General features: G+C 61.7%; 59 protein-coding genes (2 of these 59 cut by a window edge). 31 read left to right on the forward strand and 28 right to left on the reverse strand.

The annotated features are described in order from the left end of the window. Positions 1-916 carry the 3' portion of a Bug family tripartite tricarboxylate transporter substrate binding protein gene (locus tag AC097N_RS10650; RefSeq protein WP_479580983.1) on the forward strand. It extends 47 nt beyond the left edge of the window, so 916 of the gene's 963 nt are visible here — the last part of the coding sequence; its start codon lies off the left edge, out of view; it ends in the stop codon at positions 914-916. A 20-nt stretch (positions 917-936) separates the two neighbouring features. Then, complete coding sequence (locus AC097N_RS10655; protein ID WP_479580985.1) at positions 937-2,229, forward strand: gallate dioxygenase; 1,293 nt, start codon at positions 937-939, stop codon at positions 2,227-2,229. 5 nt (positions 2,230-2,234) lie between these two features. On the opposite strand, the gene AC097N_RS10660 is transcribed toward AC097N_RS10655, so the two are convergent. The 6 genes from AC097N_RS10660 to AC097N_RS10685 all read right to left on the reverse strand — a co-directional run bounded on the left by AC097N_RS10660 (position 2,235) and on the right by AC097N_RS10685 (position 8,643). Then, on the reverse strand, positions 2,235-2,426 hold the full coding sequence (locus AC097N_RS10660; RefSeq protein ID WP_479580987.1) for a YgaP family membrane protein: 192 nt from the start codon (positions 2,424-2,426) through the stop codon (positions 2,235-2,237). 84 nt (positions 2,427-2,510) lie between these two features. Beyond that, positions 2,511-3,173: a Crp/Fnr family transcriptional regulator gene (locus AC097N_RS10665; protein ID WP_479580989.1), complete on the reverse strand. Its 663-nt coding sequence runs from the start codon at positions 3,171-3,173 to the stop codon at positions 2,511-2,513. A gap of 92 nt (positions 3,174-3,265) precedes the next feature. Further along, positions 3,266-3,913 carry a 4'-phosphopantetheinyl transferase family protein gene (locus AC097N_RS10670; RefSeq protein ID WP_479580990.1) on the reverse strand — a complete coding sequence of 216 codons (648 nt, stop codon included), beginning with the start codon at positions 3,911-3,913 and terminating at the stop codon, positions 3,266-3,268. 1 nt (position 3,914) lies between these two features. After that, the gene (locus tag AC097N_RS10675) at positions 3,915-7,928 is read right to left on the reverse strand and encodes a Pls/PosA family non-ribosomal peptide synthetase (protein ID WP_479580991.1); all 4,014 of its coding nucleotides are present in this window, start codon (positions 7,926-7,928) and stop codon (positions 3,915-3,917) included. A gap of 108 nt (positions 7,929-8,036) precedes the next feature. Then, positions 8,037-8,462, reverse strand: coding sequence for a Cu(I)-responsive transcriptional regulator (cueR, locus tag AC097N_RS10680; RefSeq protein WP_479580992.1), 426 nt, complete (start codon positions 8,460-8,462; stop codon positions 8,037-8,039). Next, on the reverse strand, positions 8,446-8,643 hold the full coding sequence (locus AC097N_RS10685) for a heavy-metal-associated domain-containing protein (protein WP_479580993.1): 198 nt from the start codon (positions 8,641-8,643) through the stop codon (positions 8,446-8,448). Before AC097N_RS10685 ends, cueR begins: the two co-directional genes overlap by 17 nt. 115 nt (positions 8,644-8,758) lie before the next feature. On the opposite strand from AC097N_RS10685, the gene AC097N_RS10690 reads away from it, so the two are divergent. The 6 genes from AC097N_RS10690 to AC097N_RS10715 all read left to right on the forward strand — a co-directional run bounded on the left by AC097N_RS10690 (position 8,759) and on the right by AC097N_RS10715 (position 16,468). Next, a complete protein-coding gene (locus tag AC097N_RS10690; protein WP_479580994.1) occupies positions 8,759-10,996 on the forward strand; it encodes a heavy metal translocating P-type ATPase in 2,238 nt (745 codons plus the stop codon). A gap of 552 nt (positions 10,997-11,548) precedes the next feature. Continuing rightward, complete coding sequence (locus AC097N_RS10695) at positions 11,549-12,715, forward strand: metallophosphoesterase (RefSeq protein WP_479580995.1); 1,167 nt, start codon at positions 11,549-11,551, stop codon at positions 12,713-12,715. Between the two features lie 141 nt (positions 12,716-12,856). Beyond that, positions 12,857-14,368 carry a DUF6600 domain-containing protein gene (locus AC097N_RS10700; RefSeq protein ID WP_479580996.1) on the forward strand — a complete coding sequence of 504 codons (1,512 nt, stop codon included), beginning with the start codon at positions 12,857-12,859 and terminating at the stop codon, positions 14,366-14,368. A 96-nt stretch (positions 14,369-14,464) separates the two neighbouring features. Continuing rightward, complete coding sequence (locus tag AC097N_RS10705) at positions 14,465-14,893, forward strand: ankyrin repeat domain-containing protein (RefSeq protein WP_479580997.1); 429 nt, start codon at positions 14,465-14,467, stop codon at positions 14,891-14,893. Between the two features lie 704 nt (positions 14,894-15,597). Beyond that, complete coding sequence (locus AC097N_RS10710) at positions 15,598-16,089, forward strand: N-acetyltransferase family protein (RefSeq protein WP_479580998.1); 492 nt, start codon at positions 15,598-15,600, stop codon at positions 16,087-16,089. 97 nt (positions 16,090-16,186) lie between these two features. Beyond that, positions 16,187-16,468 (forward strand): hypothetical protein, encoded by a 282-nt coding sequence (locus tag AC097N_RS10715; RefSeq protein WP_479580999.1) that lies wholly within the window; start codon positions 16,187-16,189, stop codon positions 16,466-16,468. 95 nt (positions 16,469-16,563) lie between these two features. On the opposite strand, the gene minE is transcribed toward AC097N_RS10715, so the two are convergent. The 3 genes from minE to minC are packed head-to-tail and all read right to left on the reverse strand — an operon-like array spanning position 16,564 to position 18,458. After that, on the reverse strand, positions 16,564-16,824 hold the full coding sequence (gene minE, locus AC097N_RS10720) for a cell division topological specificity factor MinE (RefSeq protein WP_479581000.1): 261 nt from the start codon (positions 16,822-16,824) through the stop codon (positions 16,564-16,566). A 4-nt stretch (positions 16,825-16,828) separates the two neighbouring features. Then, positions 16,829-17,644 carry a septum site-determining protein MinD gene (gene minD, locus AC097N_RS10725; protein ID WP_479581001.1) on the reverse strand — a complete coding sequence of 272 codons (816 nt, stop codon included), beginning with the start codon at positions 17,642-17,644 and terminating at the stop codon, positions 16,829-16,831. A 28-nt stretch (positions 17,645-17,672) separates the two neighbouring features. Beyond that, positions 17,673-18,458, reverse strand: a complete 786-nt coding sequence (gene minC, locus AC097N_RS10730) for a septum site-determining protein MinC (protein WP_479581002.1) — start codon at positions 18,456-18,458, stop codon at positions 17,673-17,675. Between minC and AC097N_RS10735 the strand changes: the two genes are divergently transcribed. The 3 genes from AC097N_RS10735 (at position 18,457) to AC097N_RS10745 (ending at position 20,892) form a co-directional block, all read left to right on the forward strand. Then, the gene (locus AC097N_RS10735; protein WP_479581003.1) at positions 18,457-18,711 is read left to right on the forward strand and encodes a hypothetical protein; all 255 of its coding nucleotides are present in this window, start codon (positions 18,457-18,459) and stop codon (positions 18,709-18,711) included. The genes minC and AC097N_RS10735 overlap by 2 nt on opposite strands. A 324-nt stretch (positions 18,712-19,035) precedes the next feature. After that, on the forward strand, positions 19,036-19,620 hold the full coding sequence (locus AC097N_RS10740; RefSeq protein WP_479581004.1) for a hemerythrin domain-containing protein: 585 nt from the start codon (positions 19,036-19,038) through the stop codon (positions 19,618-19,620). 66 nt (positions 19,621-19,686) lie between these two features. After that, the gene (locus AC097N_RS10745; RefSeq protein WP_479581005.1) at positions 19,687-20,892 is read left to right on the forward strand and encodes a YbfB/YjiJ family MFS transporter; all 1,206 of its coding nucleotides are present in this window, start codon (positions 19,687-19,689) and stop codon (positions 20,890-20,892) included. Positions 20,893-20,901: 9 nt separating this feature from the next. On the opposite strand, the gene gstA is transcribed toward AC097N_RS10745, so the two are convergent. The 4 genes from gstA to AC097N_RS10765 form a co-directional block, all read right to left on the reverse strand. Beyond that, a complete protein-coding gene (gene gstA, locus AC097N_RS10750; protein ID WP_479581006.1) occupies positions 20,902-21,513 on the reverse strand; it encodes a glutathione transferase GstA in 612 nt (203 codons plus the stop codon). Between the two features lie 246 nt (positions 21,514-21,759). Beyond that, on the reverse strand, positions 21,760-21,891 hold the full coding sequence (locus AC097N_RS10755; protein WP_479581007.1) for a hypothetical protein: 132 nt from the start codon (positions 21,889-21,891) through the stop codon (positions 21,760-21,762). Positions 21,892-21,893: 2 nt separating this feature from the next. Continuing rightward, the gene (gene dinD / locus AC097N_RS10760; protein WP_479581008.1) at positions 21,894-22,742 is read right to left on the reverse strand and encodes a DNA damage-inducible protein D; all 849 of its coding nucleotides are present in this window, start codon (positions 22,740-22,742) and stop codon (positions 21,894-21,896) included. Positions 22,743-22,815: 73 nt separating this feature from the next. After that, positions 22,816-23,427 carry a type IV toxin-antitoxin system AbiEi family antitoxin domain-containing protein gene (locus AC097N_RS10765; RefSeq protein WP_479581009.1) on the reverse strand — a complete coding sequence of 204 codons (612 nt, stop codon included), beginning with the start codon at positions 23,425-23,427 and terminating at the stop codon, positions 22,816-22,818. On the opposite strand from AC097N_RS10765, the gene AC097N_RS10770 reads away from it, so the two are divergent. Beyond that, positions 23,426-23,740: a hypothetical protein gene (locus AC097N_RS10770; protein ID WP_479581010.1), complete on the forward strand. Its 315-nt coding sequence runs from the start codon at positions 23,426-23,428 to the stop codon at positions 23,738-23,740. The genes AC097N_RS10765 and AC097N_RS10770 overlap by 2 nt on opposite strands. Before the next feature lie 60 nt (positions 23,741-23,800). Here AC097N_RS10770 and AC097N_RS10775 read toward each other — a convergent pair whose 3' ends face one another. The 3 genes from AC097N_RS10775 to AC097N_RS10785 all read right to left on the reverse strand — a co-directional run bounded on the left by AC097N_RS10775 (position 23,801) and on the right by AC097N_RS10785 (position 26,743). Next, positions 23,801-25,198, reverse strand: a complete 1,398-nt coding sequence (locus AC097N_RS10775) for a coniferyl aldehyde dehydrogenase (protein WP_479581011.1) — start codon at positions 25,196-25,198, stop codon at positions 23,801-23,803. Next, entirely contained in the window at positions 25,195-25,950 is a 756-nt protein-coding gene (locus AC097N_RS10780; protein WP_479581012.1) for a class II aldolase/adducin family protein, read from the reverse strand. The genes AC097N_RS10775 and AC097N_RS10780 overlap by 4 nt, the downstream gene beginning before the upstream one ends. A 214-nt stretch (positions 25,951-26,164) precedes the next feature. After that, a complete protein-coding gene (locus tag AC097N_RS10785) occupies positions 26,165-26,743 on the reverse strand; it encodes an NADPH-dependent FMN reductase (protein ID WP_479581013.1) in 579 nt (192 codons plus the stop codon). Positions 26,744-26,836: 93 nt separating this feature from the next. Here AC097N_RS10785 and mnmG point away from each other — a divergent pair, with 93 nt between their 5' ends. From mnmG to AC097N_RS10855, 14 genes are all read left to right on the forward strand, one after another. Continuing rightward, positions 26,837-28,867 carry a tRNA uridine-5-carboxymethylaminomethyl(34) synthesis enzyme MnmG gene (mnmG, locus tag AC097N_RS10790; protein ID WP_479581014.1) on the forward strand — a complete coding sequence of 677 codons (2,031 nt, stop codon included), beginning with the start codon at positions 26,837-26,839 and terminating at the stop codon, positions 28,865-28,867. Continuing rightward, positions 28,867-29,529, forward strand: a complete 663-nt coding sequence (rsmG, locus tag AC097N_RS10795; RefSeq protein WP_479581015.1) for a 16S rRNA (guanine(527)-N(7))-methyltransferase RsmG — start codon at positions 28,867-28,869, stop codon at positions 29,527-29,529. Before mnmG ends, rsmG begins: the two co-directional genes overlap by 1 nt. Before the next feature lie 475 nt (positions 29,530-30,004). Beyond that, positions 30,005-30,619: a LysE family transporter gene (locus AC097N_RS10800; RefSeq protein WP_479581016.1), complete on the forward strand. Its 615-nt coding sequence runs from the start codon at positions 30,005-30,007 to the stop codon at positions 30,617-30,619. Between the two features lie 80 nt (positions 30,620-30,699). Next, the gene (locus AC097N_RS10805; protein WP_479581017.1) at positions 30,700-31,485 is read left to right on the forward strand and encodes a ParA family protein; all 786 of its coding nucleotides are present in this window, start codon (positions 30,700-30,702) and stop codon (positions 31,483-31,485) included. Positions 31,486-31,543: 58 nt separating this feature from the next. Then, entirely contained in the window at positions 31,544-32,116 is a 573-nt protein-coding gene (locus tag AC097N_RS10810; protein ID WP_479581018.1) for an RBBP9/YdeN family alpha/beta hydrolase, read from the forward strand. Between the two features lie 40 nt (positions 32,117-32,156). Beyond that, positions 32,157-33,098, forward strand: coding sequence for a ParB/RepB/Spo0J family partition protein (locus tag AC097N_RS10815; protein WP_479581019.1), 942 nt, complete (start codon positions 32,157-32,159; stop codon positions 33,096-33,098). A gap of 19 nt (positions 33,099-33,117) precedes the next feature. Further along, on the forward strand, positions 33,118-33,897 hold the full coding sequence (locus AC097N_RS10820) for a class I SAM-dependent methyltransferase (RefSeq protein ID WP_479581020.1): 780 nt from the start codon (positions 33,118-33,120) through the stop codon (positions 33,895-33,897). 26 nt (positions 33,898-33,923) lie between these two features. Further along, entirely contained in the window at positions 33,924-34,670 is a 747-nt protein-coding gene (locus AC097N_RS10825; protein ID WP_479581021.1) for an HD-GYP domain-containing protein, read from the forward strand. 62 nt (positions 34,671-34,732) lie between these two features. Next, positions 34,733-35,026, forward strand: coding sequence for a YciI family protein (locus tag AC097N_RS10830; RefSeq protein ID WP_479581022.1), 294 nt, complete (start codon positions 34,733-34,735; stop codon positions 35,024-35,026). 255 nt (positions 35,027-35,281) lie between these two features. Beyond that, the gene (locus tag AC097N_RS10835; protein ID WP_479581023.1) at positions 35,282-35,518 is read left to right on the forward strand and encodes a hypothetical protein; all 237 of its coding nucleotides are present in this window, start codon (positions 35,282-35,284) and stop codon (positions 35,516-35,518) included. A gap of 269 nt (positions 35,519-35,787) precedes the next feature. Next, positions 35,788-36,234, forward strand: coding sequence for a helix-turn-helix transcriptional regulator (locus AC097N_RS10840; RefSeq protein WP_479581024.1), 447 nt, complete (start codon positions 35,788-35,790; stop codon positions 36,232-36,234). Continuing rightward, entirely contained in the window at positions 36,231-37,490 is a 1,260-nt protein-coding gene (locus tag AC097N_RS10845) for a type II toxin-antitoxin system HipA family toxin (protein ID WP_479581025.1), read from the forward strand. The genes AC097N_RS10840 and AC097N_RS10845 overlap by 4 nt, the downstream gene beginning before the upstream one ends. Positions 37,491-37,682: 192 nt before the next feature. Beyond that, positions 37,683-38,330, forward strand: coding sequence for a dihydrofolate reductase family protein (locus AC097N_RS10850; protein WP_479581026.1), 648 nt, complete (start codon positions 37,683-37,685; stop codon positions 38,328-38,330). 79 nt (positions 38,331-38,409) lie between these two features. Beyond that, complete coding sequence (locus tag AC097N_RS10855) at positions 38,410-38,598, forward strand: antitoxin (RefSeq protein ID WP_479581027.1); 189 nt, start codon at positions 38,410-38,412, stop codon at positions 38,596-38,598. On the opposite strand, the gene AC097N_RS10860 is transcribed toward AC097N_RS10855, so the two are convergent. Genes AC097N_RS10860 through AC097N_RS10905 form a run of 10 tightly spaced genes read right to left on the reverse strand, consistent with a single transcriptional unit; the run spans position 38,588 to position 48,427 of the window. Further along, positions 38,588-40,015 (reverse strand): FAD-binding oxidoreductase, encoded by a 1,428-nt coding sequence (locus AC097N_RS10860; protein WP_479581028.1) that lies wholly within the window; start codon positions 40,013-40,015, stop codon positions 38,588-38,590. The two genes, AC097N_RS10855 and AC097N_RS10860, sit on opposite strands and share 11 nt — an antisense overlap. 46 nt (positions 40,016-40,061) lie before the next feature. Further along, positions 40,062-40,760, reverse strand: a complete 699-nt coding sequence (locus tag AC097N_RS10865; protein WP_479581029.1) for a TIGR02466 family protein — start codon at positions 40,758-40,760, stop codon at positions 40,062-40,064. Beyond that, positions 40,757-41,431, reverse strand: a complete 675-nt coding sequence (locus AC097N_RS10870; RefSeq protein ID WP_479581030.1) for a nucleotidyltransferase family protein — start codon at positions 41,429-41,431, stop codon at positions 40,757-40,759. Before AC097N_RS10870 ends, AC097N_RS10865 begins: the two co-directional genes overlap by 4 nt. A 53-nt stretch (positions 41,432-41,484) precedes the next feature. Next, positions 41,485-42,657, reverse strand: coding sequence for a VWA domain-containing protein (locus AC097N_RS10875; RefSeq protein ID WP_479581031.1), 1,173 nt, complete (start codon positions 42,655-42,657; stop codon positions 41,485-41,487). A 3-nt stretch (positions 42,658-42,660) separates the two neighbouring features. After that, complete coding sequence (locus tag AC097N_RS10880; RefSeq protein ID WP_479581032.1) at positions 42,661-43,599, reverse strand: AAA family ATPase; 939 nt, start codon at positions 43,597-43,599, stop codon at positions 42,661-42,663. Between the two features lie 2 nt (positions 43,600-43,601). Beyond that, positions 43,602-44,225, reverse strand: coding sequence for a CoxG family protein (locus AC097N_RS10885; protein ID WP_479581033.1), 624 nt, complete (start codon positions 44,223-44,225; stop codon positions 43,602-43,604). Positions 44,226-44,239: 14 nt separating this feature from the next. After that, positions 44,240-46,666, reverse strand: coding sequence for an aerobic carbon-monoxide dehydrogenase large subunit (locus AC097N_RS10890; protein WP_479581034.1), 2,427 nt, complete (start codon positions 46,664-46,666; stop codon positions 44,240-44,242). Between the two features lie 21 nt (positions 46,667-46,687). Continuing rightward, the gene (locus tag AC097N_RS10895) at positions 46,688-47,179 is read right to left on the reverse strand and encodes a (2Fe-2S)-binding protein (protein WP_479581035.1); all 492 of its coding nucleotides are present in this window, start codon (positions 47,177-47,179) and stop codon (positions 46,688-46,690) included. Between the two features lie 24 nt (positions 47,180-47,203). Next, complete coding sequence (locus tag AC097N_RS10900; protein ID WP_479581036.1) at positions 47,204-48,067, reverse strand: FAD binding domain-containing protein; 864 nt, start codon at positions 48,065-48,067, stop codon at positions 47,204-47,206. A 54-nt stretch (positions 48,068-48,121) separates the two neighbouring features. Beyond that, a complete protein-coding gene (locus AC097N_RS10905; RefSeq protein ID WP_479581037.1) occupies positions 48,122-48,427 on the reverse strand; it encodes a hypothetical protein in 306 nt (101 codons plus the stop codon). A 100-nt stretch (positions 48,428-48,527) separates the two neighbouring features. Here AC097N_RS10905 and AC097N_RS10910 point away from each other — a divergent pair, with 100 nt between their 5' ends. Both AC097N_RS10910 and AC097N_RS10915 read left to right on the forward strand, forming a co-directional pair. Further along, positions 48,528-48,863, forward strand: a complete 336-nt coding sequence (locus AC097N_RS10910) for a c-type cytochrome (RefSeq protein WP_479581038.1) — start codon at positions 48,528-48,530, stop codon at positions 48,861-48,863. Positions 48,864-49,174: 311 nt separating this feature from the next. After that, positions 49,175-51,298: a PAS domain-containing hybrid sensor histidine kinase/response regulator gene (locus AC097N_RS10915; RefSeq protein WP_479581039.1), complete on the forward strand. Its 2,124-nt coding sequence runs from the start codon at positions 49,175-49,177 to the stop codon at positions 51,296-51,298. Between the two features lie 24 nt (positions 51,299-51,322). Here AC097N_RS10915 and AC097N_RS10920 read toward each other — a convergent pair whose 3' ends face one another. Then, a complete protein-coding gene (locus tag AC097N_RS10920) occupies positions 51,323-52,120 on the reverse strand; it encodes a LytTR family DNA-binding domain-containing protein (RefSeq protein WP_479581040.1) in 798 nt (265 codons plus the stop codon). A 269-nt stretch (positions 52,121-52,389) separates the two neighbouring features. On the opposite strand from AC097N_RS10920, the gene AC097N_RS10925 reads away from it, so the two are divergent. Genes AC097N_RS10925 through AC097N_RS10935 form a run of 3 tightly spaced genes read left to right on the forward strand, consistent with a single transcriptional unit; the run spans position 52,390 to position 54,666 of the window. Further along, complete coding sequence (locus AC097N_RS10925; RefSeq protein WP_479581041.1) at positions 52,390-53,082, forward strand: hypothetical protein; 693 nt, start codon at positions 52,390-52,392, stop codon at positions 53,080-53,082. Continuing rightward, positions 53,082-54,128 (forward strand): XdhC family protein, encoded by a 1,047-nt coding sequence (locus tag AC097N_RS10930; protein ID WP_479581042.1) that lies wholly within the window; start codon positions 53,082-53,084, stop codon positions 54,126-54,128. The genes AC097N_RS10925 and AC097N_RS10930 overlap by 1 nt, the downstream gene beginning before the upstream one ends. After that, the gene (locus tag AC097N_RS10935) at positions 54,088-54,666 is read left to right on the forward strand and encodes a cob(I)yrinic acid a,c-diamide adenosyltransferase (protein WP_479581043.1); all 579 of its coding nucleotides are present in this window, start codon (positions 54,088-54,090) and stop codon (positions 54,664-54,666) included. The genes AC097N_RS10930 and AC097N_RS10935 overlap by 41 nt, the downstream gene beginning before the upstream one ends. A 72-nt stretch (positions 54,667-54,738) precedes the next feature. Here the strand turns inward: AC097N_RS10935 and AC097N_RS10940 are convergent, their stop codons facing one another. Beyond that, positions 54,739-54,765 carry the end of a hotdog fold thioesterase gene (locus AC097N_RS10940; RefSeq protein WP_479581044.1) on the reverse strand. 396 nt of this gene lie beyond the right edge of the window, so only the last 27 of its 423 coding nucleotides appear in the window; the start codon falls outside the window, past its right edge; it ends in the stop codon at positions 54,739-54,741.

Consider the following 54,765-nt stretch of genomic DNA (forward strand, 5'->3'; position numbering starts at 1 on the left):
GGCACATGCCCAAACCTTTCCAACCAAACCCGTTCGTATCATCACCCCCTTTCCTGTTGGAAGTGGTCCTGAGGGGATAGCCCGCCTGGTGGCCGACAAGCTCTCCAAGGCATGGGGTCAGTCGGTGATAGTGGAAAACCGACCGGGCGGGAATGGCTTCATCGCCATCGACGCCTTCAAGCGTGGCGCCACCGATGGACATGACCTGATCCAGCTCGACAACGTCCATCTCACCGCCTATCCGCACCTCTTCAAGAAGCTGCCCTACAACGCCAAAAACGACTTCGACACGCTGCTCCCGCTGTTCAAAACCTATTTCTTTTTCACGACTGCGGTGGATAGCAAATACAAGAATGTCGCGGACCTGATCGCCGATGCCAAATCCAATCCCGGCAAGCTGAACTACGGCTCCTGGTCGGTCGGCAATCCGGTGCATTTGGGCTCGGCTCTGTTTGAGTCCGTGACGGGCATCGAAACACAGCATGTCATTTATAAAGAAACCTCCCAGCTCTACACCGGTGTCGCCACCGGAGAACTCGCCTATGCACTTGGAACGAGTGCGACGGCGGGTCCTCTGTACCGTGCGGGAAAACTCAAATACATCGCGATTGCAGCGCCCCGGCGCCTCCCTGCGTTCAAAGACGTGCCCACCGTGGCCGAAGCCGGAGGCCCTGCAAACTTTGAGGTCAGTGGGTGGACGGCCATCGCGGCGCCCAAAGGAGTGCCCAGCCCCGTGAAGGAAAAAATCCAGCGCGATATTGAAAAGGCGCTGGCCGAACCCGATGTCCGCGAAAAGTTCATCTCTTTTGGCTACGAGCCCTTCACGCCAACGCGCGATCAATTCAACCAGTACATCCAGACGGAATCTGCCAAACAGGCTGCCGTCATCCAACGAGCCCAAGCGGCACTCGACTAATCAACGAAACACAAGACACCATGGCTACCATCATTGGCGCAATCGCTACCTCCCACACGCCCACCATCGGCTTTGCGTTTGACCGCAACAAGCAGGACGATCCGGTCTGGGCGCCCATCTTCGAGGCCTTCGGGCCGGTGCGCGACTGGATCGCCACCCAACAGCCCGACGTGCTGCTGGTGATCTACAACGACCACGTCACCTCCTTTTTCTTTGACCACTATTCGGCCTTTGCGCTGGGCATTGGCGAAAGCTACCCGGTGGCCGACGAGGGCGGGGGGCCGCGTGACCTGCCCCCGATACTGGGCCACACCGGCCTGTCAAGGCACATCGGCCAGTCGCTGGTGGCGGACGAGTTCGACATGTCCTTCTTCCAGGACAAGGCGCTGGACCACGGCTGCTTCTCGCCCCTGTCAATGCTCTGCCCGCACGAGCCCGCCTGGCCCGTGAAAATTGTGCCCCTGCAAGTGGGCGTACTGCAGTTCCCCATTCCCAGCGCCAAGCGCTGCTTCAAGCTCGGTGAGGCCCTGCGCCGGGCGATCGAGAGCTACCCGGAAGACCTGAAGGTGGCTATTGTGGCCACCGGCGGCTTGTCGCACCAGGTGCATGGCGAGCGCGCGGGCTTCAACAACCCCGCATGGGACGCGCAGTTTCTGGACCTGATCGAAAACGACCCGGTGCGCCTGACCCAGATGACGCAAGCCGAGTACGCGGCACTGGGCGGCATGGAGGGCGCCGAGGTCATCATGTGGCTCATCATGCGCGGCGCGCTCTCGGCCAACATCCGCAAGGTGCACCAGACCTACTACCTGCCGTCCATGACCGGCATTGCCACCGCCATCTACGAGAACAAGGCTGGCGCAGTGGTGGCCGGCGAAACGCAGCGCCATTTGCAGCACATGGCGACGCAACTTGAAGGAGCGGGCACGCTGACCGGCACTTACCCTTTTGACCTGGAACGCAGCGTCAAGGCCTACCGCCTGAACAAATTCCTGCACGCCATGGTGGCGCCGCAGCACCGTGAAGCCTTCAAGGCCGACGAAGAGGCCAGCTTCAATAAAGCCGGTCTGACGGTTGAGGAATGCGACATGCTGCGCAGCCGGAACTGGCGCGCCCTCATCCAGTACGGCGTGATCTTCTTCATGCTGGAAAAACTGGGCGCCGTGCTGGGTACCTCCAACCTGCACATCTACGCCGCCATGCGGGGCGAGACACTGGAAGCGTTCCAGCAAACACGCAACGCCCCGGGGGCGCTGTATTCGGTGGCTGGCACGGATGCCCAGTCGCTCGACTGGAACCAAGACGCCAGCTGACAGGCTTACTTTTTCATCGCGCAGGTGTTCCAGCCCAACATGGCATACGGCGGGCACCAGCCGATGGCACCGGTGGCCAGCGGTACCAGTCCCAGCCAGCCCCACACGCCAATCTGGCCGGTGACGGTCAAGCCAATCAGCACCAAGCCGATCACGATGCGCAGAATGCGGTCAATGCCGCCAACGTTGGATGTCATGATTCACTCCTCAAGGGTTGTTGATGGCGTGATTAGGCGCGTGGCCAGGCAGCTGTGTCTGTGATCAAAGTCACGCAGCCTCGTTCACCCCGTCAAGGAGGAGGCCAGTTCCCGCAGCGCCACGCTGTTGAGTATCTGGATCTGCTCACGCCCCAGCACCACCCAGCCTTCGCGCTCAAAGCGGCGCAGCAACCGGGTCACCATCTCGCGCACAGTGCCCAGTTCGTCGGCCAGCGCCTGATGGGTCAGGCTCCGTTGCGGGCCGTGACCCAAGAGCGCGGCGGCCAGGCGCCGGTCCAGCTTGTGAAAAGCCACGGCGTCCACCAGGCTGGTGAGGTCGGCCATGCGCTCGGCAAACAGGCCCAGCACTTCGTTACGAAACGCGGGCGTCTCCAGCCAGCGCCCGAAGATGTCGGCCGGAATCAGCATCAACGTGCTGGCTTTGGTGGTGACGCCATGGGCCGAGAGCGGCTGGGTGCGAAACAGGCAGGCCGACGACACCAGGCACAACTCGCCCGGCACCACGCGGTACAGCTCCAGCGAGCGCCCGTCGCCCGAGCTGCGCGACACCTTGACCTCGCCGTCAAGCACCAGCGGAAAGCCCTGGCAGGGGGTGTTTTCACTGAACAGCACGGTGCCCGCGGGGACCGTCATGGGCGCTACGGCGGACCCTAAATCGGCCAGTGAGGGCTGCGCCTGGGCCAGGGCGGGATAGAGCGAGAAAGGTTGTCCGGCCAAGTCGTTCATGGGGTGCTCCCGGAGAAATTTCGTGAAATCATGATGAAATAGGCCTCTAGCCCAGGTAGAACGTGCACAAGCAGCTATTAATTTAATAGCGTTTATGCCCCGTCATCTTGGTGGATGGCGATGGAACCACAAGCCTTGTCAGGCAGCGCGAGCGCCACGATGCGGCACGACGCCAACTGCTGCGCCAGCGCGGGTGTCCACTCGGTTAAGGGCAGGTTCAGGCACTTGAGGCACGCTTCCACGTGCGTCCAGGCCTGGGTGAAGGCGGCCGGGCGTTGCGCAGCCGGGGTCTGCCACAGCGATTTGGTGACGACCGGGCCGAGGTAGTCTTGCGCCACGCGCTCCCAATCGGGCATTTCCGTGGCGCCCGGGTCCAGCGGCATCACATCCACGCCCACGGCAACACCCCGGCCCAGAGCCGCCACGCTGAGGCCGGGCGCATGGCTCACCGAGAGCTTCAGGGACAAGGGCGACACCCGAGCCATCAAGGACGTGTCCAGCCCAATGCCCTGCCCCGGACGCGACACCAGCCGGATCGACGCCACCGGTTGCGCCAGGAAGTCCGCCAGCGTCTGGCGCAAGGCGGTGCGAATCAGCGCTCGTGCCCGCACGCGGTCCGTCGTGTGCGGTGTCGGCACGCTGATGACGGTGCAGGCCTGCCCCGAGCGCAGGTCGGCCAGCGCCCGATCCACCTGCTGGGGCCACGCATGCACGGCGAGGCGTTCGGGCGTAATCGGCATGTCAGCTGCGCTCAGGCGCTGCCGGGCAGCCCTTCCAGCTGGACGCGGCGGGAATGAATTCGCCTTTCATCACCAGCGTCAGGGCGCCCAGTTTGGCGTTGTCGGCCACCACGGCACTGTAGAGCACGGCACTGCGCGGGCCCATGTAGACGCGCTGGCCGATGGTGACGTGGTCGATCTTCATGACCCGGTCTTCGAACAAATGGGTTTGCGGGCAGGCCAGCGCGTTCAACTCGCTGTAGTCCCCAATCGTGACGCAATCAAACTCGGTGATGTCGGTGGTGTCCAGGTACACCCCCTTGCCAATGCGGCAGCCCAACAAGTTCAAGGCCACCGGCAGCAAGGGCGTGCCGCGCATGTAGCGCAGCAAATTGGGCACCGCAATGCCTTCGTAAAGGTTGGTCACGCCTTCGGACAGCCAGACAAAAGGCGTCCACATGGGCACGCTGCATTGGCGGTAACGCCGCATCGTCGTCCACTTGATGGCGGCAATGAAAAAGAAGGTGCCGATGCCATAAAACAGACCGGCACCGGTGAGGTACAAGGTGACGTCACCCCAGCGCCCCTCACCGGCCATGGGCATGATGTGCAGCACCACGGTGTAGCCCACCGAAATCACAATCGCGTGCGGCGCCACGATGCGAAAGGCCTCGATCAGCCCGCGCGCCAGACGGCGAAATACCGAGGGCCGGTAGGTCAGGTTTTCAGGAAAACCGCTGGTCTGTTCGCGGGCTGGCAGGTTGATGGGCGGCGAGCCCAGCCAGGTGTCGCCGTCCTTCATCTGGTCGTTGGCGGGCGCGCTGGAGTGCACGCCAATCAGCACGTTTTCAGGCAGCGTGGTGCCATCGGGAATGTAGGAGCCGTTGCCCACAAAGCTGCGCCGCGAAATGACGGTGGGCTGCATGCTCATCCAGCCGCCGTCGATGTTCTCGTCGCCCAGCATGACGGCATCGGCAATGAAGGTCTCATCCCCCAGCGTGAGCATGTCGGGCACCAGGCCCAGAGCAGAAGAAATCTCGGCGTCGCGCCCCACCTTGGCGCCCAGCAGGCGGTACCAGAACGGCGCATAGACCGTGGCATAGACACCATGCAAGACCGCCAGGCTCGACTCCTGAATCTGGTTGACCAGCCATTTGGCGCAGTACAAGTTGCTGTGCACCGGCCAGCTGCCGGGCTTGAGGCGCGGCAGCACCGTCCAGCGGATGCCCGCCGACAAAAGCGCGGTACAGACAATCAGCACGCAAGTGGCCGGGAAGGCCAGCACAAAGTACTTGAGCAGCTGAAAAAGCAGGTCCGAGTGGTTCAGGGCCGGGAAGCGCTCTGCGTTGTCAAACCAGTCAATCAGGATAAAGCTGGGGAACACCGGCATGAAAAACAGGGTGGTGATGAGCAAGGCGCCAAACAGGAAATACGTGCCTTCCAGCACGCTGCGCGTAGTCGACAAGGCTGGGCGCGCGGGCCGGTCGGTGGGGTCAAAGGCGCCGATGTCGCGGGCCGGAGAGCCCTGCCAGATGCGCCCGTCAGGCAGGGATTGGCCGTCGCTCAGGGCCGACTGGCCCTCCAGGTGGCCGTAGGCACCAATCGACGTGTTGCCTTCGAGTACGGCATACGAGCCGACGCTGGCTTCCCGCGCCAGCGTGATCGACCCCAGGCGCAACTCGCCGTGTTCGACCCGCGCGTTCTCGAAATTGGCCGCATTGCCAATGCTCACGCCATCACCAATCGTCAGCAGGTCCGGCGCACGCAGGGTGATGGAGCCAATGACCACATCGCGACCCACTTTGGCGCCCAGCGATCGCAGCCACCAGGCGTACAGGGAGGAACCGCTGAGCAGGTAGGCCGGTGCCGCCTCGATCAGGCGGTCCGCCAGCCACCAACGGTAGTAGGTGACGCCCCACAGCGGGTAACGCCCGGCCTTGACGCGGCCCAGCAGCAGCCATTTGCCCGCGATGGCCACCACAAACTCCAGCAACGTGCTCACCAGGTAGGCCACGATGGACATGGCAATGGCCAGCGTGAGCGAGTCATCCACATCACCCGTGAAGAAATGGTAGGTGAAAAATGGCGCCATCCACTGCGCCATGTGCAGGGTCACCAGGCCGGGAATGGCCGCGGCCTGCGCAGCACCGCAGGTCCAGCGCTTCCAGCGTGCGGGTGGCATCCAGCGGGTGTCCACGGCCATGGCCGTGTCATGGGCCTGGCCCAGCACCTCGGCAATCAGCCCGATTTGGCGGTTTTTGTAAATGTCATGCACCGTGATGTGCGCAAAGCGCGGGTCGGTGCGCAAGGCCGACGCCAGCCGCGCCGCAAACAGCGAATGGCCACCCAGGTCCGAGAAAAAGTCGGCGCTGCGCAGAATCGGCTGCCCCGGAAACAGCTTGGCCAGGGCCGCAAACAAGGCCTCTTCAGCCGGTGTTTGTGCCCTGTCGGAACCAGCGGCCTCCCCCGTGGCCACGGCCAGCGAGCGCGCCTTGAGGGTGTTGCGGTCGATCTTGCCGGAGGTCAAGCGCGGCATGTCGGTGAGCGGCTCGAAGTACCCCGGCACCATGTAGGACGGCAAGGTCTCCGCCAATGCGGCACGCAACTCGGCGCTGGCGCGCGTCACGCCCCCTTCGAACACGAGAAAGGCAATCAGCTGGTCCATGCCCTCCTGCTGGCGCAGGACCACGGCCACGGTGCCGACACCGGGTTGCTGGGCCAGCGCGGCCTCGATCTCGCCCAGCTCGACCCGAAAACCGCGGATCTTCACCTGGTCGTCGGTGCGGCCCAGGCATTGCACACAGCCATCGGGGTCGATGCGGGCCAGATCGCCTGTGCGGTACAGGCGGTCGTCATGCGCATGGCGGCGCCAGGGGTTGAGGATGAATTTTTCAGCGGTCAAATCAGGCCGGCCCAGGTAGCCCGCGGCGACACCGGGGCCGGTGATGCACAGCTCGCCCACTTCGCCACGCGGCATCAGGACCAGGCCGTTTTCAATCGCCGGGTTGATCACCAGCAAGCCGTAATTGGGCAGGGGTCGCCCGATGGTCACCGGTTCGCCGGCCTGCAACTCGGCCAGGCTGGCTGACACGGTGGCTTCCGTCGGGCCGTAGGTGTTGAACACCTGGCGGCCGGGCCTGGCCCAGCGCGCGACCAAGGACTGCGGACACATCTCGCCGCCCAGGTTGATGATGCGCAGGCGGGGTACGTCCTGGTTGAACAAGGCCAGCAGCGTGGGCACGGCATGCAGCACGGTGACTTGGTTGTCGATGAGGGCCAGCGGCAGGGCTTCGGGGTCGGAGGCGACCTCTTTGGGCGCCAGCCAGAGCGTGGCCCCGGCCAGGTAACTGATCCAGATTTCCTCAAACGACATGTCAAACGCGACCGAGAAACCCTGGTACACACGGTCCGTCTCGCGCACGCCGAGCAAGGCGTTTTCGCTGCGCAAAAAGTGGCAGATGCTGCCCTGACTGATCTCGATGCCCTTGGGTTTGCCGGTCGAGCCCGAGGTGTAGATCACGTAGGCCGGGTGGCTGGGCCGCAAACCCTCCCGGCGGCGCAAGGTGGGGATGGGCACCAGCAGGGACTCCGCCGTCCAGACCGGGGCCTGGAGATCCGCCAGACGGGGGGCAAACGCCTCACAGCTGACGATGCCCACGGCATTGGCATCCGCCAGACACACCGCCATGCGCTCGACCGGTGTGTCGGCATCAAAGGGCAACCACGCCGCCCCGGCTTTTGCAATGCCGGCCTGCATCACCAGCAGACCCAGGCCGCGCGGCAGCCACAGGCCCACAATTTGCCCGGGACGCACACCGGCTTCGATCAAGCCTGACGCCACCTGGTCGGCCTGCGCGTTCAGTTCCTGGTAGGTCAGGGTGCGGTCCGCAAACATCAGCGCCACCTGGTGCGGCACACGGGCGGCCGTGGCCTCCAGCAGGTCTGCCAACACCTCTTCGCGAATCAATTCAGGCTGAAACGGTCCGTAGAGGACGTCTGCTTGCGCGGGGAGATCGGATGGGAAAGTGGAAGTCATGAAGCTGGGTTTTCCGCGAAGTGAATGCTGCTGCTCAGGCAAGTCTTCGATTATCGGCTGAAAGTGCTTGAACGCCTTACAGAACGTGCGCAAGCAGCTATCAAAACACTAGCAACAACCGCCCGCCAGATCATCCAGAATCGGGCAGTCCGGCCGCTCGTCGCCATGGCAATGGGTCAGCAACGACGCCAAGGTGCGCTGCATGGACTGCATGGCCTCGATGCGCTGCGCCAGGTCATCCACATGCTGCTGGGCAATGCGTTTGACGCTGGCACTGGCGCGTGTGCGGTTGTGCCACAGGCCCACCAGTTCGGCAATCTCGGCCATCGAAAACCCCAGTTCACGCCCGCGCTTGATGAACTGCAGGGTGCGCACATCGGCCTCGCCGTACTGGCGGTAACCACTGTCGGTGCGTGCCACGGGTGAGAGCAAACCCAGGCTTTCGTAATGCCGAACCATCTTGGCGGACACCTTGGAGAGGCGCGCCGCGATCCCAATGGCCACCGGCCACGGCGTGTCAGCCAGCAACGGCATAACCCTCTTCCGCAATGGCCTTGGCCAGCAGCTCGCGGGGTTGGGTGGACACCACGTCCACCTGGTTGCGGCTGCGGTCAATCGTGACCTCGGCTTGGGGATCGACGTCTTTGACGGCGCGGGTCACGGCTTTTTCGCAATGGCCGCAGGTCATGCCGGTGACGGTGAAGGTTTGGTTCATGAATAGCTCCTTGGATGGATGAGAAGCATAGCCTGAAGCCTCCCACCATGGGAAGGTCAAGGGCTAAATGCAGATGCTTGACCTTCCTATCGTGGAAAGGATTAGTCTCGCCACCATGACTACCAGTTCAACACTTCCCCTCAGCCCCACCCTTGCCGAATCCGTGGACATCGGCATCGGCGGCATGACCTGCGCCTCGTGTGTCGCGCGGGTTGAAAAAGCCCTGAAAAAAGTACCCGGCGTGCAAGAGGCCACCGTCAATCTGGCCACCGAGTCGGCCCGCATCGTGGTGGCGCCCGGTGAACAGATGGAAGCCCGCCTGCGCCGCGCCGTGCGCGATGCGGGCTACGAGCCCCGGGCGGCGAGCGCCGCCATCGACGCCGCAGACACCTCGCCCTGGACCGGTTTTGCGCCGGTCGCCATCGGGCTGATCCTGTCCGCGCCTCTGGTCGTGCCCATGCTGGGCGACCTGTTCGGTAAACACTGGATGCTGGCGCCGCTTTGGCAATTTCTGCTGGCCACGCCGGTGCAATTCATCCTGGGGGCGCGCTTTTACAAGGCGGGCTGGCATGCGCTCAAGGCGTTGACCGGCAACATGGACCTGTTGGTGGCCATTGGCACCACCGCGGGCTGGGCCCTGTCGATGTGGCTGTGGTTGACGGCCGACGCCGGCAGCATGGTGCACCTGTACTTTGAAGGCTCGGCCATCGTCATCACACTGGTGTTGCTGGGCAAGTGGCTGGAGGCCCGCGCCAAACGGCAAACCACCTCGGCCATTCGCGCCCTGCACGCGCTGCGCCCCGACAACGCGCACCTGCTGGGGCGCGACGGCGAAGTGGACGTGCCCGTGGCTGAGGTGCTGGTGGGCGACCAGCTGGTGGTCAAGCCCGGCGAGCGTTTTCCGGTGGACGGCACGCTGCTGGAGGGCCACACCCAGGTGGACGAATCCATGCTCACCGGCGAGCCGCTGCCGGTGGCCAAAGACGCGGGCGCCGCGCTGACCGGCGGTTCCATCAACGGCGAAGGCCGCATCGTGATGCAGGTGGGGGCGGTCGGCACGGACACCGTGCTGTCCCACATCATCCGGCTGGTAGAAGACGCGCAGGCCGCCAAGGCGCCCATTCAGCGCCTGGTCGACCAGGTCAGCGCCGTGTTTGTCCCCGTGGTGCTGGTGCTGGCGCTGATCACCCTGCTGGGCTGGTGGCTGACCGGCCATCCGTTTGAGCTGGCCGTGATCCACGCCGTGGCGGTGCTGGTGATTGCCTGCCCCTGCGCCCTGGGCCTGGCCACACCCGCAGCCATCATGGCGGGCACCGGCGTGGCCGCGAAATTTGGCATTTTGATCAAGGACGCCCAGGCGCTGGAACTGGCGCACAAGGTCGATGTGGTCGCGTTTGACAAAACCGGCACCCTCACCGTGGGCCAACCCAAACTGACCGCCCTGTTGCCCCTGCCCGGCATGGCAGAGGACGAGGTGCTGCGGGTCGCCGCCAGCCTGCAAAGCGGCAGCGAACACCCGCTGGCGCGCGCCGTGGTGGTCCGCGCCCAGGAACAAGGCCAGGCCATTGAAGCCCCCGACAACGTGCGCACCGTGCCCGGTCGTGGCACCGAGGGCGAAGTAGGGGTGCGCAGCTTCCTGATCGGCAGCCTGCGCTGGATGGAGGAACTGGGCATCAACCTGAGCGCCATCAGCGCCCAGGCCGCCGAGTTGCAGGCGCAGGGCGCCACCGTGTCCGCCATGGCCGAACGGACCACGCAGGGCCTGACCCTGCGCGCCCTCATGGCCTTTGGCGACGAACCCAAGCCCGGTGCAAAAGAAGCGCTGGCGGCGCTGCGGGTCCGTGGCATCAAGACCGTGATGATCTCGGGTGACAACCAGGGCGCCGCCGAGGCCATGGCCCGCCGTCTGGGCCTGCGCCCCGAGGAAGGCGAAGTCATGGCGGAGGTGCTGCCCGGCGACAAGGCCACCCGGGTGACGGCGCTTAAAGAGGGCGGCCACACGGTGGCCATGGTGGGCGACGGCGTCAACGACGCCCCGGCCCTGGCCGCTGCCGACGTCGGCCTGGCCATGGGCAACGGCACCGATGTCGCCATGCACGCCGCTGGCATCACGCTCATGCGGGGCGACCCCTTGCTAGTGGCTGCGGCTTTTGAGATTTCCAGCCGCACCGTAGCCAAAATCCGCCAGAACCTGTTCTGGGCTTTTGCCTACAACGTGGCCGGCATCCCGCTGGCCGCCTTCGGATTCCTGAACCCGGTGGTGGCGGGCGCCGCCATGGCCATGAGTTCCGTCAGCGTGATGAGCAATGCGCTGCTGCTGAAACGATGGAAACCAGAGAAAGTTCAAGGCTAATCAAGCTGTAGCCCACGTTCTACCTTCGGATATAGCTATTAATTTAGTAGCACCATGCCGTGGCACTTTTGACGAACGATGGGAAGTCCCTGGCCGCCGTGGCCCGGGACGCATGTCGCGGCCTGATGAAGCGAAAAAACGAGGGATTCGGCAATTTGGATGTTGTTCTATTCTTTATTATTGGTTCTATAAATACATAGTAGTAGTAGATAAGGGATGCACGTTTCTGTGGACAAGTGTCTTATCTTGTTCAACATCAAGGACTTAGCGCCTGTTAAACCATGTGGGCGCCCCTGCTTCTGGGGTGTACCCGGAAACTGGATAAATATCCATTTGTGCATTTCTCTGTGGATAACCTTCCACTTGTGCCAGAATTGTCCACAGGCTTGTCCTCAACGCAGATTTAAGTTCTGTCACATGCTGTTGATCCATATTGCCAACTTGATCACACTATTCGATTTAGGCATCAAGCGGGCTTGAACTTAAACCCGACTCCTCCACCTAAAAGGTTTATCACTCTGCCTTCATGCCTTTGGGCGTGGGGTTGTCTTTATGGCTTTGGCTCCCCAGTTTCTGGTTTCACTTCTGTTGCATGCTTTGGTGGGCTGGCGTGTTGCGCCAGGTCTTGCCAGTTTCAGTGTGCCGCTTAGCAATGTCTTTTGGGCGATGCTTTTACTGTCGGCTTTTTTGGTGCCCCTGGGTTTGATGGCCAAACGCGTGGCCAGGCCGCCGGTGTCTGAGGTCCTCACCTGGCTGGGTTTGTTGTGCATGGGCAGTTTTTCGTCCCTGTTTATGCTGACCTTGATCCGTGAACTGGGCTTGCTGGGGGCGCAACTGCTGAACTGGGCGTGGCCATCTCTCTTGAATCTAGAGGCGTTGTGGCTTTACAGCGCCCTCGCCGCACCCGTTTGGGGCTTGCTGGCCACGGTGGGGGGGTTCTGGAATGCGCGGCGCACCGCCGCCGTGGTGCGGGTGGATGTGCCCATCACCAACCTGCCGGAAGCCCTGCAAGGTTTTACCGTCGCACAGATCACCGACATTCATGTGGGGCCCACCATCAAGCGCCACTACCTGCAGCGCATCGTGAACCGGGTCAACAGCCTGGGGGCGGACCTCGTGGCCATCACGGGTGACCTGGTGGACGGCAGCGTCCACGAATTGCATGACCATGTGCGTCCCTTGCAGGAGCTGACCTCACGCCATGGCACCTTTTTTGTCACGGGTAACCATGAGTACTACTCCGGCGCCCACGGCTGGATTGACGCCTTGCGCGGCCTGGGGGTGACCGTGTTGATGAACGAGCACGTGCTCATTCACCACGGGTCGGACAGCCAGGACGGCGAGCAAGCGATGGTGGTGGTGGCTGGCGTCAGTGATTTCTCAGCCCATCATTTTGATGAGAGCCATCGCAGCGACCCGCAGGCAGCAGTGGCTGATGCGCACCCACATGCACTTTTCAAACTCTTGTTGGCCCACCAGCCGCGCAGTGCCCCGGCCGCTGCCCAGGCGGGGTTCGATTTGCAACTTTCTGGCCACACCCACGGCGGCCAGTTTTGGCCCTGGAACCACTTTGTGCGTTTCCAGCAACCTTTCACGGCAGGCCTGCACAAGCTGCAATCGATGTGGGTGTACACCAGCCGCGGCACCGGCTACTGGGGTCCGCCCAAACGTTTTGGTGCGCCGTCTGAGATCACCCATTTGCGGCTGGTCCGCGCCTGAGGTCAATAGGGCCGCACCCGCAGCAGGTGACGGCGGTGTGAAGAGACGTATCAGGATGCAAGGGTTGGCCCTGGCGGTAAACCGGCCCTGACCGGGCCGCGTTGTGGGTGACACAGATGCTCTCATCTGCAAGGAATTTTCATGCTGTTACTGCGCCTCCGGTTTCGGGTTATTGCCATCCTCGCGGGGGTGAGCCTGTTGGCCGCCTGTGCGTCCGCCCAGATCGACCCGCCAACTCGCGTGGCCCGATTGGCCTACACGGCAGGTGCCGTCAGTTTTTCAGCCGCGGGGGATGCCAACTGGGTGCCCGCGACAGTCAACCGGCCAGTAGCCAATGGGGATCGCCTTTCGACCGATGGCCAGGCGCGGGCCGAGATCCAGCTTGGCGGGGCGGTAGTTCGCCTGAACGGCCAGACCTCAGCGTCGGTGGTGGATCTGGATGACCGGATGGCCCAGCTGCAACTGAGCCAGGGTACTTTGAACTTGCGTGTTCGCCAGATGGCGCGTGATCAGGTGTTTGAGGTCGATACGCCCAACCTGGTGTTTCTGGTGCGCCAACCCGGTGAATACCGCGTCACGGTAGATCCGGACGGACAAGTCACGACCCTCATTGTGCGCAGCGGGCAGGGCGAAGCCCGTGGCGTGGGCGGCTCGTTCGTGATCGATGCCCGCCAGACCTACCGTTTTGTGGGGGCGGACTTGCGTCGCTACCAGTTGATCGACACGCCGTGGCTGGATGAGTTTGACCGCTGGGCCATGGACCGCGACCGCATGCTGGACAACTCGGTCTCGGCACGCTATGTGCCTGCGGACGTGGTGGGCTACCAGGACCTGGACGCCCATGGCACGTGGCAAGTGGACGCCAGTTACGGCAACGTTTGGTATCCGAACCGCGTCGCCGTGGGGTGGGCGCCGTACCGCAACGGACATTGGGCCATGGTGAATCCGTGGGGATGGACGTGGGTGGACGACGCGCCCTGGGGGTTTGCCGTGTCGCACTACGGTCGTTGGGCCCAATTGGGCGGCCAGTGGGCGTGGGTGCCCGGGCCCAACCATGTGCGTGCGGTTTACGCACCGGCACTGGTGGCTTTTGTCGGTAGCAACAACTTTCAGCTGACCATTTCCAGTGGCATTGCGTCAGGCGCTGCGTGGTTTCCGCTGGGGCCGCGGGATGTGTATCGACCCGACTACCGGGGGAGTCGCGGCTATCCGGAGCACAACAACCGCAACAACGCGATGGGTCTCCCCCCGGTGATTGAGCGCCCCCATGACAACCGCCATGTGTCGCGCCCCGAGTTTGCCAACGGGCAATTACCGCGTGGCGTCGTCCCGGTGCCACCCCCTGTGGTGGGTCGCCCGCAAGGCATGCCGCCAACGCCGGATCGCCTGCCCCAGACAGGCCCCGGCTCGGGTGAACCCGGTGTATTTGGGCCAGGTCGGAGGTTTGAACGGCCCGTGCCAGCCAGACCCTATCCTCGCGCCCGGGAAGCGAGCCCGGAGCCTGCACAACGGGTCGTGCCCCCATTGCCTCAGGTCCCCATCGCGGTTCCTGTTCCGCAGCCACCGCGTCCTGCAGCGAGTCAGCCTGGCGGCATGCGGGGCGACCGGGACCAGCGCAGACGTGATGATGACAACCGCAGACCGCATGGGTGATCGCCGGGCCTACACCGGTCAGGCCTGGTTGGCAGTGTGAGAGACTGCTGGGTTCGGCGAATCCGCCGCCACCCGAACAATGGCCCCACTGACCCGATGAACGACTGGAAACTTCTGCAAATGATCAAGGCTTGCGGCTGGCCCCTGGCCCCGGAGCTTTTGAGCAGCGACGCCAATTTCAACGCCCGGCTGGATGGCGGGCTGGTGCCGCTGCACTGGGCCTGCGCGCAAGGCAAGGCGGGGTTGGTGAAGTACATGATGCAGCACGGAGCAAATGTGCAGGACGCCGACGACGACGGCCAAACGCCACTCACCATGGCGCTGAATTCGGAAAGCTTTCAGGTGGTAATGCTGGTGATTGACCGGCTCAAAGCGTTATCCGCGCCGCCTCCGGACTTGGCATTGCGCCAGCGCCTGACCGAAACCTTCAGCAAGGGCCATACGGACGCCCGGAATCGCCTGGTGCAAACGCTCAAAGACTGGGACCGCATCGCCAAGAAAGCGGGTGCGGCGCCAACGCCCTGACATTACTTAGCCCAGGTCATGTTGCACAAGCAGCGAGACCAGGGGTATCGTATGAAAAGGGTAATTTTGGTTCTACGTGGATTGTGTCCACTGACATCACTGTGACCACTTGCAAAAATTAAAGTCAGGTTTGCGGTAAAAGCGGACCTTGTCGGCACGGTTTGTTTAGGGTCGATGCCACCGGGGTGGATGGCTCCGCTCATGTCCCCCGGAGCGGGCTGCGCCCGATCCTCCTCCTTGACTTCGCTGCACCATCCACCCCGGTGTCATCGACAGCCAACCATGTTGATGTGCAATGACTCAGCAGCTAATGAACGCCAACAACGCTTGCCGGCTCAGGACGGTGTGGCACTCAGCACAGTGAGGTCAAGGAGGAGCCCGCAGGGCGGGGGACACGAACGGAGCTGAGTGCTACGCTGTCCTGTGTCCCGCCTGCCCTATTGGGAATGACTGCAAATGCTGTGCTGTTGTGCGCCAATTCGGAAATCTGGCTGACTGTTTTGGGTCTTTTTGAGTCATCCGACAGCTTGTCGCTACTTACCAGTTCTGACAAAAATAAACTGACCAAGTGCTCGGCAGAAGAGGAAAAGGTGAAAGGATCAATAGCTGATAGTGGGAACATCATTGTCACTCGCAGTAGCATGTCAGATTTGCCCATGAACAATCTGAATTTAACATCGGACCTCCCTGAAGTAGTTCAGTCAATGCTCACCATTCGACCCTATCAAGCGGGCGACTGGACCACCATCTGGCCGTTGTTGCAGACGACCTTTTCCACTGGCGACACCTACTCCTTTGCGCCGGACAGTTCGGAACACGATATTCACAGCGCGTGGATTAAGTACCCGTTGGCGACCTACGTGGCCTGCACGGCGGATGGCACCATCGTCGGCACCTATTTTCTGAAAGCCAACCAGACCGGTCTGGGCTCGCATGTCTGCAACTGCGGGTACGTGGTGTCACCGGCGGCTCGGGGGTTGGGGGTTGCCACAGCACTTTGTGAACACTCGCAGCAGGCCGCCCGTGCAGCGGGCTTCAGGTCCATGCAGTTCAACCTGGTAGTGGCCACCAACCTGACCGCGGTGCGGCTCTGGCAGAACCTGGGGTTTGCGATCGTCGGGACTCTGCCGGGCGCTTTCCAACATCAACGCCTCGGGTTTGTGGACGCGCATGTCATGTTCAAACAGCTTCAGTAAATCTTCAGGATTGAATTAAGCGCACAACCCTAAACACAGACATAGGGTTTACCCTATACTGCAGTGCAACATAGCTCATTTCACAGGAGAAATTGACATGAACACTGCCACACTGAATACCTCGACCCTCGGCTCCAACCCTTCCCCCAGCGTCAGCTCCGCTTTGGGCGAACTTGCGGGTGCCGCACATCGACTGGTTCTGGCCTTGTGGGCAGCCACGGTTCACCACCCCAAGGCCGCCCTGAAAGCATTGACGGCCATGGAAGAAGCGAACGAACTGCGCAATATGGCCGATGAGCAACTGCGTCGCGACCCACGATTTGCACAGGAACTTTACGGCGCTGCAGACCGTCATGAGCGCGCATCCGGCGTCCAATAAGCGTTATTAGCTACTGAATTAGTAGCGTTTGCACCCACCGCCAGTCCGTTGACACGGAACCTTGGCGAGGTGCTGGCCCGGGTGGGCCTTTTGATTTACTTTGCGTCCGGCAATTCGATCTTGACCTCGAGCACTTCGAGGTTGCCCTGACGCTCCAGATTCACCTTGATGTCCGCTGGATCAATCTTGATGTACTTGCTGATGACCGCGATCAATTCGCGTTGCAAATCAGGCAGGTAATCCGGCTCGGCTGCATTGCGGCCGCTGCGCTCGTGCGCCAGGATGATTTGCAGTCGCTCTTTGGCGACGCTGGCGGTTTTCTTTTTTTCGCCAATGAAAAAAGACAGAAATGACATGGTCTTATTTCCCACCGAAGAGTCGTTTCAGCAGTCCCTGTTTGGGAGCTTCTGTAAAGCGCATGGGTTTGTCCTGACCCAAAAAGCGGTCGATCACGTCCTTGTAGGCTTCTGACACGTCGCTGCCTTGCATGTGAACGGCAGGAACGCCCTGGTTGGACGCTTGCAGCACCGATTCGCTCTCCGGGATGACACCGATCAACTTGATGCGCAAAATGTCCTGGATGTCTTCCAGCGAGAGCATTTGCCCCTGGTTCACACGCGCCGGGTTGTAGCGGGTGATGAGCAAATGCTCCTTGATGGGATCCAGGCCCTCGATGGCGCGCTTGGTCTTGCTCGACAGCATGCCCAGAATGCGGTCAGAGTCACGCACCGACGACACCTCGGGGTTGGTGACCACCAGGGCTTCATCGGCGAAGTGCATCGCCATGAGCGCGCCAGTCTCAATGCCGGCAGGGGAGTCGCACACGATGTACTCAAAACCCATGTCGCCCAGGTCTTTCAGGATTTTTTCAACGCCTTCTTGTGACAAGGCGTCCTTGTCGCGGGTCTGTGATGCGGCCAGCACAAACAGGTTGTCACACTGCTTGTCCTTGATGAGCGCCTGGTTCAGGTTGGCCTCACCCTGGATCACATTGATCAGGTCATACACCACGCGACGCTCACAACCCATGATCAGGTCAAGGTTACGCAGGCCCACGTCAAAGTCAATCACGGCCGTCTTGTGGCCGCGCAAGGCCAAGCCTGTTGCAAAGCTGGCGCTGGTGGTTGTCTTGCCCACGCCGCCCTTGCCGGAGGTAACCACAATGATTTTTGCCATGGGTGAGACGTCTTTCAGATTTTAAAAATTAGGTATTCAGGGCTTCGATGAGCAGTTTGTCCTGCCCGTCGTTGCTTAAACGCACTTGCGCCGCCTTGCCACGCACGTCAGGCGGCAGCGGGTTTTCGCTGGTCCGGTACACACCGGCGATGGAAATCAGCTCGGGTTCCAGGCAGAGCGAGAAGATGCGGGCGTTGACATTGCCGCTCGCACCCGCCATGGCCTTGCCACGCAAGGGCGCGTAGACATGGATGTTGCCATCGGCGACCACTTCGGCCCCCTGGTTGACCATGGCCAGCACCACAAGGTCGGCGTTGCGGGCATAAATTTTTTGTCCCGAGCGCAAGGGCTTGTCAATGACCAGGGTACCGGGACCAGGCACTTCGCGAACGATTTCGCGTACGGCCTCTGTCAGTACGGGCTGGGTTACAGGCACCTCAACCGGCGCACGGGCCCGGTGCACTTCAACCGGCGCTTCAACAAGACCCACCGCCAGCGCAGCAGCCATCCACGCGGGACTGGCACCCCGCACAGCGACGGGTACCAGACTGCAGAAACGCAGTACCTTGAGCAAAGGCACGATGTCTTGCAACGGCAGATCAGGCGACAGCTGGGAAAAATCAATGACGAGTGCGTCATTGTCGAAAAATTCAGGGTTTTCACCATCTGCACCGTATTGCTGCAGCAAGTCTTTGGCCATGACAAGCCAGTCACTGGTCTTGAGCATCAGCGCGACCAGAGGCAACTGGGCACTTTTTATTTCAAAAGTAGCCTGTGTTGGTCCGGACGGATTACCAGCAGAAGTGACAGCCATGGAGGAAAGAAAAACCAGTGAGCAAGGACGTGAAAGTGAACAACCGCCTGGCGGGACCAGCGACCCGTTTGGCTTTGAGCGTTTTGAAAGCTCGACAGTGCCCGAATTTTACTTGATTGCTTATGGAAAACCCGGAAAACCAGAACCTTCTTTGCAGGGCGGCTCCAGCAGACAACAAGCGGAATTTAAGGCGACTTATTTTGTGTGCGAAGTTGTCTTGACTTATCTTCTATATTCTTTAAATTTAAGATAGTAGTAGTAGATAAGGGTTGCCCTGTTGTGTGGACAAGGGTTTTTTATCTATATAAATCATCGACTTACATACAGTCAACCCATGTGGGTGACTCTGCTTTTCATTTGTACCCGAAACTGGGATAAGTTTTTAAATTCTGACTGACCTGTGGATAAGTACAAGATTACAAGAAACATATGCACAGGTTTATTAGTTGACGCAACGTGATGTTCTTGTGTATAGAGCGGCGACTTGCCTGTTGACTCTCCTGACAGGGCTTTGATCTGCATCAAGGTCATTTCTCAAGTGCCATGCCATGCTTGAAAAAACAACAGGAGACAGACCATGGCCCACGAGAGCATTCGGATCATTCGCGATGAACACGCGGCCTTGGCGGCCATGTTGCGTTCACTGGACCTGATGGTGAGGCGGGGACCGGGAGATGGCCCGGAAGTCTTTTTTGATGTCCTGCGGGCCATGCTTTTTTATGTCGATGAGTTTCCGGAGCGCCTGCACCATCCCAAAGAGTCCAAGCTGCTGTTTCCGCGGGTGCTCAAACTGGCGCCCGAAACCCGCGAGACGATTGAGCATCTGGAAAAAGACCACGCGCATGGCGAATCTGCCGTGCGAGAGTTGCAGCATCTGTTGCTGGCCTGGGAACTGATCGGTGATTCAAGGCGCGTGGCGTTTGAGCAGGCTGCCAAGCGTTATCTGGACTTTTACCTGGAGCACATGCGGCTTGAAGAAAGCGTCATCCTCCCGGCGGCACAAAAAGTGCTCAATGACGCCGACTGGAAAGAACTGGACGCCGCCTTTGCCACCAACTGCGATCCGTTGACGGGCAATTACCCGCGCGATCCGGCCTATGACCGCCTGTTTACCCGCATCGTCATGCGGGCGCCTTCCCCCATTGGTCTGGGCAACCCGTAACCCGTAGTCGCTGACGGGGTCATCAGGTACCTCGTTTTGGCGTTGTACCGCAAAATGCAGGCATTCATGCCTACGTTGTCCCCATCCTCCCAAACCCCCATGCGCCAGCTGGTCTGGCTTGCCTTGGCCTTGTCCACCAGTGCGGCCCTGTCTTTGGGCATCACCCGTTTTTCCTACGGCTTGTTGTTGCCGCCCATGCGGGCTGATTTGGGTTGGTCTTACACCCTGGCGGGGGCGATGAACACGGTCAACGCCCTGGGCTACTTGCTGGGTGCCCTGGTGACGCCGCGGCTGTTGCAACGCTTTGGTGCGGTGCAGGTCTTGCTGGCGGGTGCGGTGCTGGCCAGTGTGTTCATGGGTTTGAGCGGCTTTGTGACGGCCACCATGCCCTTGCTGGTGCAGCGCCTGCTGGCGGGGATGGCCAGTGCCCTGGTGTTCATTGCCGGCGGTTTGCTGGCGGCGCGGCTGGGCACTTTGCAGCCCGCGCGGGGCGGCTTGTTGATCGGGCTGTATTACGGTGGCACGGGTTTTGGCATTGTGTTGTCGGCTTTGCTGGTGCCGGCCGTGCTGGAGGCGGCCGCAGCGCAACCTCATGGTTGGGCCTGGGCCTGGTGGGCGCTGGCCTTGGTTTGCGCGGCTGTCACAGTTTTGTTGCTGTGGCCAGCAAGAGCCTTGCGCCATTTGACACCTCCGGTAGCAGCCGGTAACGTGCCGCCGCTTCACTTCACCTGGCGGCCGTTTGCGTTTGCCCTGGCGGGTTACGGCATGTTTGGCGTGGGTTACATCGGTTACATGACTTTTGTCATTGCCTTGTTGCGTGAGCAGGGGGCCAGCGGGGCGGCGGTGACGGTTTTTTATGCCTTGCTGGGGGTCGCGGTGGTGGCGTCGTCACGCATCTGGGCCAGGCTGCTGGACCGCTACAAGGGCGGTCAGGTGTTGGCTCTGCTGTGCGCATTGCTGGGCTTGGCGACTATTCTGCCGGCCTTGACGTCGGCCTGGCCCGTCATTCTGGCTTCAGGCCTGTTGTTCGGCGCGGTTTTTCTGTCACTGGTGGCTTCCACCACCGCACTGGTGCGGCACAACCTGCCGCCAGTGGCATGGGCCAAAGGCATCAGTGCGTTCACCATTGTGTTTGCGTTCGGGCAGATCGTGGGCCCGACCATCGTGGGCTGGATTGCCGACGGCCCGGGCGGCCTGGCCCGGGGCCTGGTGTTTTCGGCGTGTGCGCTGTGGATCGGGGCCGCACTGGCGTGGCGCCAGCGGGCCCTGTAGCCGCCTCAATTACTTGATCAGGCCCTCGGCCTTCATGGCGTCGACTACGCCAGGGCGCGCACCCACGCGGGCACGGTAGGCGAGCAGGTTGGGGTAGACCGACAAGTCCACACCCACGTACGGAGCCCAGTTGGTGACCGTGAACAGGTAGCCGTCAGCCACCGTGAACGTGTCGCCCATCACATACTGCTTGCCAGCCAGTTCGCCTTCGACAAACTGCAGGCGTTTGTTCACTTGCGCAAGGGCGAGCGGCTTGTAGTCAGCGGGGGTCGCAGGATTGAACAGCGGCGTGAAGCCGCTTTTGTGCAGCTCGGTGCCGATGAAGGTCAGCCACTCCTGGAGCTTGTAGCGCTCAAACGTGCCATTCGCAGGGGCCAGTTGTTTGGCCGGTACCTGATCGGCAATGTATTGCACGATGGCCGGACCTTCGCGCAGCTGGGTGCCGTCATCGAGCACCAGCAGGGGTACGTAGCCCAGCGGGTTGATGGTGTAGTAGTCGGTGCCGTCGGCCAGTTTGTGGGTCTTGGTGGGGGCGGCAATGGCTTCAAAAGCCAGGCCGGATTCCTTCAGCGCGATGTGGGGAGACAGGGAGCAGGCGCCGGGGGAGTAGTAAAGCTTCATGGATCTTCCTGGTGAAGTGGTTCATCTGAACCGGTTTGAAAATGACGTGCGTCGTGGATGCTAGCGGGTGCGGCTGAAGTTTGCACAAGCAAGCCGGGTGGGTGTGAGGATTACCACTGGTAGCGCTTGTCCGGGGAGATGCCTCCTTTTCCGAAAATTTTGATGATATTGACCTGTAGCCCATGTGGAACGTGCGGGAGTAGCTATAAAAAATATAGCGAACTACACGATCAAAGCACGCAGGCGCTACAGCGCAGATTCCACAATTCGTCCGTGCTGGTCAATCGCATCCATGATGTCGCAGATCGACTTGACGAAGCTGGAGAGCGACTGGGTGGATACGATGGCTTTGGGGACTTTTTTGGTTTTGGTAGCCATTTTCAAGTTTTCTTTTGTTCCAGTTTCTTGGCCGCAGTTTCAATTTGCTTGATGCTGTTGCCCGGCGTCGGCAAGGCTTCGGGCATGGTGCCGCCTAATTCGCGAATGGTTTTGCGCACGGTTTGGCCCACTTCCAGGTGCGTTTGGTTCGCTTGCCGTTTGCTGCTGACCTCGTCACGTTTGAGTTTTTCCTCAGTTTGCGTGGCGCGGAACAGATTGGCGGCTAACTCGGTGCTGCCCATGTGGTCCAGAATCCGCTGGCTGGTTTTGAGTCCCTTGCGGGCATGAATTTCTTTGGCAGATAGTCCACCATATAAACCCCTGTAGCCGTGGTCTTGAAAGATGGCGTAGTCCAGCGGCGTCTCCACGCCAGCTACTTTGGCCGCAGCGGCCAAATGCTTGTTGTGGTTCACCATCTCATTGCGGATGGCCAGCCGCTTTTCATCTTCGCTGAGTTGGGTGAACTTTGTATCGTCGGCTAGCTCCTGCCGCCGGGTCTGTATGGCAAAGTAGGTTTGGCCATTGGCAATGACTGGTTTGCTGGGGTCGCCGTTCTGGACGATCAGGTAACAGGCGTAGCGGTCGAGTCGTACATCCAGTAATTCACGCTTGGCACCAGAGCCAATGGTGACCATTTTGCGGATATCCGCAAAATGGTTTTCAACCGGGCGATTTGATTGCTGACACGCGGTACGCGCTTTGTCTAAGACCGGCGTGAAATGTCGCCAGTATGGGTAGTCCAGCAGCGGGGCCAACTCACGTGCCAGCCAGAATTCATGGCCATCTTCATCGACATGGCGAATGCCTTCAAAGGTGGCGTGGTGTTGGGTGGCGATTTGTTTGTCTGTCATTTTTATATGTCCCTGAGTGTTGAAGGTTTGGTCTAGCGGGTGCGCACTGATGCCGCTACATTTTTGGGCAGGTTCATGGTTTGGCTCCCAGTGCTTCCATGTAGGGTCGCATCACATTGGCGACCCGGCAAATTTGCGCATAGCGCCACAGTTCGTCCATGCTGACGCGCCGTTGTGACCAGGCTTCGTTGAGCGCTTCCAGTGCCACATCCAGGCCGATTTTGTTGCGAAACTTGAAACAATCGGCCACCGTTTTAGCCACCCCAAACACCCGCACGCTGACGCCCGCCACGTCCACTACCTCAATGCCCGCTGTCATGGCGTCGCCAGACATGTGCACCACCCGCAGCGGCGGATAGGTGAGCTTGGGCGGGTGCGCTTTATGAGGGATGGCCAGCCAGATGTCAGAGGACTGCTGGGTGGTCAGCTCCAGCAAACGTAGCGCGGAGATCAGACACACCACGCCTTGCCCACTCTTGGCTGCAACTTCGGCCAATGCGCCGTGCTCAGACAGTGGCCGGTCTGGCAGGGTGTACAGCCCCCGCCCGAGTTTGGACAGCGCGCCTTCGCGTACCAGTTGTGCCAGCGTGACCCGCGACTGGCCCGCTGCACATACATCCCGCGTGCGTAGCATGCCCTTGCTGCGGGCGAGCGTGAGAATGGGGTGTTGAGGATCGAACGGCATGGGTCCAGTTTATACAAAAATGCGGCATAAATTATTAAATGCCGATGTTTTGTATTTTTACCTGCTGATAAAAACCATTTCGTTGCCTTCACCCAAATGGTTTTCACAGGGCACCGGGCGCATCAGATACGGCGGCGAGCAGGCGGAAATGGACAACGCGCTGCATCAGCAATGCGGGCAGCTCGGTCGCGGTGACTCGGGTTACTTTGATGCCCGTTTTGATGATCGGACGGTCCAGGCTGATGAGTACATCGCCCTTGGCAAGCGCGGAGGCCGCATGGGCTTCTGTGGCGTCGGGTGTTCTGTTTTATAGGTGTTTTAGGCCTCTAGCCCCCGTAAAACATGCGGTAGTAGCTATACAAATAATAGCAATTTACTTCGTCAAAAAATCCAGGTATTTCGTCGCAAATTTCCCATACGGCGGCCACAGGAATTTCACCGCACTCCAGCTGGCCTGGTAAAACACCGGGCGCATTTTGGAGAAGGTGTTGAAGCCTTCATGCCCGTGGTAGTGGCCCATGCCGCTGTCGCCCACGCCACCAAAAGGCAGGTCGTGCTGGCCGACGTGGAACAGGGCGTCGTTGACGCTCACGCCGCCGGACATGACGCGGTCCAGCAGCATCTGGATGACGGTGCTGTCATTGCTGAAAGGGTAGAGCGCCAAAGGACGTGGGCCGTGGTTGATGGCCTGGATGGGTTCTTCGAGCGTGCGGTATTCGAGCACCGGCAGGATCGGGCCGAAGATCTCGCGCGTGAGCAAGATGCTGTTGGCTGGCGCGTTGAGCACCAGGTGGGGGGCGATCTTGCGGGTGCGGGCGTCCCACGGTTTGCCGGGCAGCAGCTGCACCAGGGTGGCACCGTCAGCCTGCGCTGCTTCCAGCGCACTGGTGAGCCGGTGAAAGGCCTTCTCGTCGATGATGGCGGTGTAGTCGGGTGAGTCCAGTTGCGGGTAGCGCGCCGGCACGATGGTTTTGGCGGCGGCCACGAATTCGGCGGTTTTGCCTTGGGGCAGGTACACGTAATCCACCGTGGTGCAAATCTGCCCGGCATTGAGCAGTTTTACAAACAGCAGGCGCTCGGCCGCCTTGTGCAGCGGGTAGTCGTCGCAGACGATGGCGGGTGACTTGCCCCCCAGCTCCAGCGTGACCGGGCACAGGTTTTGTGCTGCAGCCGCCATGACGGCGCGACCGGTCTGGCCTGAGCCGGTGAACAGCAGGTGGTCGAATTTGAGTTTCGAAAACTCTACACCTACACCGCCTGTTTCGTCGAAGAACGCGAGCTTGTCCCGGGGGAAATAGGCAGGCATTTTGTCGATCAGAAACCGGGCGAGGTGGCGGGAGTTTTCGGACATCTTCACCATGGCGCGGTTGCCGGCGGCGAAGATGGAGGTGAGCGGAATCAGGCTCAGGTTGATCGGAAAGTTCCACGGCACGATGCACCCGACCACGCCCAGCGGCTGCGGGATGACGCGGTTTTTGGCGCCCAGAAAATTGCGCAGATCAATGCCGCGCCGCTCGGGCTTCATCCACTGTTTGAGGTGCTTGAGCGTGTGTTCAATGCCGTCAATGGCCGGAAAAATTTCGGTGAACAGGGTCTCGTGCGATGAGCGGCTGCCGTAGTCGGCGTTGACCGCGGCGACCAGGCCGTCCCGGTTTTCCCGAATGAAGGTTTGCAGCTTGCGCAGATCGGCCCGGCGCTCGGCCAGCGTGGGGACGGGGTGCGCAAAATAGGCCGCCCGCTGCAACTCGAGGGTGGATGCCAGGTCGTTCATGTGGCGTAGCCGGGGTTGGTCCTGTCCAGCTTGCGCAGCAACGCAGGCCAGGCCAGCGCGGCGCCCATGCCAGCGGTGGCCACCTTCATGACGCTGCCAATACCGGCCACGATTTGGGGGTTGACGTGGGTCAACTCACCGCCCGCCTGGGCGTCGATCTGGATGCGGCAGGTGTTCTCAAAGGTGTACATCGCCAAAAAGGCGGTGGGAATGTCTTTGCCCACGGTGAGCAGGCCGTGGTTGCGCAGCATCAGGTAGTTGGCATCGCCCAGGTCGGCCTGCAGGCGCGGTTTTTCGGCGTCGTTCAGGGCCACGCCCTCGTAGTCATGGTAAGCCAGTGAGCCCAGCACAAAGGTCGATTGCTGGCTGATGGGCAGCACGCCGCATCGCTGGGCGCTGACCGCAATACCAGCGCGGGTGTGGGTGTGCAGCACGCAACCGGCGTCTTCGCGCACCTGGTGGATGCAGCTGTGGATGGTGAAACCGGCCGGGTTGACGGGGAAGGGCGAGTCGCTGAGTTTGTTGCAGTCCTGGTCGATCTTGACCAGGCTGGAGGCCGTGATTTCGTCAAACATCAGGCCGTAGGGGTTGATCAGAAAATGGTGTTCGGGGCCTGGAATGCGGGCCGACACATGGGTGAAGACCAGGTCGCTCCAGCCGTAGGCGGCCACCAGCCGGTAGCAGGCAGCCAGGTCGCAACGCAATTGCCACTCTTCGGCGCTGACCTGGTCTTTGAGGGAAGGGATGTTCATGGACGGCTCCAAAAAATGAGGTGCAGGCACGATGCCGGAAGTTCAACGGTGAAAGCGTAGGCGCAAGCAGACGGTTTGGCTGTCCAAAATTGGACAGTCAAGGGTTTTCACCGAGGCCCATGGCGCCGACGAGAACCGCCACGGGCCTTGTCATCACGAGGCGCTATTAAAATAATAGCTACTTCCGCCCGGTGTACCTGGGCTGGAGCCCGATTTAGTCCATAAAACGCTGGCCAGCCCACAAGACCTGGTCCACCACCGCTTGTACCGACTTCAGCTGGGCCTCGCTTTGCAGCTGGCCTTGTGCGTCAAACGCCTGCGCGGCATGGGCCAGTGCAAACTGCTTGGGCGCCACCCAACACTTCAGGTTGAGCAGCAGCGGCGCCAGGTGGCTCAAGGACCGCAAACCGCCCAAGCCACCGGGCGAGGCGCTGAGCAGGCCCACCACCTTGCCCTCATACGAGCGGGTGCCCTGGCTCCACACCGGGTCGCCCTTGACGGGGCTGGAGGCCCAGTCGATGGTGTTCTTGAGCAGGGCGGTGTAGCTGCCGTTGTATTCGGGCGAGCAGATGATCCAGGCCGGGTGCTCGAACATCAGCTGCTTGAGCCGCATCACGTCGGGCGGGGTGCCCTGTGCTTCGAGGTCGGCGTTGTATATAGGGATGTCCAGGCTGGCCAGTTCGAGGTGCGTGACCTCGGCGCCAGCGGCCCGGGCGAGGGCACTGGCCACGGTGGCGAGTTGGTGGTTGAAGGAGTTTTGGCGGGTGCTGCCAGCAAAGACGAGTAGTTTCATGCAGGGCATTGTGCCCCTGCAGGTCGCTAAATTGGGAGGTGCCCGGTAAAATCAGGGCCTTTCTTCCCCGCTCCTCTACCGGTCCACACAGCCATGCTTTATCCACAGAATTTCGACGTCATCGTTGTTGGCGGCGGCCACGCCGGTACCGAGGCTGCCCTGGCTTCGGCCCGCATGGGGTGCAAAACCCTGCTGCTCAGCCACAACATCGAAACCCTGGGGCAGATGAGCTGCAACCCTTCCATTGGCGGCATTGGCAAGGGTCATCTGGTCAAGGAGGTGGACGCCCTGGGTGGCGCCATGGCCCTGGCCACGGACGAGGGGGGCATCCAGTTCCGCATTCTCAACTCCAGCAAAGGCCCGGCCGTGCGGGCCACCCGCGCCCAGGCCGACCGCGTGCTCTACAAAGCGGCGATTCGTCGCATGCTGGAGAACCAGCCCAACCTGTGGCTGTTCCAGCAGGCGGTGGACGACCTGATGGTGGAAGGCGACCGGGTGGTGGGTGCGGTCACGCAGGTCGGCATCCGCTTCCGTGCCAAGACCGTGGTGCTGACGGCGGGGACGTTTCTGGACGGCAAAATTCATGTGGGCTTGAACAACTACGCGGCTGGCCGGGCAGGGGACCCGCCTGCGGTGAGCCTGAGCGCACGTTTGAAAGAACTCAAACTGCCGCAGGGCCGCCTCAAAACCGGCACGCCGCCGCGCCTGGATGGCCGCACCATTGACTTCAGCAAATGCACCGAGCAGCCCGGTGACGGCATGCCCGGCGGCATGAGCCCGGCCATGCCGGTGTTCAGCTTCATGGGCCGGGTGGCGCAGCATCCGCCGCAAATGTCGTGCTGGATGACGCACACCAACGAGCGCACACACGAGATCATTCGCAGCGGTTTTGACCGCAGCCCCATGTTCACCGGCAAGATCGAGGGCGTGGGCCCGCGTTATTGCCCGAGTGTGGAAGACAAGATCAACCGCTTTGCCGACAAGGACAGCCACCAGATTTTCCTGGAGCCTGAGGGCCTGACGACCCACGAGTACTACCCCAACGGCATCAGCACCAGCCTGCCGTTTGACATCCAGTACGAGCTGGTGCGCTCGATGGCCGGGCTGGAAAACGCCCACATCATCCGCCCCGGCTACGCGATTGAATACGACTACTTTGACCCGCAGCAGCTCAAGAGCAATTTTGAGACGCGGGCCATTGGCGGCCTGTTTTTTGCAGGCCAGATCAACGGCACCACGGGCTACGAAGAGGCGGCTGCCCAAGGCCTGTTTGCCGGTATCAACGCCGCATTGCAGGCAGGCGCCAAGACGGCCTGGCAGCAGGACACCTGGTTGCCGGGCCGTGACGAAGCCTACCTCGGCGTGCTGGTGGATGACCTGATCACCAAAGGCGTGACCGAACCGTACCGCATGTTCACCAGCCGCGCCGAGTTCCGGCTGCAGCTGCGTGAAGACAATGCCGACCTGCGCCTGACCGAAGTGGGGCGGCAACTGGGCCTGGTGGACGATGCGCGTTGGGCCGCTTTCAGCCGCAAGCGCGAAGCTGTTTCACGTGAAACAGAACGCCTGCGCTCGCTGTGGGTGAGCCCGAAGAACCTGGCGGTGGCGGAGGCCGAGCGCGTGCTGGGCAAGGCCGTGGAGCATGAATACAGCCTGTCTGATTTGCTGCGACGACCCGATGTGACCTACGCGGGCCTGATGTCTCTGAACGACGGCAAGTACGCGAGCACTGAGTTGGCGGCGGATGTTTCACGTGAAACATCCGATGCGACCTCGGCAGAAGCCGTCTTCAAAGCGGTGGTGATTGAGCAGGTGGAGATCACCGCCAAATACGCGGGCTACATCGACCGCCAAAAGGATGAGATTGGCCGGGCCGCCCACTATGAGCATCTGAAACTGCCGGAGGACCTGGACTATCTGCAGGTGTCGGCCATGAGCATTGAGGCCCGGCAGAAGCTGACCAAACACCGGCCGGAGACGCTGGGGATGGCCTCGCGCATCTCGGGCATCACCCCGGCCACGATTTCCTTGCTGCTGGTGCACCTGAAGAAAGGCAAGTTCAAGGGCTTTGCCACGGTCAAGGGTGGCGCCGAGGCGGCCGATGTGGATGGAGTGGCAGTCTGATGCGTGTATTGGAAAATGAACTGCGCCAGGGCCTGAGCGACCTGGCTTTGCCGCTGGATGACCTTCAAGTCACTCATCTGCTGGACTACCTGGAGCTGATCCAGAAGTGGACCAAGGTCTACAACCTGACCGCCGTGCGGGACCCGGCGGAGATGCTGACGCACCATTTGCTGGACAGCCTGGCGGTGATTGCACCGCTGCGCTGCCAGTTGGCGGTCTTGTCGGAAGCTTCTGTTGCGCTTAAGAAAACCCGGTTGCTGGACGTTGGCTCCGGCGCTGGTTTGCCCGGTGTGGTGATCGCCATTTGCTGCCCCGATGTGGCGGTGGACTGTGTGGACACGGTGGCCAAGAAGGCGGCTTTCATCAAACAGGTGGCAGCGACCTTGCGTTTGCCGAACCTGCGCGGTTTGCACGCCCGGGTGGAAAACCTGACCGAGAAATACGACGTGGTCAGTTCGCGGGCCTTTGCCTCGCTGGTGGACTTCACCAATTGGTCGGCGGCGGCGCTGGCTGAGCAGGGGGTCTGGATGGCCATGAAGGGCAAGCACCCGGCCGATGAACTCGCCGTGTTGCCTGCATCGGTGCAAGTGTTTCACGTGGAACAACTGGTGGTGCCGGGGTTGGGGGCGGAGCGTTGTATTGTTTGGTTGAAGCGGGTTTAACTTAGCTTCTTCCCCCACTCACTCCCCCAGCCCCTCTCTCGCCCCGCCGGGCGAAAGAGGGGAGCCTCATTTGGTTGTTGGTGTCCTGAGGGGGAAATACTGGGGAAGGTTGCCCTACATTTTTTAGCGGCAAGAGGTCGGGGGTCGAGTTCCGAGCGCCGGGAGGGTGACCCGTGCTCGGTGCAATGGGATATGACGGGTATGACGCTTTTGGATTTTTCGTGAAGCCTGCGCTGGGTAGCGCGGGTAAGTGAGCCAAAAGACTGGGCCAACTCTCGTATCAAAACTCAGCCCCTGACCTCTAAGCGCGCCAGCCCCTCAAGCAACCGTCCCCGATATTTCCAGCCCCGGCGCGGGGGGTCAAATAAGGCCCCCCTCTTCCGCCCAGCGGGGCGGGAGAGGGGCTGGGGGCGTGAGTGGGGAGTCCAAAAAAACGTAACGTAAACTAAACCCCCACCCACCAGGAAAAATCCCCATGTTCGGCATAGTCGACTTCGGCGCTTTTGTCATCGCCTTCATCATCCTGCTCTTCATCCCCGGCCCAGGCAACCTGGCCATCATCACGTCCACCACCAAGGGTGGTTTGCGCGGTGGTCTGGCGGCGACCTTGGGTTTGATGGCGGGTGACCAGGTGTTGATGTGGCTGGCGGTGGCCGGTGTGGCGGCCGTGCTGGCGGCGTATCCCACGGCCTTTCATGCGGTGCAGTGGCTGGGTGCCGCCTACCTGGCGTGGCTGGGGTTCAAGATGCTGACGGCCAAGCCCGGTGCTGCGCCCATTCTCAACATCAAGCCGCATCACTATTTTCAGCAGGCCTTGACCATCACGGTGCTCAACCCCAAGGCTATCGTTTTCTACATGGCGTTCTTCCCACTCTTCATCGATCCCAAGCAGCACCAGGGCATGGTGACGTTTGGGGTGATGGCCGTGACGGTGGCGGCCCTGGCTTTTGTTTATTGTTTCTCCGTGGTGCTGTTGACGCACTTTCTGGCCGAGCGCTTGCGGGCCAACCCGATGATCTCGCGCGTGCTGGAAAAACTGGCTGGGGTGTTCCTCATCGGGTTTGGCGTCAAGCTGGCGCTCACGCGTTAAGCGGGTCAAAGCACAGACCACACTGTTTCACGTGAAACATCATCTCGCTCTTTTCTCCTTTTCTCTCAGGTAAGCATCCCATGGCCAAAATTTTCTGTGTTGCCAATCAAAAGGGTGGTGTTGGCAAGACCACCACCACCGTCAATCTGGCGGCTGGCCTGGCCAAGGTGGGGCAGCGGGTGCTGATGATTGACCTCGACCCGCAGGGCAATGCCACCATGGGCTCGGGCGTGGACAAGCGCAAGCTGGAGCTCACCGTTTACGACGTGTTGCTCGAATCCGCCTCGGTGGCCGAAGCCCGCGTGCAAAGCGAGAAGCTGATCAAGGGCGGCTGCGGCTATGACATTCTGGGCGCCAACCGCGAACTCGCCGGGGCCGAGGTCGAAATGGTGGACCTGGAGCGCCGTGAAAAACGGCTCAAGCAGGCGCTGGCTGAAGTTGCGCAGGACTACGACTTTATTTTGATCGATTGCCCGCCGTCGCTGTCGATGTTGACCCTCAACGGCCTGTGTTGTGCGAACGGCGTGATCGTGCCGATGCAGTGCGAGTACTTTGCGCTGGAGGGGCTGACCGACCTGGTCAACACCATCAAACAGGTGCATGCCAACCTGAACAAGGACTTGTCCATCATCGGCCTGCTGCGCGTCATGTTCGACCCCCGCATCACTCTGCAGCAGCAGGTGAGCGAGCAGCTCAAGGGCCACTTTGGCGACAAGGTGTTCAACACCGTGATTCCGCGCAACGTGCGGCTGGCCGAAGCGCCCAGCTACGGCGTGCCGGGCGTGGTGTTTGACCCGTCCAGCAAGGGCGCGCAGGCGTTTGTGACCTTTGCCCAGGAAATGGTCGACCGCATCGAGAAAATGTGATGAAAACAGCCTCTGGCGCACGCCCACCGTGCGGTAGTAGCTATCAAAACAGTAGCAAATGAAATCCTCCAACGTCCTCATCCTCCCCGGCTGGCAAAACTCCGGGCCTGACCACTGGCAAAGCCGCTGGGAAGCGACGCACGGCTACACACGGGTGGAGCAGCACGACTGGATGCGCCCGCTGCGTGGTGACTGGATTTCGCGCCTGGAAGACGTGCTGCTGGGCTGCGACGAACCCGCCGTGCTGGTGGCCCACAGCCTGGGCTGCCTGCTGGTGGCCGCCTGGGCCTCGCACTCGCGCAACACCCACCGCGTCAAAGCGGCCTTGCTGGTGGCGCCGGGCGATGCCGAGCGCGAAGCGTTGCGCCCGGTGCTCACCAGCTGGTCGCCCATTCCTCAGAACCGGCTGCCCTTCAAGAGCGTGCTGGTGGGCAGCAGCAATGACCCCTATTGCAGTCTGGCGCGCGTCCAGGGTTTTGCCGGGGCCTGGGGCGCGGACTTCATCAATCTCGGCCCACACGGCCACATCAACGGCGAATCGGGCCTGGGCGACTGGCCCCAAGGGCACGCGTTGCTCGAACCTCTGAAGGCAGCGCCCGGCGCTGTCCCATCCAGCCCGCCAAGCCGATAAGGCCCATCAAGCCCTTAAAGCATCAGCAAGGAACAACGACATGGTCACCAAAAAACCCAAAGGCCTCGGCCGCGGACTCGAAGCACTGCTTGGCCCCACCTTCAATGAAGACGCCTCGGCCGAAGCCGCTGCCGCAGCGGCCGCCAACCCGGGCCTGCCCACGGTGCTGATGCTCACCGAGATGGTGGCGGGGCAGTACCAGCCGCGCACCCGCATGGACGAGGGCGCCCTGTACGAGCTGGCCGAGTCCATCAAGGCGCAGGGCATCATGCAGCCGATCCTGGTGCGCCAGTTGAAAGATGGCGAGAACCTGGGCAAGTACGAAATCATTGCGGGTGAGCGGCGTTTTCGCGCGGCCAAGCTCGCCGGTCTGGACCAGGTGCCCGTGCTGGTGCGCGACGTGCCCAACGAGGCCGCCGCCGCCATGGCGCTGATCGAGAACATCCAGCGCGAAGACCTCAACCCGCTCGAAGAAGCCCAGGGCCTGAGTCGCCTGGTCAAGGAGTTTGGCCTCACGCACGAGCAAGCCGCCCAGGCCGTGGGGCGCTCGCGCAGTGCCGCCAGCAACCTGCTGCGCCTGCTCAACCTGGCCGACCCGGTGCAAACCATGCTGATGGCGGGCGACCTCGACATGGGCCACGCCCGTGCGCTGCTGGCGCTGGACCGTGCGACGCAGATCACCGCGGCCAACCAGATCAGCGCCAAAACCCTGTCGGTGCGCGAGGCGGAAAGCCTGGTGAAGAAACTCAGCGCCGAGTTCTCGCTGGTCTCCACCAAGCCCAAAAAAGAAAAGTCGCGCGACATGAAGCGCGTGGAAGAAGAGCTGTCAGACCTGCTCATGGCGCAGGTTGACGTGCGCGTCAAGAAGCGCGTCAAGCGGGCAGGGCGCATGGAAGAGATGGGCGAGATCAGCATCCAGTTCGGCTCGCTCGATGAACTCAACGGCCTGATCGACAAACTCACCCGCGCCGCCACGCGTTAACGCCAAACAGTCTCAGGACATGTTTGCGCGTCTGCTCTGGCCCCTGCCTGCCTTGCTCGCCTGGGGTGGCGCCTGGGCCCTTTTTGGCGGCTTGCAGGGCGCCGGGCTGTCGCCTTTTGTTGCGCTCGCCATCGCCACCGCGCTGGGCGTTGGTTTGAGTGTGCTGGCGGGCACCTGGTGGCGCCGCGCCATCATCGGCCTGGGCTTTCCGTTGTCGCTGTTTCTCTCGGGCGCGGCCACGCTGCCAGCCTGGGCCTGGCTGCTGCCACTGGTGCTGCTGTTGCTGATTTACCCCCTGAATGCCTGGCGTGATGCGCCGTTGTTCCCCACGCCCGCGCATGCCCTGCGTGAGCTGGCTGCCCAGGCGCCCTTGCCTGAGGGTGCCCTGGTGCTGGACGCCGGTTGCGGCCTGGGCGATGGACTGAAAGCCCTGCGCGAGGCCTACCCGGCCGCCCGGCTGCAGGGGCTGGAGTGGAGCTGGCCCCTGCGTGCCCTGTGCGCCCTGCGCTGTCCCTGGGCCCGCATCCGCCAGGGCGACATCTGGCGCGCCGACTGGCGCCCCTACGCCATGGTGTATTTGTTCCAGCGCCCCGAGAGCATGCAGCGCGCGGTGGACAAGGCGGGTGCCGAGTTGCAGCTAGGCGCCTGGCTGGCGAGCCTTGAATTTGAAGCCGCGGCGCTTGAGCCCCAAGCCACCCTGCGTTGCCCCGATGGCCGCCCGGTGTGGCTGTACCAGGCGCCGTTTCAGGTTCGTCCATCGCCTAAACTGACGGATGACAGAAGACCGGACAAGCATTAAAGAGATCTGACCATGGGAGGCCCATTTTGAATTCACCTGACAACCGCCCCAAAGAGAATGCCGACACGGTGCGCGCTGTCATGGCCGTGGCGGTGTTTGCCATGGCCTCGCTGGCTGAAACCCGTGATTCCGACACCGGCAACCACATTCTGCGCATCCAGCATTACGTCAAAACGCTGGCCCAGCGCCTCACCGACCACCCCCGGTTTGCGTCCGTGCTGACGCCGCCGTATATCGACATCCTGTTCCAGTCGGCACCCTTGTATGACATGGGCACCATCGGCATTCCGGACCGCATTCTGCTCAAGCCCAGCCGCCTGACCACGGCCGAGTTTGCCATCATGAAGACCCACACCACGCTGGCGCACGACGCCATCGTGCACGCCGAAAAAACCCTGGGCTACCGCGCCGAGCTGCTGCAGACCCTGAAAGACCTGGCCTATTGCCACCAGGAAAAATGGGACGGCAGCGGCTACCCGCAAGGCCTGGTTGGCGAGCAGATTCCGGTGTCCGCGCGCCTGATGGCGATTGCCGATGTGTATGACGCGCTCATCAGCAACAAAGTCTACAAAGACGGTGTGCCGCACGACCAGGCCGTGGCCATCATCTTCCAGAACCGGGGCGCGCATTTCGACCCCGACATGGTGGACGCCTTCATCGAAATCCAGGACGAATTCCTCGCCATCGCCCAGCGCTTTGCCGACACCGACCAGGACATGCAAAAGAAGATCGAGTACATGGCCAACGCGATTGCGGAGCAGGCGGAGCTTTGAGGCGGATGATCCCCTAAACCGCAAACACCTGCGGATTCCGCAGCGCCACACAAGGAAAAACCATGCGTTTCGTCGCCATTTTTCAGGACTCACCAGAGATGCTTGCGGTGCGCCGAGAGCGGGAAACCCTGCACCTTGCGTACCTTCGCAAACACCAAAGCGAGATTCTGATTGGCGGTGGTTTGCGCGAGGAAGCGGGTGCTGCGTTTGTGGGTGGCTTGTGGGTTTTGGAGGTCGAGTCACGGGAGCGCGCGGTGACGCTGATTGAAAACGACCCTTACTTTGTCCCCACGTGCCGCACCTACCAACTCCTCGTCTGGGGCAAGGCGCTGCTTGAAGTGGCGGCGGTGCTGTGACTGACACCATGTCGAGGGATTTCCAGACGGCGTGATCCGGACGGTTTATATGAAAACAGGCTGTAGCCCGCGTCCTACGTGCGGGAGTAGCTATCAAACCTATAGCTTAAAAATCTTCCCCGGGTTCAGGATGTTCGTCGGGTCTCGCGCGCGTTTAATGCGGTGCGCATCGAGTTCGCCCTGAACAGGCCGAAACCGATTCAGCAGCGCATACTGTGGGGGCATTTTTTGCGGCCTACCCCGAAGGAGATAGACATGGACGAAGACGGTGAAACCAATGTATGGCTCATCGCACTCAAGTTACTGTTGATTGCGGCGGCGCTGATCGGTGCGGTGGGCTTGGCACTCTGGTTGGCCAGCCAAATGCCGGCGTCCTCGCCCGCGTTGGAGGCGGCCCAGCAAGCAGTGCAGGAGAAAAATGGCAACTCCGGCACCAGTTCATCCCTTGGCAAGTCGTGGGGCATTGCCAAAGACTCGCCCATTCGCAAGTAGGCCAACAGGGCTGTAACTTGCATTGCTTTTGACAGTGGCTGGTGCGTACCCCATAGGGGCCGAAGGCCAAGATCAAAACGGGCTGTAGCCGGCGTCCCACGCGCGGGTGTAGCTATCAAACCTATAGCGTAAAAACCTTCCCCAGGTTCATGAAGTTCTTCAGGTCGAGCGCGCACTTGAAGGTGCGCATCATGTCTACGGCACTCACACCAGTTTCAATAATTTATTCATAGAGTTGCAAAAATTTGCCACATAAATAAAATCTATGAATGCCAAAGCAAAATACCAAGCCAACAGACTACCCGCAAGCCGTCATCCAGCAGATTGAACTGCTGGCGCAAAACATCGTTTTGGCGCGCAAACGGCGCAGCGAAACACAAGCGCAGTGGGCCAAAAAATTGGGGGTGTCCCAGCCCACCATGGCCCGTATTGAGCGCGGTGACCCCTCGGTGGCCATGGTGTCCTACGTGATGTGCATGTGGCTGATCAACCAGGCCGCTGGGTTGGCCGACCTCGTTGCGCCGCAAAACGACCACGCCTCACTGGAGCGTGAGGTGGCGAAAATCCGTTCCCGTGGCCTGGCCCCTACGTCAGTTTCATCAGTTTCATCCGCTTCGTCAGCAAAACCCGGGCGCAGCCCTGCTGGCGCCAGCCATGAAAGAACCGCTGCGGGCCTGGCGGCGCTGTTGTCCAAAGTGGAGCTGAAATCCAAATGAATGCCCATGGTGTTGACCCCCGCACCTATGTGCCGCAAGACAAGCTGTATGTCTGGGCACTCGTGGACCCGTCCAACCCAACGCTGGTTGGCGAGGTCGGTCTGTCTCAATTGGTGAGCGACTGCGCCACGTTTGCCTATGCACCCGGGTGGTGGAATTTTCCTTTGAGTGAAGATTTGCCGGTCATGGCGGGCCAGGTGTTCAGTGCCGGCGAGCGCGGCAGCGCACCGGGTGCGCTGGACGATGCGCGGCCGGACCGCTGGGGGGAGCGCATCATTCGCCACGTGGACCGGCCCGCCCGACTGTCGATTCTGGAAATGCTGCTGTTCGCAGGAAATGACCGTTTCGGCGCACTCGGCATTTCGGTCTCTGCTGAGCACTACATTCCGCGCTATGTGGACGCTTATCCGGAACTGAAAGACCTGGGCCAGCTCGCCCGGGCCATTGAGGATCTCCAGTTGCAGGCCCCCATCACGCCCGAGATGGCGCGATTGCTTCAGCCGGGTGTGACGCTGGGTGGCGCACGACCCAAAGCCCTGCTGCAAACCCCGGAGGGCGCCTGTGTGATCAAGTTCAGCGAGCTGGATGACCCGGTCGATACGCCCCTCATCGAGCACGCCACCATGACCCTGGCCGCAATAGTCGGCATCAACGTGGCCGCCACGGCGGTGCTTGCGCTGCCGCAGCGCCATCGCAAGGTGCGCCACGCCTTGACGATCCAGCGGTTTGACCGGCTGGGCGACTACCGCTTGCATTGCCTGTCCGCCAAAACGGTGCTGGCCGCGGCGGGCCTGCGCGCGAGCTACAGCGCGCTGGCGACCATTTTGCTGCGCCTGGGCCATCCCGACCGGCAGCAGGCGATGCGCGAAGAGCTGTTCCGGCGCATGGTGTTCAACATCCTCATGGACAACACCGACGACCACGAGCGCAACCATTGCGTGCGCCTGGGCTTTGACGGTTACTACGAGCTGGCTCCGGCGTTTGATGTGGTGCCCAGCCTGCAGAACTTGGGCTACCAGGCCTTGTCCGTGGGGGCCGCAGGGGCAGAGTCGACGCTGGAGAATGCCCTGTCAGAACTCAGCGAGTTCGGCCTGAAAAGGCCGCGTGCGATGGAGCTGACTCAAGCGGTGGCCCGCACGGTGGCGCAGTGGGCGCGTCATTTCACGCAGCAGGGCGTGTGCCCGGCGGACATGGCGCTGCTGGAGGCCAGCATCGACCGGGACGCATTGAAATTCCAGCGGCAGGCGTACTGCTGAGGGCTGTAGCCCGCGTCCAACATGCGGGAGTAGCTATTAAAACTATAGCGTAAAAATCTTCCCCGGGTTTCATGGAAAATTCATAACTGTATATTTGCACAGCGTATCCAGTGCAAGCCACTTTTGTGAGAATTGAAGGCCCAGAATAATCACAGGCCATCTTTCGTAGTCACTCACCCCCCGAGGAACACCATGTCCAAGCTTCGTGTAGAAAGTTTCACCATCTCACTCGACGGTTTCGGCGCTGGCCCAGACCAGGACATCAGCAACCCACTGGGCGTGGGCGGCACCTCGCTTCATGGCTGGGCCTTGCCCACCCGAACGTTTCAGAAGAACTTGTTCGGTAACGATGGCGGAGAAACGGGCGTTGATGATGACTTTGCCGCTCGAGGCTTTCAGAATATGGGGGCTTGGATTCTCGGCAGGAACATGTTCGGGCCGGTTCGCGGACCCTGGCCAGACGAGAGCTGGCGGGGTTGGTGGGGCGAGAATCCTGTCTATCACGTCCCCGTGTTCGTGCTGACCCACTACGCGCGCGCGCCGCTGGTCATGGAAGGAGGAACAACCTTCCACTTCGTGACAGAAGGCATTGCCGCCGCCCTGGCGCGAGCGCGCGAAGCGGCCGAAGGCAAGGATGTTCGCGTTGGCGGCGGCGTCAATGTCATTCAACAATATCTTCGCCAACGCCTGATCGACGAGATGCACATCGCTATTGCGCCGGTCCTGCTTGGCGCTGGAGAAAGACTCTTCGAAGGAATAAATCTTCCTGCTTTGGGCTACGCCTGCACCAGGCACCAAAGCACGCCACTTGCCACGCACGTGGTTCTTACTCGGCAGTGACCACGGTGACGCCCATTCGCATCATCTCGGCACGCAAGGCGACCAAGCGCGAAAGCGCGTTCTATCGAGGTGGACAACCATGAAAGCTGAATACGATCTTTCCAAACTCAAGTCCCGCAAGAACCCCTACGCGTCCAAACTGTTTAACGAGTTGCTCGCCACGGACACGCAGTTGCTGCGTCCGTCGTCGAAATCCGAGGAATTTATACAAAATCAGCCTGCAGCCCCCGTCTCACCTGCGAGAGCAGCTATCAAACCTATAGCGTAAAAATCTTCCCCGGGTTCATGATGTTCTTCGGGTCCAGCGCGCGTTTGATGGTGCGCATCATGTCCACGGCGCCGACACCGGCTTCGGTCACCAGAAAGTCCATCTTGTGCAGGCCAATGCCGTGCTCGCCGCTGCAGGTGCCTTCCAGGCGCAGGGCGCGGGCAACCAGGGCGTGGTTGAGGGTCTCGGCCAGCTCGCGTTCTTCGGGTTTGTCGGGGTCGATCAGGTAACCGAAGTGAAAGTTGCCGTCGCCCACGTGGCCGACCAGAAAATAGGGGATGCCGCTGGCGTCGGCCTCGGCCACCGAGTCCAGCAGGCAGTCGGCCAGGCGGGAGATGGGCACGCAGGTGTCGGTGGAGATGGCGCGGCAACCGGGTTTGCTCTGGATGGCGGCAAAGTAGGCGTTGTGCCGGGCGGTCCACAGGCGGGTGCGTTCCTCGGGCGTGGTGGCCCATTCGAAGGCGTTGCCTTCAAACTCCGAGGCAATCTCCTGCACCCCTTCGGCCTGCTCCTTGACGCCCGCCGGTGAGCCGTGAAACTCCATCAGCAACAGCGGTTCTTCGCGCAAGCCCAGCTTGGCGTAGGTGTTGACCATGCGCACCGTGTTGCCGTCAATCAGCTCCACGCGCGCAATCGGAATGCCCATCTGGATGATCTGGATGGTGGTGCGCACCGCGGCCTCGATGCTGGGGAACGAGCAGATGGCCGCCGAAATCGCTTCGGGCAGGGGATAGAGCTTGACGGTCACCTCGGTGATCACGCCCAGCGTGCCTTCGCTGCCCACCATCAGGCGTGTCAGGTCGTAACCGGCGGATGATTTTTTGGCGCGGGTGCCGGTGCGGATGACTTCGCCGCTGGCCGTGACCACTTCCAGCGCCAGCACGTTTTCTCGCATGGTGCCGTAGCGCACGGCGTTGGTGCCGCTGGCGCGTGTGGCGCTCATGCCGCCCAGGGTGGCGTCGGCGCCGGGGTCAATCGGGAAAAAGAGGCCGGTGGACTTGACGGCTTCGTTGAGCTGCTTGCGGGTGACGCCGGGCTGCACGGTCACCGTCAGGTCTTCGGCGTTGATGCTGAGCACCTGGTTCATGCGGCTCACGTCGATGCTGATGCCGCCTTGCACGGCCAGCAAATGGCCCTCCAGCGACGAGCCCACGCCAAAGGGAATGACCGGCACGCTGTACTCGCTGGCCAGCTTCACGGCGTCGGCCACGTCCTGCGTGCTTTCGGCAAACACCACGGCACTGGGCGGTGGCACGGGGGCAAAGGCCGACTCGTCACGCCCATGCTGCTCACGCACCACGAGGGCAGTGGAGCAGCGCTCGGCAAAGCGGGTTTTCAGGGCGTCGATCAGGGCGGGGGGCACCTCGCGCTGGTGAATTTCAGGGGCCAGGTGCGAGGGTGGGATGGGTGCGTTCATGGGGGGTTCTCCAACGTCAGAAACGCATTATCAACAACGGCTTGGCTTATGTCCCGGCGTACCTGAAAAGCTGGTCCCCGCCCGGTGCGCGAATTTGCGCATTGAAGGACACGATGATGCGCTCGCGCTCGCCCACATAAGGCATGGCCTTGTGCGGCAGAAAGGCCGGGAACAGCACCAGCTCGCCTTCCTGCGGCGCCACGTCCAGCGTGGCCTGCTGCAGCCAGGCGTTGCCCATGTCGATGTGTGCGCCGCCCAGCAGCGGAAACATGGGGCTGTAAAAGCGCGTGGCCCCGTTGAGTTCACCAAACTGCGGGTTGTTAATGCGTTGCTTGGTGGGGTCCACCTGCACGTAATACACGCCGGACCAGGAGCAGTTGCCGTGCGTGTGCACGTCGTGAAACGAGGCCCCGTTCTGAATCTGGAACCAGACCCCCGTCAACTCCAGTTGCAGGCCGTGGCGGCCCCCGGGCCACACACTGGCATTGGCCTGTTGCGCCGTGGTTTGCAACGAGGCGGCAATGAACTGGAGCAGGGCGCCGAATTCGGGCAGGTCCACGCGCTGCATCAGGTCGTCAGCACTGGCGTAGAAGCTGCCTGCGGGCGCCTGCGCATCGGTCGCGCGCAGGGCCTTGAAGACACGGGCCAGGATGGGGTTGACCTCGACCGCGCGGTCAAAGTGGTGTCGGCCCATGGGCACGGGCCAATGGGTTTGAAACGCGTCCTCAGCACGGCCCGTCGTCATGCGGTGGTTTCAGCCGCGGGCAGTTCAAGCTTCCAGCCGGTGCGCTGCGCGAGTTGCTGCACGTCGTCCAGCGTGTCGAGGTCGGTCACAAAGCGGGTGTTGGTGGTCTTGTGCACAAACACCAGTTCGGGCTGGCGCTCGATCAGGTGGCGGCAACCCAGGTGGGTGTCGCTGGCCAGTATGTGCGCGCGGGCCACGTCGTCCAGCAAGATCGGGTTGCCGCGCTGGCCGCTCACCACGGGCACTACCACGTTGCCGCGGGGTCGTTTCTTGAAGGCGGAAATCAGCTCGGTCAAGTCGCCCGAGCCAATCAAGGGCTGGTCTGCCAGCACGATAAAGACCAGATCAAACTTGCCGTTCAGTGCCGCCAGACCCACGCGCACCGAGCCCTGCTGGCCGTCGGCATACGCCGGGTTGTAGGCCAGCGTGACCGGAAAGGCCTGCACCTGTGTTTCTACCGCCTCGCGGGCGTGGCCGGTGACGACCACCACCTCGTCCACCCCGGCGCCGCTCAGTGCAATCAGCTGGCGGTTGATGAGCGGCACGCCCTGCAGGCGAATCAGCGACTTGGCCACGCCGCCCATGCGCACCCCCTGACCGGCGGCCAGTACCACCGCGCCAATTTTGAGGCGGGGAAAGAGCCCGCCGCCCTGTTTCATCAAGCATCCCATGGTGGTTGTTCCTGCTCTTTTGTGTTGGATTGAAGGGGTGGATGGTCAAGCGCTCAGGCCAGCCAGTCGGCCAGCCTGGAGAGGCTCGCCAGATTGTGCGCCGGCATGAACCGCGTGACAAAGGGGGCCGCCAGTGCCATGGCCGCTGATTGCGGTGCCTGCACGGTGGGGTGCAGCCAGCACACCCGCGCGCCGCGTGCGCGCACCTGCGCCAGCACCTCGGCCAGGGCGGTGGGCTCGTCGGTGTCATAACCGTCGCTGAACACCATGAACAGGTCGCCGCGTGTGAGTGAGCGGTCCAGGTGCTGGTGCACGGCCTCACTCAGGCAGCTGGCAATGCGTGTGCCGCCGCCAAAGCCGAAGGTCACGGCGTTGACTTTTTCCTGCACCCGCTCGCTGCGCCGCTTCATGAGCGGCGTGACCTCGGCCAGCTGGGTGTGAAACACAAAGACCCGCGCGTCCATGACCTCGACAAACGCGCGGCTCAGCCGCAAAAAGAACTGGGCGTGCACTTCCATGGAGCGGCTCACGTCCACCAGCACCACCACCCGCGGTTGGCGGCGCTGGCGGCGCACGTGGTGCAGTTTCACCAGCTCTCCCCCGGTGGCGAGTGCCGCCCGCAGGGAGCGCCGCAGATGGATGGCGCCGCTCTCGCGGTGGCTTTGCCAGCGCCGCAGCAACTGAGCGCGCAGGCGGCGTTTGAGCGCCTCCACCAGTGGCTCGAAGCGGTCCATGTCGGCGGGCAGCCAGTCGGCAAAGTCGCGTTGCTCCAGCGGCGCGGTGCGGCTGGCGCCGCCCTGGGCACGTTGAGGCCCATCACCTGCCTCGGCCTCACCAGTGCCGGGCTGGTCCGCCATGCCGGTGGTGGGACGGGCTTGCGTGGGGGGCGCGTTGCCCATGTCGCTGTGCATCTGTTGCACCAGTTCAGGCAGGGAGCGTGCGCGCCGGGTCTGGCCTGAGCTTTTGCTTGTGCCCTTGACCTGGTGGGGAAACCAGAAGGCCTGGTGCAGGTCCGGGTACTTGCGCCACTGCGTGCGCCCGCCGCAGGCAATGGCGCGCCACAGGGCTTCGGTGCGGCTCCACTGCGCCAGCGGCAGGGCCGCGGCGGCGCGGGCCATCAGTTCCAGTTCCGCGTAGCCCAATGCGAAGCCGTGTTCGCGCAGGTAGTGGGCAAACTCGCCCAGGCGTTCTCGCGGGTCGGTCGCCGTGGCGGGCGTGGGGCTCACGGTTCAATGCCCTGACTTCATGGCGCCCGCCACGCCCGCATCCTGACCGACGCGGGGGCCTGCGGTCAGCTTGGCCACGCGCTCCGCCGTCACCTGCCAGCGGTCGTTGCGGGTTTTGAGCAAGGCGGCCAGTGACGGCATCAGTGTCTGCGTCTCGGCCGGTAGTTCGCCATGGCCTAGCTTGAACAGCACGCGCACCCAGTCCAGTGTTTCGGCCACGCCGGGCGTCTTGTCCAGGTCTTCCTTGCGCAGACGCTGCACAAAGGCCACGGCTTCTTCAATCAGCCGCGTTGCCGCCTCGGGCACCAGCGTGCGCACAATCTGCGTCTCGCGCGCCAGCGACGGAAAATCAACATAGTGAAACAGGCAGCGCCGACGCAGCGCGTCCGACAAATCGCGCGTGCCGTTGCTGGTGAGGATGACGAGGGGTTTGCTGCGCGCGGTCAGCGTACCAATCTCAGGAACGGTCACCTGGTACTCCGAGAGCATTTCCAGCAGGAAGGCCTCAAACGCTTCGTCGGCCCGGTCAATCTCGTCAATCAGCAGCACACAGGGCTCGGGCGCGCGAATGGCTTTGAGCAGCGGGCGCTCCAGCAGGAAGGCCTCGGAAAACAGGTTGTCGCGCAAGGCCGCACGGTCGCCCTGGCCCGCTTCGGCGAGCCGGATTTCCAGCAACTGGCGGCTGTAGTTCCACTCGTACACGGCCTGGCTCAGGTCCAGGCCTTCGTAGCACTGCAGCCGCAGTAAGGGGCGTCCCAGCGCCCGTGCGCAGGCGCTGGCCACGGCGGTCTTGCCGACACCAGCGGCCCCTTCAAGCAGGAGGGGCCGCTCCAGTGAGAGCCCCATCCAGATCAGGCTGGCGAGGTCTTCATCGGCGATGTAGCCCGCCTTGAACAGACGCTCACGCAGGCCGTCCGGGGTGGGCTGCTCAGGTGCCAACATGCTCAGTGCCTGGGCTTGCGGCCGAACAGGTTGGCCAAGAAGTCGCGTATCAGGGCCCACACCAGCCCCAAGGCGTTGAATTCCTTGGCCACCACCGGAGCCCGCACGGGCGGTGCTGCAGGTGAGCCGCCCAAGGCTTCGCCCGCCACAGGCGCCGTGGCCGAGGCGGCCTGCAACGCTTGTGCCTTTTGCGAAAACACGTCCGCAAACTGCAGCAGGATCATGTCGGACACCGAGGTCATCATGCGTCCGCCAAATTGTGCAAACTTGCCGTTGACGATGACTTCCGCATGGCCCACCAGCGTGCTGTGGCCGTTGTCCGCCGCCACCAGGTGGGCGGTGAGTTCCATCGATGCCGACGAGCCGCTTTTGTCGGCGCCCTTGCCCATCATCTTCAGGGTGCGGGTGGCCGGGTCCAGCGCGAGGATTTCAATGGTGCCGGCAAAGGCGGCCACCGCAGGCCCCACCTTCACTCGCACGCTGCCCTTGTAGTGCGTGGCGTCAATGTCCTCGGTGATCTGCGCGCCCGGCATGCAGGTGGCGAGTTCGTGCAGGTTGGAGAGGACCGACCAGCCGGCATCCAGCCCGGCCGCGACCGGGTAGGTTTTGTCTAAAACAACTTCCATGAATTCTTTCTGCGTCAGCTGGCGAGGCCAACTTTTTTGAGTTGTTGCCACACACGGTAGGCCGAGTGCGGCATGTTGAAGTGCGTCACCCCGAGATGGGCAAACGCGTCCACCATGGCGCTGGTGAAGGTCGGGATGCTGCCCACGTGCGGCGATTCGGCCACGCCCTTGGCACCCAGGGGGTGGTGCGGGGAGGGGGTGACGGTGTAGTCGGTCTCCCACTTCGGCGTTTCCACCGCGGTGGGCAGGAAGTAGTCCATCAACGTGTTGCCTTGGATGTTGCCCTGCTTGTCAAACGACAGTAGTTGCCCCATGGCCACCGCAAAGCCCTCGGTCAGGCCCCCATGGATCTGGCCTTCGATGATCATCGGGTTGATGCGCGTGCCGCAGTCGTCCAGCGCATAGAAGCGGCGGATTTTGGTCTCGCCCGTGCCCTTGTCGATGTCCACCACGCACAGGTAAATGCCAAACGGAAACGTGAAGTTCGGCGGGTCGTAATAGTGCACCGCCTCCAGGCCGGGCTCCAGACCCTCGGGCGGTTGGTGGTAGGCGGCCCAGGCGATCTCGGTCATGGTCTTGAACTTGGCGTCGTTGCCGCGCACCTTGAAGCGGTCGATTTCCCACTCCAGATCCGCTTCGCTCACCTCCATCAGATGGGCGGCAATCTTCTTCGCCTTGGCGTGGATTTTGCGCGAGGCCATGGCCACTGCTGCACCGGCTACAGGTGTGGAGCGTGAGCCGTAGGTGCCAAGTCCGTAAGGCGCCGTGTGGGTGTCGCCTTCTTCAATCTGGATCACTTCCGACGAAATGCCGAGCTCGGTCGCAATGATCTGCGCATAAGTGGTCTGGTGCCCCTGGCCCTGCGAGATCGTGCCCATGCGGGCGATGGCCGAGCCCGTGGGGTGCACGCGGATTTCGCAGGAGTCGAACATGCCGACACCCAGAATGTCGCAAATTTTGCTGGGGCCCGCGCCCACCACCTCGGTAAAGGCCACCAGGCCAATGCCCATCAGCGTGGGGCAGTCCGGGTCGGCCCGCTTGAGCGCCTGTTCGGCGCGCAAGCCCTTGTAGTCCACGGCGTTGAGCACCTTGTCCAGCGCGGTCTGGTAGTTGCCCGAGTCGTAGTCAAAACCCAGCGCGGAGCGGTACGGAAACTGCTCGGGCTTGATGAAGTTTTTGGCTCGTATCTCGGCCTTGTCCATGCCCAGCTTTTGTGCCAGCACATCCACCATGCGCTCCACCAGGTACACCGCTTCGGTCACGCGGAAGGAGCAGCGGTAGGACACGCCACCGGGCGCCTTGTTGGTGTACACGCCGTCTACCTTGCAGTAGGCGTTGGCAATGTCGTAGCTGCCGGTGCAGATGTGAAACATGCCGGCCGGAAACTTGGTGGGGTCGGCACAGGCGTCAAACGCGCCGTGGTCGGCAATCACGTTGGTGCGCAGCGCCAGGATCTTGCCGTCGGCCGTGGCGGCCAGTTCGCCGGTCATGTGGTAGTCCCGCGCAAAGGCGGTGCTCGACAAATTCTCGATGCGGTCCTCAATCCACTTCACCGGTTTGCCCAGCACGATGGACGACACGATGGCACACACGTAGCCGGGGTAGATGCCGACCTTGTTGCCAAAGCCGCCGCCAATGTCCGGCGAAATGATGCGCACCTTGGACTCCGGAATGCCCGAGAGCATCGACACTACGGTGCGCACCACGTGCGGCGCCTGGCTGGTCATCCAGGTGGTCAGCTCGCCGCGAATCGGGTCAAACGACGCCACGGCGCCGCAGGTCTCCAGCGGGCAGGGATGCACGCGCGGGTAGTGCATGTCCTGCGTCACGGTGATGGGTGCGGCAGCAAACGCGGCGTCCGTGGCGGCCTTGTCGCCCGCGTCCCAGGTGAAGATGTGGTTGTGGTGGTAACGCTTGCCGTGCGCGCCCTCGGTCTTGCCCGCCAGGTCTTCGCGGATCACCGGGGCGCCGGGCTTGAGCGCCTCAAACGGGTCAATCACCACCGGCAGTTCTTCGTATTCAACTTCGACCGCTTCCACGCCATCGGCGGCGGCGTAGCGGTCGGTGGCAATCACCACCGCCACTTCCTGCATCTGGAAGTGAACTTTTTCATCGGCCAGCACGGCGGCCACGTCACCGGCCAGCGTGGGCATCCAGTGCAGTTTGAGGGGCTTCAAATCGGCGGCGGTCAGCACGGCAATGACGCCGGGTACCTTCAGCGCTTCTTCCTTGTTGATGCGCACGATGCGGGCATGCGCCACCGGCGAGCGCACGATGTCCATGTGCAGCATCTCGGGCAGCTTGATGTCATCCACATAGTGGCCCTTGCCCTGGATGAAGCGTGCATCTTCCTTGCGCAGGCGGGACTCGCCCAGGCCCATCAAGGCCTTTTCGCGGTCCATCATCAGGGCTTTTTCCTGCTCACTCATTGGTGCGTTCATGCATGTCTCCTCGGGTGGCGCTTACGCGGCCACCTTGTCTTGTTGCTGGAGTGTCCGGGCGGCGTGCAACACGGCCTTGACGATGTTTTGGTAGCCCGTGCAGCGGCACAGATTGCCCGCCATGCCCACGCGTACTTCTTCTTCCGTGGGGTTGGGCTTGTCCTGCAAAAAGCGGTAGGCGCGCATCAGCATGCCGGGGGTGCAGAAGCCGCACTGCAGGCCATGCTCCTTGTAAAAGCCTTCCTGCACGGCATGCAGCACACCGGCGTTGGCCAGGCCTTCCACCGTTTTCACCTCGCTGCCGTCGCACTGCACCGCCAGGTGCGTGCAGGACTTGACCGACTGGCCATCCACATCGACCGTGCAGGCGCCGCAGTGGCTGGTCTCGCAGCCAATGTGGGCGCCGGTCAGGTTCATCTTCTCGCGCAGAAAGTGCACCAGCAAGGTACGGGGTTCCACCGCCTCTTCCACCGTGCGACCGTTGAGGGTCATCGACACCATTTTTTTGCTCATTGTTTTGTCTCCTTGTGGGGTGGTTTAACGGCAGCGTGCGGCAGCGGCCTGGATGGCGCGACGGGTCATCTCGCCTGCCATGGCGGTCTTGTATTCGGCGTCGCCGCGCAGGTCTTCCGCCGGGTCGCACAGCGCCCGCACGGCCTTGACGGCGGCGTCCAGCGAAGCCGTTGTGATGGCCTGGCCGATCAAGGCCGCTTCCGCATCGCGCGCCCGCAGTGCGGTGGGTGCCACGTTGGTCAGGCCAATGCGGGCTTGCGTGACCACGCCGCCGCTCATGCGCAGCACCACGGCCGCGCCTGCGGTGGCCCAGTCGCCGGTTTTGCGTTTGAGCTTCTGGTAGCAGTAGCCGGTGCCTGACTCAAACGGTGCGATCAGGATGGCGGTCAGGATTTCGTTGTCGGCGAGTTCCGTCATGTAGGTGCCGTGGAAGAAGTCCACGGCTTTGACCTGGCGCTCGCCATTGGGCCCCTGCAGCACAAAGGTGGCGTCCAGCGCCATGGCAATGGCCGGGTGGTCGTTGCCGGGGTCGCCGTGGGCGATGTCGCCGCCGAGGGTGCCGCGGTTGCGCACCTGCGGGTCGGCAATCAGTTTGGCCGCCTCGGGCAGCAGTGGCAGGCGGTCCTGCAGCAGCTTCGATTCAATCAGCTCGGTCTCGGTGGTCATGGCGCCGATCCGGATCAAGCCGCCTTCTTCGCGAATGCCGCGCAGCTCGGGGATGCGGTTGATGTCGATGAGCGTGCCGGGCTGCGCAAAGCGCAGCTTCATCATGGGCAGCAGGCTGTGGCCGCCTGCCAGCAGCTTGGCGTCGTCACCCAAACTGGACAGCAGGGAAATGGCCTCGCCGATGGATCGGGGGGCGACGTAGTCGAATGCCGGTGGAATCACGTTGTCTCCTTTTTGTGGCCTCATGACCTTTGGAGAACGGACTCTAGCGACGGCTCACGCGCCGCGGGAAGCTATCCAATCAACTGCCGTGCCCGTTGCATGAATGGCAAAAAAATTGCACGAACGAGGTGCCCGGCCCTGGTCCCGGTAGTCTTTCGTAAGTGATCGCGCTGATTCACCGGGCAACACGATGGTCTGGAAGCTATGGGCGTACTGGAACAAGTTCAGCCCGATCAACCGCTTGCCGAACACGGTGATGAGGTCGAAATAGCGCACCAGAAAGCTGTCCGTCAGCCAGCGGCGCCAGCGCAAGCATCTGAGCTCAAGTAAGGTCGCGCGATCATGACGAAGCGTCGCCACAGGCGGGGATTAAAAAGTCTACGTCTGTTCCGGGTTGGTGTGTGTGCGCGCCTCTTGGCGATGCCTATAATTTAAAAGACACAACGTGAAAAGGAACATCATGCTTCTCAAACCCATCGCCGGCGTTCTGCTTTGCTGGTTTGGACATCTCGCAGTGGCCCAAACACCACCCATGCGCGACGCTACACGCGGCGAGTTGTTGTACACCACGCATTGCATCGCCTGTCACAGCACCGAAGTTCATTGGCGTGACAAGAAAACCGTGACCGATCCGACAAGCCTGCATGCGCAGGTACGCCGCTGGCAAAGTTATTTCGGGCTGGGGTGGGGTGATGACGATGTGGCGGAGGTGGCGCGATACCTGAATACCCGTTACTACCACTTTTCCACTTTGGACTTGTCGGGCGCAGGGGCTTCGCCAGTCGGGCTGAATTGAATATGGCGCAGGTGATGTCAGCAATACCGGTCCATGGCCGCCTTTGCGTATTCTCAATTTGAAATCTGCAGCGGCGGAATTTAATCTGTGAAAGGTCAAATTCATCGCCCCTCTGGGCTGGGATGTTCATTAACCACCTGGAACCAAGATCATGACAAGCAGAGATGAATATATTGCCAAGATGGAAAAAATCCGGGACGCGTTTGCCCATTCCTTTCATTATTTCAAGTCCCAAATGTAGGATGGTGGAATTTTTAAAATCTGCCATACCACCAACAGGCAACGATAGCGCTCCTGCGGATGATGCCGTCATGGCGCAGCGCAAGCGTGAAGAGCGGTTGAATGCCATGGCGGCCCTTCGATTGGCACAAGAGGCCTTGTTCAAGACGAACTCCTTGCAGAGTGCGATTCTCGATAGCACCCACTTATCAACCATCGCCACCGACCTCAAAGGGGTAATTCAAGTCTTTAACGGCGGTGCGCAACGGATGCTGGGTTATGTGGCGGCTGACTTGGTGAACAAGACCACCCCGGCCGACCTTTTCGACCCGCAGGAACTGGTGACGCACGCTGAAGCGATAAGCCGAGAATTCGGAACCCCGGTGGCGTCGGGCTTTGAGGCGTTGATGTTCAAGGCCTTGCGTCGTGCAGAGACTATCTACGAATTGACCTGCATCCGAAAGGACGGCAGTCGCTTGCCCTTGGTGGTATCGGTCACGGCGCTGACGGACCCGCAGGACGCCGTCATCGGCTTTCTGCTGAGCAGTGTCGACAAGACAGCTCACAAGCCGGACGATGCACAGCTCGACAGTACCTCGCTGATCAGAACGATTCTGGACACCGTGGCGGATGGCATCGTTACCCTCCACGCCTGTGGTGGCCACATCGCGACAGTGAACCCGGCCATGGAGCGCTTGTTTGGCTATTGCACTGCAGAACTTGTCGGGCAAGACTTCAGCATGCTGATTCCCGAGCTGGTGGGAGACCGGTGCAAGATGTGTCTCGCCAGGCACGATGCCAACTTTATGTGGCAAACCTTTGGCATTGGGCAAGAGGTTGTGGGCAGGCGCAAGGATGGCAGCCTGTTTCCACTGGAGATGACGGTGAGTGTGATGCAGCAGGGTTCCCAGCGTTACTTCACGGGTATTTTGCGTGACATCACCGTGCGCAAACAAGTTCAAGAAGATCAGTTATTGCTCGATCAGGCACTGCTGGAGAAAAATGTCGAGTTGGCGAACGCCAAGGCAGCAGCGGAAAAAGCCAACCTCGCCAAATCGGATTTCCTCTCCAGCATGAGTCATGAGTTGCGTTCCCCGCTCAATGCAATCCTCGGTTTTTCCCAACTCATGGAGTCGGGGTCGCCGCCGCCCACGCCCAGTCAAGCGGCCAGCATTGCCCAGATTCTTCGGGCCGGGTGGTATCTGCTGAAGTTGATCAACGAAATTCTCGATCTTGCATTGATCGAGTCCGGCAAGCTGTCGCTGTCGCTGGAACCCATATCGCTGTCCGAAGTGTTGCTTGATTGCAAAGCCATGATTGAACCGCAGGCACAAAAAAGCGGCATTCGAATGAACTTCCCGCATTTCGATGCCCCTTGTTATGTCAATGCCGACCGGACTCGGCTTAAGCAAATTTTCATCAACTTGCTTTCCAACGCGATCAAGTACAACCGCGTGGGCGGCACGGTTGACGTCAGGTGCAGCGCGACCTCAACGCAGCGCATGCACATCAGTGTGCAAGATACCGGAGACGGCTTATCCCCAGAAAAAATAGCACAACTGTTCCAGCCGTTTGATCGTCTTGGACAAGAGACCGGCCCTGAAGAAGGAACCGGCATCGGCTTGGTGGTGAGCAAACGCCTGGTCGAACTCATGGGGGGTGAAATCGGTGCGCAGAGCACCCTCGGTGTGGGCAGTTCGTTCTGGTTCGAACTGGCCTTGACGGACGCACCCCATGTCGCTGCCGGTGCAGACGAACCACGTCCGCCTCTTCAATCTTGTGCACGGGATGGCGTGACGCAGCGCACCCTGCTGTATGTCGAAGACAACCAGGCCAACACGGAGCTGGTCGCACAACTCATTGCGCGTCGTCCCGACATGCGTTTGTTGAGTGCGGGGGATGGTGCGCGAGGCATCGCGCTGGCCCGTTCCCACCAGCCACAAGTGATCCTGATGGACATCAATCTGCCGGATATCAACGGCATCCAGGCGCTCAACATCCTGCGTCAAGATCCTGCTACGGCGCACATTCCGGTGCTTGCACTGAGTGCCAATGCCATGCCTCGCGATATCGAGAAAGCGTTGGTCGCAGGCTTCTTCCGCTATCTCACCAAACCCATCAAACTCAACGAGTTCATGGAGACTCTGGACATGGCACTGGAATTTTCGGAAACGGATCGGGACCGCGCCAGCAAGGAGAAAAGGCTTCCTGACTAGCCTCCTCGTGGGACAACCCCCGCGTCAGATTTTGGCCGACACCCCATCCGTCAACCCCAACTGCTCCAGCAGTTTCGGTGCGCTGGCGCGTGACACCGGAATCTCCACCGGGGTGGAGCCCATCATGCGCAACGTCATGCGGCCATCGTCGCGCACGATCTCGTCCACATGCGACAGGTTGACGATGTAGCTGCGGTGCACGCGCAAAAACAGGTGCGGGTCGAGCCGGCTTTCCAGGTCACCGATGGTGAGGTTGCAGAACTGGCAGCCCTGGCTGGTGTGCACCCAGGTGTAGTGCCCCTCCGAGCGGATGAACGAGACACTGGGCACGTCCACCAGCAGCACGCGGTTCTGTTTGATGGTGGGAATCTTGCGCAGCAATCGCTTTTCGCCGGGCTCGGTCGTCTTGCGCGTGGCGCTGCCATCGGCCTCCTGGCTCACCACCTCGGTGATGTCATAAAACACCAGCGTGTAGCCCGTGGTCTGGCCTTGCGCGTCGCCAATCTTGGACACCTTGATGAGCAGCATGCGCTCGGGGATGTTGATCATCATCGCCATGGGGGGCGCGTTGTTGACCGGGCACTCGGCTTGCCCCAGCAAAAACTTCACCTTGGCCTTGGCCGCCTCCGGGTGGAAGTCGGTCACCAGTTTGCCAAACGGCAGCTTCTCGTCCACCGGCAGGCTGCGCCGCGCGTAGTCGTTCATGCCGATGACTTGCAGGTCAAGACTGAGGTGGACCACACCGACGTCAAACCGTTCCAGCAGGTAGAGCCAGGAGCTTGACGGAGGCAGGGCGGATTTGGAGACAGGGCAGTTGGTCATCTGGTTTTCCGGTGGCGATTCTGAGCGATCGGTATGGACCACTCTCGTGAATCAAAACGGATGCTCATGCATCCCAGGCGCGCTTCGTTCATGCGCCGGTTGCGACGCGCAAACGACAACTAAAGTCGGCGCCTGCTCCGGTTTGTAATCGAAAAATACCCGGCTTGTGCGGCTTTCGTTTGGCGCTTGAATGAATTGCAGGGTTATGTTTCTGTCTCTATCGGGTTTACCCGAATAACATTTTTCAGATGATTTTTCCAACGATGAACATGACTACGCAACCGCACTGGATCGCCCGCAGCATCGGCTCGTCGGTCATCACGCCCATTGTGTTGGTGACGGTGGTGGCCGTCACGCTGTGGTTGTTGCGCCAGCCCTCACCGGCTGTGCAGGGCGGGCAGTTCATGCTGATCGCCGGGTCGCTGGTGGCCGTCGGTTTGGGCTGCGCCGCGCTGGCCTGGATACGCCCGCAGCGCGCGGGTTTGTCGCCGCCCCACGTCATGTTGTCGCTCGGTTTTGGCGGCATGCTGCTGGGCCTGTTGTATGACCTGGCGAATGCGGGCCCGGCGCGGCTGGACAGCCTGTGCGCGCAGACGACCGCGCTCGGCTTCATGGACAGCCTGCGTCTGCACATCGAGTTTTTGCCGGGCATGCACGTGGGCATGCTGGTCGGCGGCTTGCTGGCCATCCCCAGTTTGCGGCTGCTGCGTTCGCATTGCGGGCGCTACCTGTGCTCCCTGTTTTTTCAGAACGTGATGTGCTCGGGCTGGATGCTGGTGGGCATGACCACGGGCGCCCTGTGGCTGGCGCGCTGGCAGGCGGAGCGGGGCGTGAGCTCCTTGCCCGCCATGCTGGGCAGCATGTTTGTCGGCATGACCTGGGGCATGGTGGTGAGCGTGGCGCTGTACCGCGGTTTCTTTACCCTGCGCAACCGTGCGGCAGGCAATCAAAAGGGGGCGTGATGGAAAGTCTGGATCTCAATGTGTTGGCCGATGCGCTGGCCTGGCGCCAGGCCAGCCATGCGGTGACGCTGGTGACCGTGGTGCAAACCTGGGGCAGTGCGCCACGGCCGCCCGGCGCGCTGCTGGCGGTGCGCGACGACGGTGTGGTGAGTGGTTCGGTGTCCGGCGGTTGTGTGGAAGACGACTTGATTGCCCGCACCAAAGCGACCTTCCTGAAAATGAGCGATGGTTGCCCGGCGCTGCAGAAGCCCGCCATGATCACCTACGGCGTGACCAAGGATGAAGCCACCCGCTTTGGCCTGCCCTGCGGTGGCACCTTGCGCCTGGTGCAGGAGCCCTTGGGGGACACCGCCTGGCTTGAGGAGCTGCTGGCCCGCACGGCCGACCACCAGTTGGTGGCGCGCACGCTCACCCTGGTCAGTGGCGCAGTTCAGCTCGCCAGCGCGGTGCGCGGGCAGACCTTGCAGTTTGATGGTTCGACCTTGAGCACCGTGTTTGGCCCCAAATGGCGCCTGTTGTTGATTGGCGCCGGGCAGTTGTCACAGGCGGTGGCGCAGATGGCCACCATGCTCGACTTCGAGGTGCTGGTGTGTGACCCGCGTGACGAATACGCCGTCACGCTGGAGGCGAGTCTGACCCGGCTGCCGGGTGTGCGCCGGGTTGAAGGCATGCCCGACGATGTCGTGCGCGAGATGGTGCCCGACGACCACACCGCCATCGTGGCCCTCACGCACGACCCCAAGCTCGATGACATGGCCTTGCTGGAAGCCTTGCAGTCCAATGCGTTTTATGTCGGCGCCCTGGGTTCGCGGCGCAACCAGGACGTGCGCAAGCAACGCCTGGCCGAGCACTTTGGCTTGAGCGCCCAAGAGTTGGACCGATTGCATGGGCCGGTGGGCTTGGCGCTGGGTGCCAAAACACCCGCCGAGATTGCGGTCTCCATCGTGGCCGAGATGGTTCAGGTGAAAAATGCCGTGACAATCACCGCAACTAAGGAGCCTTCTCATGGGACAACGACTGACACAAATTGCCACGCGCACGGGTGACAACGGCACCACCGGCCTGGGGGACAACACCCGCGTCTCCAAAAACAGCCTGCGTGTGCATGCCATGGGCGAGGTGGACGAACTGAACTCCAACATCGGTGTGCTGCTGTGTGAGGACATGCCCGCCCCAGTGCGAACGCTGCTGGTCGAGATTCAGCACCAGTTGTTCAACCTGGGCGGCGAGTTGTCCATTCCCGGCTTCGAGCTGCTCAAGCCCGAAGCCGTGCTGGCACTGGACGACGCCCTGGCCGAGCACAACGAGCATTTGCCCCGCCTGCAGGAATTCATCCTGCCGGCCGGCACCCGCGCTGCCTCTTTGGCCCATGTGTGCCGCACCATTGCCCGCCGGGCCGAGCGGTCGGTCGTGGCGCTGGGCAATGAAGAAGCGTTGAAAGACACGCCGCGCCAGTACCTCAACCGCCTCTCCGACCTGATGTTCGTGCTGTCCCGTGTGCTCAACCGCCACCGCACCGACGGCACGGTGGGGGACGACGTGTACTGGAAGAGCGAACGGCTGGCCAGCGCCAACGCGGATTGAGGGGTTGGAAGGCGCTATTTATTTGATAGCTATATGCGCCCGTCCTGCCTGGGCTAGAGGCTGATTTTTTTCTTAACGCGGTGCCAGCACCGCCATCGT

The organism is Rhodoferax sp. LS1R11 (assembly GCF_056521395.1).

Excerpts from the sequence above, each read along its gene's own strand:
- AC097N_RS10715 (WP_479580999.1), top strand. The coding sequence starts at position 16,187 with ATGAACACTGCCACACTGAATACCTCGACCCTCGGCTCCAACCCTTCC.
- AC097N_RS10920 (WP_479581040.1), bottom strand. The coding sequence starts at position 52,120 with ATGACCAACTGCCCTGTCTCCAAATCCGCCCTGCCTCCGTCAAGCTCC.
- AC097N_RS10775 (WP_479581011.1), bottom strand. The coding sequence starts at position 25,198 with ATGAACGACCTGGCATCCACCCTCGAGTTGCAGCGGGCGGCCTATTTT.
- mnmG (WP_479581014.1), top strand. The coding sequence starts at position 26,837 with ATGCTTTATCCACAGAATTTCGACGTCATCGTTGTTGGCGGCGGCCAC.
- AC097N_RS10835 (WP_479581023.1), top strand. The coding sequence starts at position 35,282 with ATGGACGAAGACGGTGAAACCAATGTATGGCTCATCGCACTCAAGTTA.
- AC097N_RS10845 (WP_479581025.1), top strand. The coding sequence starts at position 36,231 with ATGAATGCCCATGGTGTTGACCCCCGCACCTATGTGCCGCAAGACAAG.
- rsmG (WP_479581015.1), top strand. The coding sequence starts at position 28,867 with ATGCGTGTATTGGAAAATGAACTGCGCCAGGGCCTGAGCGACCTGGCT.
- minD (WP_479581001.1), bottom strand. The coding sequence starts at position 17,644 with ATGGCAAAAATCATTGTGGTTACCTCCGGCAAGGGCGGCGTGGGCAAG.
- dinD (WP_479581008.1), bottom strand. The coding sequence starts at position 22,742 with ATGACAGACAAACAAATCGCCACCCAACACCACGCCACCTTTGAAGGC.
- AC097N_RS10780 (WP_479581012.1), bottom strand. The coding sequence starts at position 25,950 with ATGAACATCCCTTCCCTCAAAGACCAGGTCAGCGCCGAAGAGTGGCAA.
- AC097N_RS10705 (WP_479580997.1), top strand. The coding sequence starts at position 14,465 with ATGAACGACTGGAAACTTCTGCAAATGATCAAGGCTTGCGGCTGGCCC.
- AC097N_RS10700 (WP_479580996.1), top strand. The coding sequence starts at position 12,857 with ATGCTGTTACTGCGCCTCCGGTTTCGGGTTATTGCCATCCTCGCGGGG.
- AC097N_RS10815 (WP_479581019.1), top strand. The coding sequence starts at position 32,157 with ATGGTCACCAAAAAACCCAAAGGCCTCGGCCGCGGACTCGAAGCACTG.
- AC097N_RS10820 (WP_479581020.1), top strand. The coding sequence starts at position 33,118 with ATGTTTGCGCGTCTGCTCTGGCCCCTGCCTGCCTTGCTCGCCTGGGGT.
- AC097N_RS10930 (WP_479581042.1), top strand. The coding sequence starts at position 53,082 with ATGGAAAGTCTGGATCTCAATGTGTTGGCCGATGCGCTGGCCTGGCGC.
- gstA (WP_479581006.1), bottom strand. The coding sequence starts at position 21,513 with ATGAAGCTTTACTACTCCCCCGGCGCCTGCTCCCTGTCTCCCCACATC.
- AC097N_RS10665 (WP_479580989.1), bottom strand. The coding sequence starts at position 3,173 with ATGAACGACTTGGCCGGACAACCTTTCTCGCTCTATCCCGCCCTGGCC.
- AC097N_RS10935 (WP_479581043.1), top strand. The coding sequence starts at position 54,088 with ATGGGACAACGACTGACACAAATTGCCACGCGCACGGGTGACAACGGC.
- AC097N_RS10785 (WP_479581013.1), bottom strand. The coding sequence starts at position 26,743 with ATGAAACTACTCGTCTTTGCTGGCAGCACCCGCCAAAACTCCTTCAAC.
- AC097N_RS10765 (WP_479581009.1), bottom strand. The coding sequence starts at position 23,427 with ATGCCGTTCGATCCTCAACACCCCATTCTCACGCTCGCCCGCAGCAAG.
- AC097N_RS10800 (WP_479581016.1), top strand. The coding sequence starts at position 30,005 with ATGTTCGGCATAGTCGACTTCGGCGCTTTTGTCATCGCCTTCATCATC.
- minC (WP_479581002.1), bottom strand. The coding sequence starts at position 18,458 with ATGGCTGTCACTTCTGCTGGTAATCCGTCCGGACCAACACAGGCTACT.
- AC097N_RS10915 (WP_479581039.1), top strand. The coding sequence starts at position 49,175 with ATGGCGCAGCGCAAGCGTGAAGAGCGGTTGAATGCCATGGCGGCCCTT.
- AC097N_RS10885 (WP_479581033.1), bottom strand. The coding sequence starts at position 44,225 with ATGGAAGTTGTTTTAGACAAAACCTACCCGGTCGCGGCCGGGCTGGAT.
- AC097N_RS10830 (WP_479581022.1), top strand. The coding sequence starts at position 34,733 with ATGCGTTTCGTCGCCATTTTTCAGGACTCACCAGAGATGCTTGCGGTG.
- AC097N_RS10865 (WP_479581029.1), bottom strand. The coding sequence starts at position 40,760 with ATGACGACGGGCCGTGCTGAGGACGCGTTTCAAACCCATTGGCCCGTG.
- cueR (WP_479580992.1), bottom strand. The coding sequence starts at position 8,462 with ATGCCGTTGCTGGCTGACACGCCGTGGCCGGTGGCCATTGGGATCGCG.
- AC097N_RS10690 (WP_479580994.1), top strand. The coding sequence starts at position 8,759 with ATGACTACCAGTTCAACACTTCCCCTCAGCCCCACCCTTGCCGAATCC.
- AC097N_RS10925 (WP_479581041.1), top strand. The coding sequence starts at position 52,390 with ATGACTACGCAACCGCACTGGATCGCCCGCAGCATCGGCTCGTCGGTC.
- AC097N_RS10670 (WP_479580990.1), bottom strand. The coding sequence starts at position 3,913 with ATGCCGATTACGCCCGAACGCCTCGCCGTGCATGCGTGGCCCCAGCAG.
- AC097N_RS10840 (WP_479581024.1), top strand. The coding sequence starts at position 35,788 with ATGCCAAAGCAAAATACCAAGCCAACAGACTACCCGCAAGCCGTCATC.
- AC097N_RS10710 (WP_479580998.1), top strand. The coding sequence starts at position 15,598 with ATGCTCACCATTCGACCCTATCAAGCGGGCGACTGGACCACCATCTGG.
- AC097N_RS10890 (WP_479581034.1), bottom strand. The coding sequence starts at position 46,666 with ATGAACGCACCAATGAGTGAGCAGGAAAAAGCCCTGATGATGGACCGC.
- AC097N_RS10910 (WP_479581038.1), top strand. The coding sequence starts at position 48,528 with ATGCTTCTCAAACCCATCGCCGGCGTTCTGCTTTGCTGGTTTGGACAT.
- AC097N_RS10895 (WP_479581035.1), bottom strand. The coding sequence starts at position 47,179 with ATGAGCAAAAAAATGGTGTCGATGACCCTCAACGGTCGCACGGTGGAA.
- AC097N_RS10685 (WP_479580993.1), bottom strand. The coding sequence starts at position 8,643 with ATGAACCAAACCTTCACCGTCACCGGCATGACCTGCGGCCATTGCGAA.
- AC097N_RS10880 (WP_479581032.1), bottom strand. The coding sequence starts at position 43,599 with ATGTTGGCACCTGAGCAGCCCACCCCGGACGGCCTGCGTGAGCGTCTG.
- AC097N_RS10745 (WP_479581005.1), top strand. The coding sequence starts at position 19,687 with ATGCCTACGTTGTCCCCATCCTCCCAAACCCCCATGCGCCAGCTGGTC.
- AC097N_RS10810 (WP_479581018.1), top strand. The coding sequence starts at position 31,544 with ATGAAATCCTCCAACGTCCTCATCCTCCCCGGCTGGCAAAACTCCGGG.
- AC097N_RS10740 (WP_479581004.1), top strand. The coding sequence starts at position 19,036 with ATGGCCCACGAGAGCATTCGGATCATTCGCGATGAACACGCGGCCTTG.
- AC097N_RS10660 (WP_479580987.1), bottom strand. The coding sequence starts at position 2,426 with ATGACATCCAACGTTGGCGGCATTGACCGCATTCTGCGCATCGTGATC.
- AC097N_RS10770 (WP_479581010.1), top strand. The coding sequence starts at position 23,426 with ATGGGTCCAGTTTATACAAAAATGCGGCATAAATTATTAAATGCCGAT.
- AC097N_RS10655 (WP_479580985.1), top strand. The coding sequence starts at position 937 with ATGGCTACCATCATTGGCGCAATCGCTACCTCCCACACGCCCACCATC.
- AC097N_RS10805 (WP_479581017.1), top strand. The coding sequence starts at position 30,700 with ATGGCCAAAATTTTCTGTGTTGCCAATCAAAAGGGTGGTGTTGGCAAG.
- AC097N_RS10755 (WP_479581007.1), bottom strand. The coding sequence starts at position 21,891 with ATGGCTACCAAAACCAAAAAAGTCCCCAAAGCCATCGTATCCACCCAG.
- AC097N_RS10860 (WP_479581028.1), bottom strand. The coding sequence starts at position 40,015 with ATGAACGCACCCATCCCACCCTCGCACCTGGCCCCTGAAATTCACCAG.
- AC097N_RS10675 (WP_479580991.1), bottom strand. The coding sequence starts at position 7,928 with ATGACTTCCACTTTCCCATCCGATCTCCCCGCGCAAGCAGACGTCCTC.
- AC097N_RS10855 (WP_479581027.1), top strand. The coding sequence starts at position 38,410 with ATGAAAGCTGAATACGATCTTTCCAAACTCAAGTCCCGCAAGAACCCC.
- AC097N_RS10695 (WP_479580995.1), top strand. The coding sequence starts at position 11,549 with ATGGCTTTGGCTCCCCAGTTTCTGGTTTCACTTCTGTTGCATGCTTTG.
- AC097N_RS10850 (WP_479581026.1), top strand. The coding sequence starts at position 37,683 with ATGTCCAAGCTTCGTGTAGAAAGTTTCACCATCTCACTCGACGGTTTC.
- AC097N_RS10735 (WP_479581003.1), top strand. The coding sequence starts at position 18,457 with ATGGAGGAAAGAAAAACCAGTGAGCAAGGACGTGAAAGTGAACAACCG.
- AC097N_RS10870 (WP_479581030.1), bottom strand. The coding sequence starts at position 41,431 with ATGGGATGCTTGATGAAACAGGGCGGCGGGCTCTTTCCCCGCCTCAAA.
- minE (WP_479581000.1), bottom strand. The coding sequence starts at position 16,824 with ATGTCATTTCTGTCTTTTTTCATTGGCGAAAAAAAGAAAACCGCCAGC.